The 57,671-nt window shown below is 70.0% G+C and carries 50 protein-coding genes and 5 pseudogenes (2 of these 55 cut by a window edge); 32 read left to right on the forward strand and 23 right to left on the reverse strand.

Annotated elements, in window-relative coordinates; translation table 11 throughout:
- A protein-coding gene (locus ABFJ78_RS31555) for an ROK family protein (RefSeq protein ID WP_436390218.1) crosses the window boundary here: on the reverse strand, positions 1-895 show its 5' portion. Its footprint begins 341 nt before the window's first position; 895 of the gene's 1,236 nt are visible here — the first part of the coding sequence; it begins with the start codon at positions 893-895; its stop codon lies off the left edge, out of view.
- Between the two features lie 144 nt (positions 896-1,039).
- Between ABFJ78_RS31555 and ABFJ78_RS31560 the strand changes: the two are divergent.
- From ABFJ78_RS31560 to ABFJ78_RS31600, 9 genes and pseudogenes are all read left to right on the forward strand, one after another.
- A pseudogene (locus tag ABFJ78_RS31560) lies at positions 1,040-1,482 on the forward strand (ATP-binding cassette domain-containing protein); the annotation flags it as partial.
- A 258-nt stretch (positions 1,483-1,740) separates the two neighbouring features.
- Complete coding sequence (locus ABFJ78_RS31565) at positions 1,741-2,514, forward strand: ATP-binding cassette domain-containing protein (protein ID WP_436390719.1); 774 nt, start codon at positions 1,741-1,743, stop codon at positions 2,512-2,514.
- Between the two features lie 2 nt (positions 2,515-2,516).
- Positions 2,517-3,497 carry an ABC transporter permease gene (locus ABFJ78_RS31570; RefSeq protein ID WP_436390219.1) on the forward strand — a complete coding sequence of 327 codons (981 nt, stop codon included), beginning with the start codon at positions 2,517-2,519 and terminating at the stop codon, positions 3,495-3,497.
- Positions 3,494-4,522 carry a substrate-binding domain-containing protein gene (locus ABFJ78_RS31575; RefSeq protein ID WP_436390220.1) on the forward strand — a complete coding sequence of 343 codons (1,029 nt, stop codon included), beginning with the start codon at positions 3,494-3,496 and terminating at the stop codon, positions 4,520-4,522. The genes ABFJ78_RS31570 and ABFJ78_RS31575 overlap by 4 nt, the downstream gene beginning before the upstream one ends.
- Before the next feature lie 21 nt (positions 4,523-4,543).
- Positions 4,544-5,398: a sugar phosphate isomerase/epimerase family protein gene (locus tag ABFJ78_RS31580; protein WP_436390221.1), complete on the forward strand. Its 855-nt coding sequence runs from the start codon at positions 4,544-4,546 to the stop codon at positions 5,396-5,398.
- Positions 5,399-5,416: 18 nt separating this feature from the next.
- The gene (locus ABFJ78_RS31585) at positions 5,417-5,920 is read left to right on the forward strand and encodes a gluconate 2-dehydrogenase subunit 3 family protein (RefSeq protein WP_436390222.1); all 504 of its coding nucleotides are present in this window, start codon (positions 5,417-5,419) and stop codon (positions 5,918-5,920) included.
- Positions 5,917-7,584: a GMC family oxidoreductase gene (locus ABFJ78_RS31590; protein ID WP_436390223.1), complete on the forward strand. Its 1,668-nt coding sequence runs from the start codon at positions 5,917-5,919 to the stop codon at positions 7,582-7,584. The genes ABFJ78_RS31585 and ABFJ78_RS31590 overlap by 4 nt, the downstream gene beginning before the upstream one ends.
- Positions 7,581-8,399 (forward strand): SDR family oxidoreductase, encoded by an 819-nt coding sequence (locus ABFJ78_RS31595; protein ID WP_436390224.1) that lies wholly within the window; start codon positions 7,581-7,583, stop codon positions 8,397-8,399. Before ABFJ78_RS31590 ends, ABFJ78_RS31595 begins: the two co-directional genes overlap by 4 nt.
- Before the next feature lie 17 nt (positions 8,400-8,416).
- Positions 8,417-9,595 carry a Gfo/Idh/MocA family protein gene (locus ABFJ78_RS31600; RefSeq protein ID WP_436390225.1) on the forward strand — a complete coding sequence of 393 codons (1,179 nt, stop codon included), beginning with the start codon at positions 8,417-8,419 and terminating at the stop codon, positions 9,593-9,595.
- Positions 9,596-9,683: 88 nt separating this feature from the next.
- Here the strand turns inward: ABFJ78_RS31600 and ABFJ78_RS31605 are convergent, their stop codons facing one another.
- A complete protein-coding gene (locus tag ABFJ78_RS31605; RefSeq protein ID WP_436390226.1) occupies positions 9,684-10,349 on the reverse strand; it encodes an MFS transporter in 666 nt (221 codons plus the stop codon).
- Positions 10,350-10,407: 58 nt separating this feature from the next.
- Between ABFJ78_RS31605 and ABFJ78_RS31610 the strand changes: the two are divergent.
- Both ABFJ78_RS31610 and ABFJ78_RS31615 read left to right on the forward strand, forming a co-directional pair.
- Positions 10,408-10,601 (forward strand): annotated as a pseudogene (locus ABFJ78_RS31610) (hypothetical protein); the annotation flags it as partial.
- A 200-nt stretch (positions 10,602-10,801) separates the two neighbouring features.
- Positions 10,802-10,960, forward strand: coding sequence for a DUF6292 family protein (locus tag ABFJ78_RS31615; RefSeq protein ID WP_436390721.1), 159 nt, complete (start codon positions 10,802-10,804; stop codon positions 10,958-10,960).
- Positions 10,961-11,029: 69 nt separating this feature from the next.
- On the opposite strand, the gene ABFJ78_RS31620 is transcribed toward ABFJ78_RS31615, so the two are convergent.
- The 7 genes from ABFJ78_RS31620 to ABFJ78_RS31650 form a co-directional block, all read right to left on the reverse strand.
- A complete protein-coding gene (locus ABFJ78_RS31620) occupies positions 11,030-11,356 on the reverse strand; it encodes a hypothetical protein (protein ID WP_436390227.1) in 327 nt (108 codons plus the stop codon).
- Between the two features lie 170 nt (positions 11,357-11,526).
- Entirely contained in the window at positions 11,527-12,858 is a 1,332-nt protein-coding gene (locus ABFJ78_RS31625) for an MFS transporter (RefSeq protein ID WP_436390228.1), read from the reverse strand.
- 31 nt (positions 12,859-12,889) lie between these two features.
- Complete coding sequence (locus ABFJ78_RS31630; protein WP_436390229.1) at positions 12,890-14,113, reverse strand: xanthine dehydrogenase family Fe-S subunit; 1,224 nt, start codon at positions 14,111-14,113, stop codon at positions 12,890-12,892.
- Positions 14,110-15,015, reverse strand: a complete 906-nt coding sequence (locus ABFJ78_RS31635; protein ID WP_436390230.1) for an FAD binding domain-containing protein — start codon at positions 15,013-15,015, stop codon at positions 14,110-14,112. The genes ABFJ78_RS31630 and ABFJ78_RS31635 overlap by 4 nt, the downstream gene beginning before the upstream one ends.
- A gap of 9 nt (positions 15,016-15,024) precedes the next feature.
- Positions 15,025-15,804, reverse strand: a complete 780-nt coding sequence (locus ABFJ78_RS31640; protein ID WP_436390231.1) for an enoyl-CoA hydratase/isomerase family protein — start codon at positions 15,802-15,804, stop codon at positions 15,025-15,027.
- 2 nt (positions 15,805-15,806) lie between these two features.
- A complete protein-coding gene (locus ABFJ78_RS31645) occupies positions 15,807-18,239 on the reverse strand; it encodes a xanthine dehydrogenase family protein molybdopterin-binding subunit (RefSeq protein WP_436390232.1) in 2,433 nt (810 codons plus the stop codon).
- 5 nt (positions 18,240-18,244) lie between these two features.
- Positions 18,245-19,798: a class I adenylate-forming enzyme family protein gene (locus ABFJ78_RS31650; RefSeq protein ID WP_436390233.1), complete on the reverse strand. Its 1,554-nt coding sequence runs from the start codon at positions 19,796-19,798 to the stop codon at positions 18,245-18,247.
- A 105-nt stretch (positions 19,799-19,903) separates the two neighbouring features.
- On the opposite strand from ABFJ78_RS31650, the gene ABFJ78_RS31655 reads away from it, so the two are divergent.
- Both ABFJ78_RS31655 and ABFJ78_RS31660 read left to right on the forward strand, forming a co-directional pair.
- Positions 19,904-20,476, forward strand: a complete 573-nt coding sequence (locus ABFJ78_RS31655) for a PadR family transcriptional regulator (RefSeq protein ID WP_436390234.1) — start codon at positions 19,904-19,906, stop codon at positions 20,474-20,476.
- A gap of 705 nt (positions 20,477-21,181) precedes the next feature.
- Positions 21,182-22,472 (forward strand): annotated as a pseudogene (locus ABFJ78_RS31660) (IS256 family transposase).
- A 467-nt stretch (positions 22,473-22,939) separates the two neighbouring features.
- Here ABFJ78_RS31660 and ABFJ78_RS31665 read toward each other — a convergent pair.
- The 3 genes from ABFJ78_RS31665 to ABFJ78_RS31675 are packed head-to-tail and all read right to left on the reverse strand — an operon-like array spanning position 22,940 to position 24,712.
- Entirely contained in the window at positions 22,940-23,083 is a 144-nt protein-coding gene (locus tag ABFJ78_RS31665) for a hypothetical protein (RefSeq protein ID WP_436390235.1), read from the reverse strand.
- Entirely contained in the window at positions 23,080-23,835 is a 756-nt protein-coding gene (locus ABFJ78_RS31670) for a DUF6537 domain-containing protein (RefSeq protein WP_436390723.1), read from the reverse strand. The genes ABFJ78_RS31665 and ABFJ78_RS31670 overlap by 4 nt, the downstream gene beginning before the upstream one ends.
- Positions 23,717-24,712 (reverse strand): NADP-dependent oxidoreductase, encoded by a 996-nt coding sequence (locus ABFJ78_RS31675; RefSeq protein ID WP_436390236.1) that lies wholly within the window; start codon positions 24,710-24,712, stop codon positions 23,717-23,719. The genes ABFJ78_RS31670 and ABFJ78_RS31675 overlap by 119 nt, the downstream gene beginning before the upstream one ends.
- A 151-nt stretch (positions 24,713-24,863) precedes the next feature.
- Between ABFJ78_RS31675 and ABFJ78_RS31680 the strand changes: the two genes are divergently transcribed.
- Both ABFJ78_RS31680 and ABFJ78_RS31685 read left to right on the forward strand, forming a co-directional pair.
- Positions 24,864-25,445: a TetR/AcrR family transcriptional regulator gene (locus ABFJ78_RS31680; protein WP_436390237.1), complete on the forward strand. Its 582-nt coding sequence runs from the start codon at positions 24,864-24,866 to the stop codon at positions 25,443-25,445.
- Between the two features lie 53 nt (positions 25,446-25,498).
- Positions 25,499-26,383, forward strand: coding sequence for a short-chain dehydrogenase/reductase (locus tag ABFJ78_RS31685; RefSeq protein ID WP_436390238.1), 885 nt, complete (start codon positions 25,499-25,501; stop codon positions 26,381-26,383).
- A gap of 4 nt (positions 26,384-26,387) precedes the next feature.
- Here the strand turns inward: ABFJ78_RS31685 and ABFJ78_RS31690 are convergent, their stop codons facing one another.
- Entirely contained in the window at positions 26,388-27,071 is a 684-nt protein-coding gene (locus tag ABFJ78_RS31690; protein WP_436390239.1) for a TetR/AcrR family transcriptional regulator, read from the reverse strand.
- Between the two features lie 95 nt (positions 27,072-27,166).
- Here ABFJ78_RS31690 and ABFJ78_RS31695 point away from each other — a divergent pair, with 95 nt between their 5' ends.
- The 13 genes and pseudogenes from ABFJ78_RS31695 (at position 27,167) to ABFJ78_RS31755 (ending at position 36,403) form a co-directional block, all read left to right on the forward strand.
- Positions 27,167-28,135, forward strand: coding sequence for an enoyl-CoA hydratase/isomerase family protein (locus ABFJ78_RS31695; RefSeq protein ID WP_436390240.1), 969 nt, complete (start codon positions 27,167-27,169; stop codon positions 28,133-28,135).
- The gene (locus ABFJ78_RS31700; RefSeq protein WP_436390241.1) at positions 28,132-29,052 is read left to right on the forward strand and encodes an alpha/beta hydrolase; all 921 of its coding nucleotides are present in this window, start codon (positions 28,132-28,134) and stop codon (positions 29,050-29,052) included. The genes ABFJ78_RS31695 and ABFJ78_RS31700 overlap by 4 nt, the downstream gene beginning before the upstream one ends.
- Positions 29,049-30,533, forward strand: coding sequence for a class I adenylate-forming enzyme family protein (locus ABFJ78_RS31705; RefSeq protein ID WP_436390242.1), 1,485 nt, complete (start codon positions 29,049-29,051; stop codon positions 30,531-30,533). Before ABFJ78_RS31700 ends, ABFJ78_RS31705 begins: the two co-directional genes overlap by 4 nt.
- 328 nt (positions 30,534-30,861) lie before the next feature.
- Positions 30,862-31,713, forward strand: coding sequence for an alpha/beta fold hydrolase (locus tag ABFJ78_RS31710; protein WP_436390243.1), 852 nt, complete (start codon positions 30,862-30,864; stop codon positions 31,711-31,713).
- 31 nt (positions 31,714-31,744) lie between these two features.
- Positions 31,745-32,611 (forward strand): alpha/beta fold hydrolase, encoded by an 867-nt coding sequence (locus ABFJ78_RS31715; RefSeq protein ID WP_436390244.1) that lies wholly within the window; start codon positions 31,745-31,747, stop codon positions 32,609-32,611.
- Between the two features lie 50 nt (positions 32,612-32,661).
- Positions 32,662-32,922: pseudogene (locus ABFJ78_RS31720) on the forward strand (SDR family NAD(P)-dependent oxidoreductase); the annotation flags it as partial.
- Between the two features lie 45 nt (positions 32,923-32,967).
- A pseudogene (locus tag ABFJ78_RS31725) lies at positions 32,968-33,264 on the forward strand (acyl-CoA desaturase); the annotation flags it as partial.
- Between the two features lie 25 nt (positions 33,265-33,289).
- On the forward strand, positions 33,290-34,441 hold the full coding sequence (locus ABFJ78_RS31730) for a N(5)-(carboxyethyl)ornithine synthase (RefSeq protein WP_436390245.1): 1,152 nt from the start codon (positions 33,290-33,292) through the stop codon (positions 34,439-34,441).
- Between the two features lie 179 nt (positions 34,442-34,620).
- Entirely contained in the window at positions 34,621-35,070 is a 450-nt protein-coding gene (locus tag ABFJ78_RS31735) for a DUF5994 family protein (RefSeq protein WP_436390246.1), read from the forward strand.
- 56 nt (positions 35,071-35,126) lie between these two features.
- Positions 35,127-35,342 (forward strand): hypothetical protein, encoded by a 216-nt coding sequence (locus ABFJ78_RS31740; protein WP_436390247.1) that lies wholly within the window; start codon positions 35,127-35,129, stop codon positions 35,340-35,342.
- Positions 35,339-35,500, forward strand: a complete 162-nt coding sequence (locus ABFJ78_RS31745; RefSeq protein ID WP_436390250.1) for an RGCVC family protein — start codon at positions 35,339-35,341, stop codon at positions 35,498-35,500. The genes ABFJ78_RS31740 and ABFJ78_RS31745 overlap by 4 nt, the downstream gene beginning before the upstream one ends.
- Positions 35,497-35,655: a DUF6307 family protein gene (locus ABFJ78_RS31750; RefSeq protein WP_436390252.1), complete on the forward strand. Its 159-nt coding sequence runs from the start codon at positions 35,497-35,499 to the stop codon at positions 35,653-35,655. The genes ABFJ78_RS31745 and ABFJ78_RS31750 overlap by 4 nt, the downstream gene beginning before the upstream one ends.
- A 64-nt stretch (positions 35,656-35,719) precedes the next feature.
- Positions 35,720-36,403, forward strand: a complete 684-nt coding sequence (locus ABFJ78_RS31755) for an ATP-binding protein (protein WP_436390254.1) — start codon at positions 35,720-35,722, stop codon at positions 36,401-36,403.
- A gap of 54 nt (positions 36,404-36,457) precedes the next feature.
- Here ABFJ78_RS31755 and ABFJ78_RS31760 read toward each other — a convergent pair whose 3' ends face one another.
- The 4 genes from ABFJ78_RS31760 to ABFJ78_RS31775 all read right to left on the reverse strand — a co-directional run bounded on the left by ABFJ78_RS31760 (position 36,458) and on the right by ABFJ78_RS31775 (position 45,144).
- On the reverse strand, positions 36,458-41,329 hold the full coding sequence (locus ABFJ78_RS31760) for a DNA repair ATPase (RefSeq protein ID WP_436390256.1): 4,872 nt from the start codon (positions 41,327-41,329) through the stop codon (positions 36,458-36,460).
- Positions 41,326-43,335 (reverse strand): flotillin family protein, encoded by a 2,010-nt coding sequence (locus tag ABFJ78_RS31765; RefSeq protein ID WP_436390258.1) that lies wholly within the window; start codon positions 43,333-43,335, stop codon positions 41,326-41,328. The genes ABFJ78_RS31760 and ABFJ78_RS31765 overlap by 4 nt, the downstream gene beginning before the upstream one ends.
- Positions 43,336-43,340: 5 nt before the next feature.
- On the reverse strand, positions 43,341-43,910 hold the full coding sequence (locus ABFJ78_RS31770) for a hypothetical protein (RefSeq protein ID WP_436390260.1): 570 nt from the start codon (positions 43,908-43,910) through the stop codon (positions 43,341-43,343).
- Between the two features lie 181 nt (positions 43,911-44,091).
- A complete protein-coding gene (locus ABFJ78_RS31775) occupies positions 44,092-45,144 on the reverse strand; it encodes an EcsC family protein (RefSeq protein ID WP_436390262.1) in 1,053 nt (350 codons plus the stop codon).
- A gap of 159 nt (positions 45,145-45,303) precedes the next feature.
- On the opposite strand from ABFJ78_RS31775, the gene ABFJ78_RS31780 reads away from it, so the two are divergent.
- From ABFJ78_RS31780 to ABFJ78_RS31790, 3 genes are all read left to right on the forward strand, one after another.
- Positions 45,304-46,125 (forward strand): helix-turn-helix domain-containing protein, encoded by an 822-nt coding sequence (locus ABFJ78_RS31780; protein ID WP_436390725.1) that lies wholly within the window; start codon positions 45,304-45,306, stop codon positions 46,123-46,125.
- 65 nt (positions 46,126-46,190) lie between these two features.
- Positions 46,191-46,772 carry a dihydrofolate reductase family protein gene (locus tag ABFJ78_RS31785; protein ID WP_436390264.1) on the forward strand — a complete coding sequence of 194 codons (582 nt, stop codon included), beginning with the start codon at positions 46,191-46,193 and terminating at the stop codon, positions 46,770-46,772.
- Between the two features lie 55 nt (positions 46,773-46,827).
- A complete protein-coding gene (locus tag ABFJ78_RS31790) occupies positions 46,828-47,775 on the forward strand; it encodes an FkbM family methyltransferase (RefSeq protein WP_436390266.1) in 948 nt (315 codons plus the stop codon).
- Between the two features lie 3 nt (positions 47,776-47,778).
- On the opposite strand, the gene ABFJ78_RS31795 is transcribed toward ABFJ78_RS31790, so the two are convergent.
- The 4 genes from ABFJ78_RS31795 to ABFJ78_RS31810 all read right to left on the reverse strand — a co-directional run bounded on the left by ABFJ78_RS31795 (position 47,779) and on the right by ABFJ78_RS31810 (position 53,761).
- A complete protein-coding gene (locus ABFJ78_RS31795) occupies positions 47,779-49,269 on the reverse strand; it encodes a phospholipase D-like domain-containing protein (RefSeq protein WP_436390267.1) in 1,491 nt (496 codons plus the stop codon).
- Entirely contained in the window at positions 49,269-51,947 is a 2,679-nt protein-coding gene (locus ABFJ78_RS31800; protein ID WP_436390269.1) for a hypothetical protein, read from the reverse strand. Before ABFJ78_RS31800 ends, ABFJ78_RS31795 begins: the two co-directional genes overlap by 1 nt.
- Before the next feature lie 135 nt (positions 51,948-52,082).
- A complete protein-coding gene (locus ABFJ78_RS31805; protein ID WP_436390271.1) occupies positions 52,083-52,772 on the reverse strand; it encodes a TIGR03943 family putative permease subunit in 690 nt (229 codons plus the stop codon).
- Complete coding sequence (locus ABFJ78_RS31810) at positions 52,769-53,761, reverse strand: permease (RefSeq protein WP_436390273.1); 993 nt, start codon at positions 53,759-53,761, stop codon at positions 52,769-52,771. Before ABFJ78_RS31810 ends, ABFJ78_RS31805 begins: the two co-directional genes overlap by 4 nt.
- Positions 53,762-54,030: 269 nt before the next feature.
- On the opposite strand from ABFJ78_RS31810, the gene ABFJ78_RS31815 reads away from it, so the two are divergent.
- Positions 54,031-55,998 carry a putative Ig domain-containing protein gene (locus ABFJ78_RS31815; RefSeq protein ID WP_436390275.1) on the forward strand — a complete coding sequence of 656 codons (1,968 nt, stop codon included), beginning with the start codon at positions 54,031-54,033 and terminating at the stop codon, positions 55,996-55,998.
- Between the two features lie 45 nt (positions 55,999-56,043).
- Here the strand turns inward: ABFJ78_RS31815 and ABFJ78_RS31820 are convergent, their stop codons facing one another.
- Positions 56,044-57,303, reverse strand: coding sequence for an NAD-dependent epimerase/dehydratase family protein (locus ABFJ78_RS31820; protein ID WP_436390277.1), 1,260 nt, complete (start codon positions 57,301-57,303; stop codon positions 56,044-56,046).
- Positions 57,300-57,671, reverse strand: the 3' end of a protein-coding gene (locus tag ABFJ78_RS31825) for a ScbA/BarX family gamma-butyrolactone biosynthesis protein (RefSeq protein ID WP_436390278.1). The gene runs 570 nt beyond the window's last position; only the last 372 of its 942 coding nucleotides appear in the window; the start codon falls outside the window, past its right edge; the stop codon is at positions 57,300-57,302. The genes ABFJ78_RS31820 and ABFJ78_RS31825 overlap by 4 nt, the downstream gene beginning before the upstream one ends.

A 57,671-nucleotide genomic window follows, 5' to 3' on the forward strand; every position in this document is an offset into this window, starting at 1 on the left:
TCACCGAGGCCAGCAGGTCGTCCTCGCTCACGTCGAGCCGGGCCGCAATGGCCCCGGTCGAGGCGACGGCTTCGAGACAGCCGCGGTTTCCGCAGCGGCACAACGCGTCCGGCAGCTCGGGCACGCGGATGTGCCCGATGTCCGCGGCGGCACCGTCCGCGCCGTGCAGGAGCCTGCCGTTCTCACCGACGAAGCCGCCACCGACACCGGGGCCGATGTGGACGAGCAGCAGCGGCAGGTGCGCCCCCTTCAGCGCCCTGGCCTCCCCCAGCGCCATCAGGTTGACGTCGTTGTCGACGACCACGTCACACCCGAGCCGTTCGGCGAGGAACCGGCACACGCCGAAACCATCCCAGCCGGGCATCAGCGGCGGCCGCACGGCCATGCCCAGGTGCGAGTCGACCGGCCCGGGCAGGCCGACCGAAATGGCGAGCGCGTCCTGCTTCGTGAGCCCGTTCTCCGCCAGCAGGGCGGAGAACTGCTCGACGAGCGCGGCCAGCAGCACTTCGGGGCCCGCTTCCACGTCGATCGCCAGCTCGCGCCGTCCGACGACCTCCTTGTCCAGCGTGGTCAGCGCGACCCGGGACCGGCGAGTGGAGACCTCGGCCACGAGAACGACGCCCCTGCCGGCGCTGACCCGGAACATCTGCGCCGGGCGGCCACGAGCGTCCTGTTTACCGAACCCGGCGTCCTCGATCAGCCCGGCGTCGAGCAGCACCTCGAGGTGCTTGTCCACCGTGGAGCGCGCCAGGCCCGTGGCGCGCACCAACCGGCTGCGACTGACCTGCGCGCCGTCCGCGATCAGCCGGGCGATGACACTCCGCGCGGCGTGCGCGTCGGGGGCGAGGCTCTGCTCCTCGAGCAGGATGCCGACTTCGGTCCACAGCGAGCCCATGTTCGGATCCTAGCCCGACTTCTGTCGAAAAAGAAATAATTCTGGCCTATTTTGGCACCCAGAGGCAGAATTTACGCTCGCCGCATGACGAGATCCACGGAGGACAGCGCTGTCACCCGCACCCAGATGCCGGGGGTGGGATAAATGTCGGCCCGGCTGGTAGTTCGCGGCCTGAGCAAGGCCTTCCGCGGGACGCAGGCCCTGCGCGACGTCAGCTTCGCCCTGCAAGCCGGTGAAGTGCTCGCGCTCATCGGCGAGAACGGCGCCGGCAAGTCACCCTCATCCGCATCCTCTCCGGCGCGCACGCACCGGACACGGGCGAGGTCTTCCTCGACGGCAACCCGGCCGTGATCAGCGGACCGGCCGGAGCGGAGGCGCTCGGCATCGCGACCGTCTACCAGGAGCTGAGCCTGTTTCCCGAGCTCACGGTCACCGAGAACCTCCTGTTCAACAGCTACCCCGGCCGCGGGCGCATCGACTGGCGGGCCGCGCGCCGGGAGGCCGCCGCCCTGCTCGCCGAACTGGGTCTGACGGTCTCACCCGACCAGCGGGTGCGGGAGCTCAGCGTCGCCGACAAGCAGATGATCGAGATCGCGAAAGCGCTGCGCCGCAGAGCCCGCGTGCTCATCCTCGACGAACCGACCGCCGTGCTCGGCGGTGCGGACGTGGACCGGTTGCTGGCGCTCGTGCACGACCTGACCCGACGCGGCGTGAGCGTCATCTTCGTCTCGCACCGCCTGGAGGAGGTCTTCGGCCTCGCCGACCGGTACGTGGTGCTCAAGGACGGCGAACTGACCGGCGAAGGAGTGATCGCCGAAACCACGCACGACGCGCTGGTCTCGAAGATGGTCGGCCGCGACTTCGTGCGCGGCAGCCGCGAACCGGGCGCCGAAATCGGCGAGCCGGTGCTCCAGGTCGAGGGGCTGTCCCGGCCCGGGGTGCTGTCGGACATCTCGTTCTCGGTGCGGGCCGGAGAGGTGCTCGGCATCGCCGGGCTGCGTGGGGCCGGCCGGACCGAGTTGGCCCGCGCGATCTTCGGCGCCGACCCGCACACCGGAACCGTGCGGTTGCACGGTGAACCCGTGCGGATCACCGACCCGCTGCAGGCGATCAAGGCGGGAATCGGCCTGGTACCGGAGGAACGCAAGACGCAGGGGCTCGTCGTGGATCAGTCCTGCGCCACCAACATCTCGCTGGTCAGCCTGCTCAAACGCGGGCGCCGCACGGTACGGCCCGCGGCCGACCACGCCGCGGCCCGGCGGCACATCGAGAAGCTCCGCATCAAGACACCGGGTCCGCTGGCGCCGGTCGGCACGCTTTCCGGCGGCAACCAGCAGAAGGTCGTGCTCGCGAAGTGGCTCGAGGCGGGCGTGGACCTGCTGCTCCTCGACGAACCCACGCGCGGCATCGACATCGGCGCCAAGCAGGAGATCTACACCCTGATCCGGCACCTGTGCGCGCAGGGCCTCGCGATCATCGTCATCTCGTCCGAACTGCCCGAGGTGCTGGCGCTGTCCGACCGGATTCTCGTGATGCACCAGGGCCAAGTCGCCGCCGAACTGCCCGGCGGCACCGCCACCGAAGAGGAAATCATGTCTCACGCCGTTGGAGGGCGATAGCCGTGGCCATCGAAGCCGGCCGGATGCCGGCCCTCAGATTGCAGGTGCGGCGCAACCGGCTGCCCCTGCTCGTCGCCGCCGTCGTCATCGCCGTCGTGGCGATCGCGGTGCCACTGTTCTTCCAGCCCGCCAACCTGCTCAACGTCGGCCGCCAGTCCGCGGTCGTCGGGGTGATCGCGATCGGCATGACGTTCGTGATCCTCACCGGCGGCATCGACCTGTCGGTCGGCGCGACCCTCGCCCTGACCGGGGTGACCACGGCGCTGTTCCTGGACGCCGGTATGGTCCTGCCCCTCGCGATCGTGCTGTCGCTGCTGGTCGGCGCGGGCGTCGGAGTGCTCAACGGCCTCGGCGTCGCCCGGTTCGGCGTGCAGCCGTTCATCATGACCCTCGCGACGATGGTCGCGATGCAGGGCCTGTCGCTGCGCTTGACCAACGGCGGGCCGAAGTCGTTCGACAACGGCAACGGGTTCTTCACCCTGCTGGGTAGCGGCGACGTGCTCGGGATTCCCGGGCCGTTCGTGATCTTCCTCCTCGTCTCCGTGGCCGGCGTGCTGACCCTGCGCTACTTGCCGTTCGGCCGGTTCCTCTACGCGATCGGCGGCAGTATGGAGGCGGCGCGGCTCTCCGGGGTGCGCACCAGCCGCACGCTGGTGCTCGCCTACGCCGTCAGCGGCCTGTGCGCCGGGCTGGCCGGCATCATGAGCGCGGCCCGGCTCGGGGTCGGTGACCCCACCGCGGGTGCCCTGTCCAACCTGGACGCGATCACCGCGGTGGTGATCGGCGGGACCAGCCTCGCCGGTGGCATCGGCGGCGCGGCCGGCACCGTGTTCGGCGCGCTGCTGCTCGCGGTGCTGGCCAACGTGCTGAACCTGATCGGGGTCTCGCCGTTCGACCAGCAGATCGTCAAGGGCGCGGTGATCCTCGTGGCGGTGCTACTGGCCGTGCAGGCGGTCCGGCGCCGCAAGGGCAGGCAGTCGTGAAGGCCCGGCTGGCGGCGCTGAGCCTGGCGCTGCTCGCCGCGGGCTGCACGACAGTCCCCCGCGAAGGGACGTCGGCGACCGAGGAGCTCGGCGACCGGCTGGCCCCCAGCGTCTACTGCGACGCCGAATGCCGGGGCGAGCTGGTCCTGCACGCCGACCCGTCCACCGTGCGCTGCTCCGTCGGCGTCTCCTGGAACAGCACAGCCTTTCCCTACGGCGCGAAGACGACCCGGATGTTCCCCGACTTCGCCCGGAGGTTCCTCCCGGGCATGAAGGTCACGGTGTCCGACGCCCAGGGCGACGCGGGAGCCCAGGTCAACCAGGTGTCCGACATGCTGGCCAAAGGCGTGCGGGTCCTGGTCATCTCGCCACAGGACACCGCCGCCCTGCGCGGGATCGTCGCCCAGGCCACCCGGTCCGGGGTCAAGGTGATCACCGCCGACCGGCAGGTGGACGGCGACGTGTCCAGCTACATCGGCTCCGACAACGTCGAAGCCGGGGTCACCGACGGCAAGGCCGTCGTCCGGGCGCTGGGCGGCCACGGCGGGGTCGTCGAGCTGTCCGGCAGCTTGGGCGCCTCCCCCACCATCACCCGCGGCGCCGGCTTCCGGCAGGGCATCGCGGGTTCCGGGGTCCGGATCATCGCGACCCAGACGGCCAACTACAAACGCGCCGACGGGCTCAAGGTCATGGAGGATCTGCTGCAACGCTTCCCGCACGGGCAGATCCAGGCGGTGTACTCGCACAACGACCAGATGACCTTCGGCGCGCTGCAGGCGATCCGGGAGGCCGGGAGACAGAACGAGATCAAGGTGTTCAGCGTCGACGGTGAGGCCGACGCACTGGACCGGATAGCCGCGGGCTCGCTCACCGCCACGGTCGGCTATCCGCTCGTGGCCATGGAAGCCGCGATCGCCGCGGCGAAGCTCTGCGCGGGTGAACCGCTCGCCCCCCGGATCAAGCTCGCATCGACCCTCATCGACCGCGCCAACGTCGAGCAGTTCCTCGGCCGGCCTCCGCAGTAACCAGAAAGGGAAACAATCGACGTGAAGATCTCTTACAACACCTGGGCCTACTCCAGCTTCTTCGTCTGGGTGCCCTCCTACACGCTCGACGAGACGATCAAGCGCATCGCCGGGCTCGGCTACGACGGCATCGAGATCGGCGCCGCCGCCCCGCACGCCTACCCGCCGCACCTGTCCGCCGACCGGCGCGCCCAAGTCAAGGACCTCCTCGACGAACACGGGCTCTCCTTGTCGAGCATGCTCCCCGCGCCGTCCGGCGGTCCCGGCAACAACCCCGCCTCCCCCATCGCCGAAGAACGCCGGGCGACCATCGAGCACTACAAGGAGCTCGCCGAGCTGACCGCGCAGTGGGGCGGCAAGACGCTGATCTACCTGCCTGGCTGGATCATCTTCGGGACCTCCCGGCGGCAGGCTCTCAAGTGGACCCGCGAGTGCCTCACCGAGATCGCCGACGCGATCGCGCACACCGGCGTCACGCTGGTCATCGAGCCGACCTCCCACGACACGAACCTCTGTGAGAGCGCCGATGACGCTATCGAGCTGATGGAGGACGTCGACCGCGACAACGTGAAGCTCATGTTCGACACCTTCCACGTGCTGTACCGGCGCGAGGTGCTCAGCGACTACGTCCACAAGATGGGCGAGAACCTCAAGCACATCCACATCGCCGACAGCGACCGCCTCCCGCCCGGTTCCGGCGTCGGCGACTTCCCGTCCCTGGTGGACGCGCTGCTCGGCACCGGCTACGACGGCTACCTGACGATGGAGACGGGTTTCCACCGTCGTGGCATCGAGCCGGACGAGGACGCACGCACCTCCATCGAGTACCTGCGCCCGCTCGTCGAGGCCAGGACCAAGGCCCAAGCCAGTTCCTGAACACGGGAGAAGGACGAGATGGACCACCCACTGCTGTTCCTCAACCGCGAGGAAGCGGCCGTCCTCGACGCGCTGGCCGAGGAGATCCTCCCCGGCGAAGAGGGTTCGCCGGGGGCGAGCGAAGCCGGCGTCGTCGAGTACATCGACCGCTCGCTGGCCGGGTTCCTGCGTGATCTGCAACCGGTCTACCGCGCCGGGCTGACCGCCCTGCGCGAGCTGAGCGGCGACGTGACTTTCGCGGACCTCGACGCCGAAGCACGGCACGAGATCGTGGCCACGCTGGCGGAAAGCCCGGACTTCGCCGGGAGGTTCTTCCGGATCGTGCGCGAGCACACCATCCAGGGGTTCTTCGGTGACCCGGCGTACGGCGGCAACCGCGAGCTCGCCGGCTGGAAGCTCGTCGGCTTCCCGGGAGCGCAGTGGGGCTATTCGGCCGAGCAGATGCGGCCGGGCGTCGACGCCCGGGAGATCCCGCTGCTCACCATCAAGGATCTGTACGCACGGATCGGAGGCGAGCGATGACCGAGCGGTTCGACGCGATCGTCGTCGGGATGGGCTCGTCCGGCGGCATCATCGCCGAGCAGCTGACCAAGGCGGGACTGCGGGTGCTGGGCCTGGACAAGGGCCCGGACTACACTCAGGAGGACTTCCTGGTCAAGCAGGACGAGCTGCGCTACTACCAGCGCGGCGCCATCGTCGCCGGGGTCGACGTCGACCCGGTGACCTGGCGGGCCGGTGAGAACCAGACCGCGAGCGTGCTGCCGTGGTCCGCGGGCGAGCTCGGTTCCGACGAGCCGCTGTACGGCCTGCCTTCCATCGGCACCGGGGGCGGCACGCTCCACTGGGGCTGTGCCGCGTACCGGTTCCGGGAAGCCGACTTCCGGATGCGTTCGGCGATCGCCGAGCGGTTCGGCAAGGAGGCGCTGCCGGAGGGCACCCTGGCGGACTGGCCGATCAGCTACGCCGATCTCGAGCCGTACTACGAGAAGGTCGAGCGGGAACAGGGCATTTCGGGCCGGGCCGCGGAGAACCCGTTCGGGCCGCCACGCGAGCACGACTACCCGATGCCGCCGGTCACCCAGGGGCCGGGCGACGTGCCGTTCGTCGAGGCGACCCGGCGCCTCGGGCTGCACCCGTTCCGGCAGCCGCTGGCGATCAACTCGGTCGAGTACCGCGGCCGGCCCGCCTGCGTGAACTGCGGGTTCTGCCACGGTTATCCCTGTCACGTCCGCGCGAAGTCGACCACGCAGGTCACCTCGGTGCCGGCGGCCAAGGCGACCGGCAACCTCGACCTGCGCCCGCTGAGCCGGGTCCTGCGGATCCACCGGACCGGGGACGGTTCCCGGGTCACCGGAGTGACCTATGTGGACGGTGCGGGCATCGCCCACGAGGTCCGGTCCGACCTGGTGGTGCTGACCGCGTACGCGCTGGAGAACGTGCGCCTGCTGCTCGTTTCGGGGATCAACCGCGACGGCCAGGTCGGCCGGAACTTCATGACGCACAACTTCGGCTGGTTCACCTCCGTCCTGCCCGAGCCGACGAACCCGTTCCTCGGCACGTTCAACGCCTCCAGCGCGGTCGACGACTACACCTCGGAACTGGTGCCGGACAACGACCTCGGCGTGCTCTGGGGTTCGCCGATCATCAGCGTCACCGGGGACCTGCAGCCCATCGAGGCCTACCACCTGATGGACCCGAAGGTGCCCAGGTGGGGCCTGTCGCTCAAGCACTGGCTGCGTGACAACTACCTGCACCTGCATCGGATGTATTCGCAGACGACGAACTTCCCGCATCCCCGGCACTACTGCGACCTCGACCCGAACGTCAAGGACCGCTGGGGCCAGCCCGCGCTGCGGATCACGCACGACTGGGAGTCCCACGACGCGAACTCGGTCACGCTCATGGGCCGCTACAAGGAGAAGATCGCCCGCGAGATGGGTGCGAAGGACTACTGGACGGACGCCCCGCGGCCGCCGTACCACCTGTCCACCCACGACGTCGGCGTGCACCGCATGGGCGAGGACCCGGCGACCTCGGTCACGGACGTCTACGGCGAGGTGCACGAATGCCGCGGCCTCTACGCGGTCGGTGGCGGGCAGTTCGTCAGCTACGGCGGGTACAACCCCAACCAGACGATCCAGGCGCTGGCCTACCTGAGCGCCGAGCACCTGCTGGAGCGGGGATGAGCGGCCGGTTCGAAGGCAAGGTCGCGTTCGTCACCGGAGCGGGGCGCGGCCAGGGCCGCAGTCACGCCGTCCGGCTCGCCGCCGAGGGCGCGGACGTGGCGCTGGTCGACCTGGGTCGCGCTGGAAAGGTGGAGAATCCGCCGTACCGCACCGCGACGATCGACGACCTCGAAGCCACCCGGGCGGAGATCCGGGCGCTCGGCCGCCGGGCCGAAGTGTTCGAAGCGGACGTTCGCGACCACGAGTCATTGGTGCGAGCCGCGGACGAGACCGCGCGCAGGCTCGGCGGGATCGACTACGTGATCGCGAACGCGGGCATCACCGACGGCTTCCACCGGACCTGGGAGCTGCCGCCGGCGCACTGGCAGACCATGATCGACATCAACCTCACCGGGGTCTTCCACACCTGTCACGCGACCGTGCCCCGGCTCATCGAGCGCGGAGCCGGTTCGGCACTGGTGCTGATCAGCTCCGGCGTCGGCATCAAACCGGTCCCGCGGCTCGCGCACTACGTCGCGGCGAAGATGGCTTTGCGCGGGCTGAGCGTGTCCCTTGCCGCCGAGCTCGGCCAATACGGCATCCGGTGCAACACCGTGCACCCCGGCGGCATCGGCACCGAGATGACCACCGCGATGGCCGAGCTGAACCAGGTACCGCGCGAAGACCTGCTGGCCGGTTTCCGGGCCGGGCAGCTGCTGCCGGGTGATCTCGGTACCAGCGACTCGACGGCCGCCGTGCTCTGGCTGCTTTCAGCCGAGGCGCGCATGATCACCGGCCTGGAAATGACCGTCGACGCCGGCGAAAGCAAGAAATGACACAGAAAGGGCAAGGTATGTCTTCGGAGAAGGTGCTGCGCGTCGGCATCGTCGGGCTGGAGTTCGGCGCGGAGTTCATCCCGATCTACCAGCGTCACCCCAACGCCGAGATGTACGCGATCTGCCAGCGCACCGAGTCGAAGCTCAACGAGGTCGGCGACCGCCACGGCGTCGACGTGCGCTACACCGACTACGCGCAGATGCTCGCCGACCCGAACATCGACGTCATCCACATCAACACCCCGCTGCAGCTGCACGCCGACCAGGTCGTCGCCGCGCTGGAGGCGGGCAAGCACGTCGGCTGCACCATCCCGATGGCCACGTCGGTGGACGACTGCCGCCGGATCGTCGAGGCGCAGCGGCGGACCGGCCTGACGTACATGATGATGGAGACCACGGTGTACAGCCGCGAGTTCTTCTTCCTGGAGGAGAACTACCTCGGCGGTCACCTCGGCCGGCTGCAGTTCTTCCGGGCCTCGCACCACCAGGACATGACCGGCTGGCCGTCCTACTGGGACGGGATGCCGCCGATGTACAACGCGACCCACGCGATCAGCCCTACGCTCGCACTCGCCGGGCACCAGGCCGAGTACGTGCAGTGCCTGGGCTCGGGCTCCGTGTTCGACCGCATGAAGAAAGCCTACGGCTCGCCTTTTGCGATCGAGTCGACGCACATCAAGTTCCTCGACAGCGACGTCGTCGCCGAGGTCACCCGGCACCTGTGGGCCGTCGCCCGCGAGTATCGGGAGAGCTTCGACGTCTACGGCTCGATCCGCTCCTTCGAATGGGCCCAGACCGAGAACGCCGCACACGTGCTCCACCTCGGCGAGACGCCCGAGCGGATCGAGGTGCCCGACTTCGCGCACCGGCTGCCCGAGGAGATCCGCTCGTTCACGACTGCCGGCGTGTACACCGGGGACGGCGAGACCGAGCACCGTTCGTTCGTCCAGGGCGGCGGGCACGGTGGCTCCCACCCGCACCTGGCGCACCGGCTGCTGATGTCCGTGCTCGGCCAGGTCGAGCCCTACCCGAACGCGGTGCAGGCCGCGAACATCACCTGCGCCGGCATCCTGTCCCACCAGTCCGCCCTCCGCGGCGGCGAGCGGGTGTACCTGCCGGACTGGACCTTGTCCGACGCGAAACCGCACGTCGTCGAGCTGGCACAGGACATCGAACCACCGTGGGCCGCGGCCTGAAGAACCGGGTTCCTCCCGGCGGGGCGCCTGCCTCGCCGGGAGGAACCCGCCGCCGGCCGAACACGGCGTCAGGCGCCCACGGCTGTGCTCACTCGGCGGGCAGCAGTGCCGACTCGCTGCGCAACGCCGCGCGTGGCCGGCCGGACAGGTTCGACCCGTTGGTCTCGCGCAAGGCGAAGGTGCACAGCAGCGAGAGCACCGCGGTGCCGACCATGTACCGCGCCACCGCCATGACGCCGCCGGTGCGGTCCAGTAGCCAGGTGGCGATGATCGGCGCGAGCGCGCTGCTGGCCAACGTGCCGAGGGTGTAGCCGAACGAGATGCCCGAATACCGGATCTTCGTCTCGAAGGCCTCGGCGAAGAACGCGGCGAGGGGACCGAACGCGGCGGAGAAACCGGTGCAGATCAACAGGTAACCGACTGTGGCGAGCAGGAACGAACCGGTACCGAGCAGCCAGAACCAGGGAAACGCCAGCACACCCATCGCCACCGTCCCCGCGGCGAAGACCGGCTTGCGACCGACCCGGTCGGAAAGGGCGCCGAAGAGCGGGAGGGTGACGAAGGTGAGTGCCATCGCCGCCAGCACGATCCACAGCATGGAGTTCCGGCTGAAGCCGATCTGCTGGGCACCGTAGCTCAAGCCGAACACCGTGGTCAGGTAGAACGTTACCCCGATCGAGAGGTAGGCACCGCCGGTCAGCAGGACCTGTTTCGGGTAGTGCCGGAGCACGACGGCGATCGGCAGCTTGACCACGTTCTCCTTGTCCTTCAGACGGTCGAAGCTGGGGCTTTCATTTCGATGACAAGTTAGAATAGTGCAGCGTGTTGACACCACAGCTCAACCAATGCCCATGGACGCCTACCGCGCCGGCGACGAGTTCGTCGTCTGCTTCGGCCTGCCGGTATCACTCCCGACGCCATCGAGCTCGAAGTCGAACGCAACGTCTTCACCGTCAAGGCCGAACGACGGCCCGCGCCCCACGGCGGCGACGTCCAGATGCAGGTCGGTCCGGCTCGGTCCGTTGTCCCAGAAAGGCATCTCCACCGTGACCGCATCGCTGCACACCTGGGCTGGCCCCCACTCGGCCTTCACCGCACTGCAGAGCTACCTCGCCGACGTGACCACCACCCTCGGCGTCGGTCTCGAGTCCTGCACCCGTCGATCACGACAGCCGGGTTTCCGCCCACGCCGCCCTCGACGAACACCTGCCCGGCTACCCGGATCGCGACGTCGCCCTGCTGTGGGGCGAAGTCCACGGCTGGGCCGCCGCCATCGAGACCACTCCGGCGAAGACCTCATCGTCATTCGTTGTCTCGGCGGCACCACGGTCACCCCGGCGCCCGAGGACGCCGCCCGGCTCTTGACGGCGCCGCGCGAGGACGACCGTCACGTCGGCCGCCTCGACCCGCCTGCCATCCGCACCGCCGGCACTCTCACCGAACTGCAGACCATCCTCTCCGACCGGAGAACAGCTTGAACGCCCGGGCCTTGCCGCCGCCGGTCAGTTTTGCCCTCGCCGTGCGCGGGTCGACGAGCACCTCGCCGACCTGCACGACGAAATACGGCTGCTGACGCTCGACCGCGACACCGCGCTCGCCGAGGCCGGCACCCTTGCCCGGCTCCTCGAAAACACCCGTGTCGAGGCGAGCGACCTGCACGCTCACCCCGATCGCGTCGTCCGCGCGCCAGCCGACCCGGCGGCCGTCGGCGACCGCGTCCAGCGCCTTACACGAACTCGCCCGGGCCGAAGCCGACACCATCGTCGCCCGCCTGCGGGCGATCGACGCGCACCGAGCACATCCATGCCGAGGAAACGGAACCCGCGGTCCGCAGCGAACGCCTCGCCGCTGCATGACGTCCCCGCGACGGCTGCCGGTGGACGCCGTGGTGCTGTAAGCATCGCTTACCGCCCAGCCCGTTTGCCGGCAGCTCAGGCGGAGGTGACGTCGTCGGCGACGGTCCGGGCGCCGCGCTCGCGATCGAGCGCGCCCCGGGTCTCCGGGCTGGCCAGGATCGCGATGACGAACACCAGGGCTGCGCCCACCAGGAAGATCGCGAGCCGCGAGGGAACATCCGACAGCTCCGGGCTGAGCAGGCTCACCAGAGTCGGCATCAGCCCGCCGAGCATGAAGCCGAGGTTCCAGCTCACCGCGGTGCCCCTGGCCCGCAGTTCCGTCGGGTACTGCTCGTTGAGGAAAATCATCAGCGGCGAATACGCGGCGTTCGACAGCATCACCATGACGACGCACAGCAGCGCCACGACCGCGCCGCGATCACTCCCGGCGGAGGCGATCCCCCAGGTCAGCAACGGCAACGCGAAGAGGTTGCACAGGCCGAACCCGAGCATGGTCCGGCGGCGGCCGAGCCGTTCGCTCAGGTGGCCCGCGGCGATCGCGGCCCCGATCACCAAGACGCTGCTGACCAGCAGAATGGCGCCGCGCCGGTCGGCCGGGACGCCGACCACTTCGCTGAGCAGGGTGGGCAGGTACCCGGACGTCAGGTAGTACTGCGCGCCACCACCGGCCGCCACCGCGATGTTGAGCGCGAGGATCTTCTTGCCTCGGCCGCGAACCAGCTCCCGGAAGGGCACCGGCGCGCGCTGTTTCCCCTCGAACTCCGGGGATTCCTCGACCTTGCGCAGCACGAACAGGCTCAGCAGCGCACTGAGCAGCCCGCAGAAGAACAGCACCCGCCAGCCCCACTGGTCGAACGCCGGGCCGGGGAAGATCGCCGAGACCACGATGTAGGCCAGGCTGGCCAGGGCCGCACCGAGACCTGCTCCCCCGGCCCCGATCAGCCCGCTCATCAGGCCACGCCAGCGCGGGCCGATGCTCTCCGTGCCGAGCGTGTGCGTGGTCGCGGTGACGCCGCCGACGAACAATCCCTGCGCGATGCGCAGCGCCAGGAACAGGATCGGCGCGAGCACGCCCACCGCGGCGTGGGAAGGGATCAACCCCATCGCCGCCGTGGTGACGCCGACGCCGCCCATCACGAGCACCATCGTCGCCTTGCGTCCCTTGCGGTCCGCCAGCTCACCGAAGAGCGCGGCACCCGCCGGGCGCATCACGACGGTGACCGCGAACGAGCCGAACACCGCGGCGATACCCAGGGTCGGGCTGGAGCTCGGGAAGATGTTCTTGCTGATCGGTCCGGCCACGTAGAGCAGCAGGAACAGATCGAACAGGTCGAAGGACCAGCCGGCGACGGAAGCGAATACCGCGGCACGAGGCGACTTCGACCGTGATGCGCTATCGGTTGTCAAGGTTTCCCCTTACACGCGGCGGAAATCAGGATCAGCGGGACTTGCGGCGCAGCACGGTCCGAACCCGGTCGACCAGCGGGGCGAACACGAGCTTCAGCGCACTCGGCGCCTTGACCGGGCCGCTGGGTGCCTGCCCGGAGGTCGCGGCTTCCCGCAGGGCGTCCGCGAACTGCTCGAACATGCGCCGGCTCACGTCCCCGGCGAGCGCCCGGCCGAACTGCGCGATGCGCCCGGTGAGGTACACCTTCGCCTCGGCCCGCATCGCGGTGCCGGTGGCCGTGGCCTCGGTGCGCAACACGATGTCGGCCTGGGTCTGCGCGCCACCGGTGTCCTGCCCCTGCGCGAGCACGCGCAGGCGCTGACCGGCACGGTCGTGTTCGACGACGTGCGCGACCCCCTTGAACGAAAGCTTGATCGGGCCGACCGAGACGCGCGCGCGGCCGCCGTAGTGGTCCTCGCCGAGATCTTCGGTGAGCTCCGCGCCGGGCAGGCAGCGGGCGAGCAGGTGCACGTCGTCGAACACGCGCCACACCGCGTCCACCGGCACGCCGATCTCGGTCTCGATGTCGACGGCGATCGTCGGGTCCCCGGCCGGCAGCACGATGTCGATCCGGCGGGTGTCCTCGGTGTGCTCGGCGGCCTCGCGGCCGTCGGTGCTGCCGCCCGCCTGACCGGTGGCCCGGCCGACGAGCGCGCGGTGCGCGCAGTTGCCCGGGGCGGGGATGCCGCCGGGGTGCGCCTCCCGGGTTTCGTTGACCGCGGTGAGGATGTTGCGGTACCCGGTGCAGCGGCAGATGACCCCGGAGAGTTCTTCGGGCAGTTCCTCCGAGGTCACCTCGGGCTTGGTGCTGAGCAGGTCGTAGGAACTCATCAGGAAGCCCGGCGTGCAGAAGCCGCACTGCAGCGCGTGGTTGCGGCCGAAGGCCTCCTGCAGCGGGTGCAGGTCGTCCGGCCGGCCGAGGCCCTCCACGGTGACGATGTCCGCGCCGTCGAGCTGGACCGCGAACAGCAGGCAGGCCCGGGCCGCCTCGCCGTCCACGAGCACCGTGCACATCCCGCACACGCCGTGCTCGCAGCCCACGTGCGTGCCGGTGAGCCCGAGGTGGTCGCGCAGCGCGTCGGCGAGCGTGACCCGCGCGGGCAGGCGGAGCACGGCGGGCGTGCCGTTCACGCTCATCCTGACCTCGACGAGATCGTCCACCGCGGCCTTGACGGCCCGGGGTTTTCCGTTCTGTGCCACCACTTCGGTTGTCACGAGTCCACCTCACCGGCGCTCCGGAGAGCGCGCTCGTATGCCTTGCCCAGTTCCCGGGTCGCCAGCGTGCGGAACAGCCGGCGGCGGTAGTCGCGGGACGCGTGGGCGTCGCCGTCGGTGTCGACCAGCTCCTCCGCCACCGCGGTGAGCGGGCCGGACAGGGTGCTCGCCAGGCGGCTCACGTCGCCACCGCTCTCGCTCAGCGCGGCGGCCAGCTCACCACTCACCGAGCGGGTGACCGGCCGGTCGGACACACCGAACCCGGTCAGCTCCGCGTCGATCTCCGCGCCGCGCACCCGGGCCCGGGCGACAACCCCGGCGAGTGCGAAATCGCCGTGCCGGCGCGCGATCTCGGCGAACCCGAAACCCTCGCCCTTCCCGGCGACCGGGAACCGCACCGCGGTCAGGATGTCGTCGGCTCCGAGTGCGGTCGTCATCGCGCCGGAGAAGAAGTCCCGGGCCGGCACCCGGCGGGCGCCGCCGGGTCCGGTCACGGTCAGTTCGGCGTTCAGGCAGCACGCCACGGCCGGCAGCTCGGCGGCCGGGTCGGCGTGCGCGAGGCTCCCGCACACGGTGCCCCGGCTGCGCAGTTCCCGGTGCCCGACCCACGGCAGCGCCATGCCCAGCAACGGAACCCCGGCGGCCACCGGGTCCCGTTCGACCCGGCGCTGGCGCACCGTGGCGCCGATCTCCAGGTACCCGCCCGCGGTCTCGACCCGGTCGAGCTCCGGGACGGAATTGATGTCCACCAAGGTTTCGGGGCGGGCGAGCCGCATGGCCAGCACCGGGACCAGTGACTGCCCACCCGCGATGACCTTGCCGCCGCCGCCCGCGCTCGCGAGTTCGGCGATCGCGTCGGACAGACTCGACGGCCGGACGTAGGCGAAGGGTGCGGCCTTCACGGTGTCAGCTCACCGCCCCTGGAACTTCGGCGCGCGCTTCTCGTGGAACGCGGCGACGCCCTCGGCGAAGTCGTTGCTGGAGCGCAGCATCGAGTACGCCTTGCGCTCCAACTCGATGCCGGAGTAGAGCGGCGCGTCCACGCCCTTGTCGAGCACCTCCTTGGCGGTGCGGGCGGCCAGCGGGGAGAACCCGAGCAGCACACCCACGATCCGCTCCACCTCGGCGTCCAGGGCGGCGCGGTCCTCGACCACGTTCGCCACCAGACCCCAATCGCCCGCCTGCCGCGCGTTGATCCGCGACGCGGTCATCACGTGGTACTTCGCGCGGGAAAGACCGATCAGCCGGGCGAGGCGCTGCGTGCCACCGGAGCCGGGGATCATGCCCAGGCGCATTTCCGGCAGCGCGAACTCGGCGCGCTGGGTGGCCACCCGGATGTCGGTCGACAGCGCGAGTTCGAGCCCGACACCGAAGCAGTAGCCGTCGACCGCGGTGATCACCGGCTTGGGGCTGCGCGCCGCGGCGGTGACGTTCTGCCCCAGGTCGGTGAAGTCGATCGGGTCGACCTCCATGAACCCGGCGATGTCACCGCCGGAGGAGAAGTGCTCCCCCTCGGCCTGGACGACCACGACCTTGATCTCGTCGTCGGCGTCGATCTCGGCGAACCGCTCGGCCATCACCTGACGGGTCTCCCAGGTGATGATGTTGTACTTGCCGTGATCGAGGGTCAGGTAGGCGACCCGGCCGTCGTGGCCGCGGTCGAGCCTGATCTCGCCTCCGGTGAGTGCCATCTTCAGTGGTTCCTTTCCGTGGTGCTGCCGCTCAGCAGCTCGTGGAGCACGTTTCCGTGCAGGGGCAGGCTGGTGATGTCGACACCGGCCGGGGCGAGCGCGTCCGCGACCGCGTTGGCGATCGCGACCGGCAGGCTCATGCAACTGCCTTCGCCGCAGCCCTTCGCGCCGAGCCTGGTCAGCGGGGACGGTGTTTCCAGGTGGTCACTGTCGAGCTCGAAGGTGGTTTCGGCGGTGGTCGGGCACAGGTAGTCCATGAACGTCGCAGTGGGCTGCCCGGCGTCGGTGTAGCGCATCTCCTCGAACAGCGCGCCGCCCAGTGCGTGGGCGAGCGCGCCGTGCACCTGTCCTTCGAGGAGGGTCGGGTTGAGGATCGTGCCGGCGTCGTGCACGGTGACCACCCGCTCGAGCTTGACCTCCCGGGTCTCCGGGTCGATCCGGACGACGGCCAGTTCGGCGACGAAGCCGTAGCACAGGCTCGAGTTGATCTGGTCGGAGCGGCTCGCCGCCTTCGACTGCGGAGGCGTGAACGCGGCCTCCTCGTAGAGCCGCGCGGAGGTACCGGCCGGCAGCGCACCGGGATCCCAATGCACCAACCCGGCCGCGTGCTTGAACGAGACCGAACGGCTCGGCTCGGCACGCAGCCGGATCTGGCCCTCGGCGAGTTCCACCTGCTCGGCCGCGACGCCGAGCAGTGTGGCACCGGCGATCTTGATGGTCTCCGCGAGCTTCTCCGCGGCCTCCACCAGCGCGCTGGTCAGCAGCGGCGCGAAGCGCGAGGAGTAACTGCCCGAGCTGATCGTCCACGGGGTGGTGGCGGTGTCCATCTCGACGAGCGGTCGCACGTGTTCCCGCGGCAGCCCGAGCTGGTCGGCGACCACCTGCTGTGCGACGGTGGCGTGGCCTTGGCCCTGCGGCACGGTGCCCAGGAGCACCGAGACCAGCCCGCTGGGGTCCACGCTGATCCGGACGTGCTCGGTGGAACCGGACTTGCCGCGCCCGGACGCCCGCTGCTCGGCCGGGGTGGCCAGGCCGACGTAGCCGATGTTGGTCGCGGACGGGTCGACGATGGTGGCCACGCCGAGGCCGAAGTACTCGCCCCGCGCCCGCGCTTCCCGCTGCTTTTCCCGCAGGGCCTGGTAGTCCGCGTTCTTCACGACCATGTCGAGTGCGCGGTGGTAGTCGCCGGAGTCGTAGATGCCGCCGCTCGGGGTGGCGTACGGGAAGTCCTCGTGCCGCACGAAGTTCCGCCTACGCAGCTCGACCGGGTCCAGGCCGCAGGTCTCGGCGACCCTGTCCATCAGCCGTTCCAGGCCGAAGTACAGCTGCTGGCCGCCGAAGCCGCGGTTGAGCCCGGTGGGTGTCTTGTTCGTGACCACGGCCCGCGAACGGATCCGAACGGCGTCGATCTTGTAGGCGCCGGTGATGTTGCCGAAGCAGCGGTACAGCGTGCTGGGCTCGGGCGGACGCAGGTAGGCGCCCACGTTGTCCACCAGGTCGGTCCGCAGCCCCTGCACCGTGCCGTCGGCCGAGACGGCGGCCTCGAACCACATGGCCCGGTCGGATCCGGCGGAGCTGGCCAGCAGGTGCTCGATGCGGTCCTCGGTCCAGCGCACCGGCCGGCCCGCGTGCTTGCTGGCCAGCGCCATCAGCGCGACGTAGGGGTAGATGCCCGCCTTGATGCCGAAGCTGCCGCCGTTGTCGGCCGGGATCATCAGCCGGATCCGCGACGCGGGCAGGCCGAAGGCACCGGCCAGCACCGCCACCATCGAGAACGGGCCGTGGAAGTTCGCCCACGCCTGGATGGCCGGACCGTCCACTTCGTCCTGCCACTCGGCGACGACCGAGTAGCACTCCATCGGGGTGGAGGAGTAGCGCGGGAAGAGGTACTTGCCCTTCACCACGTGATCCGCTTTGGCGAACACCTCGTCCACGTCGCCGAAGGTGAAGGTCCGGTCGGTCGCGACGTTGCCGTCCGCGTCCTCGTGCAGCCGCGGCGCGTCCGGCAGCAGCGCCTTCTCCACGTCGACCACCGGCGGCAGCGGCTCGTAGTCGATCTCGACGAGTTCCGCGGCGTCCTCGGCCAGGTACCGGTCGCCGGCGACCACGACCGCGACCGGTTCGCCGACGAAGCGCACCTTGTCGGTCGCCGTCGGGTAGTACGGCATGGGGACCTTGAGCGCCAGCGGGAACGGGCGCAGGGCCGCCTTGACCTCCTCGGGTCCGATCACCGCGGCGACCCCGGGATGCCGCCGGGCCCGCTCGAGGTCGACGCCGCGGATCCGGGCGTGCGGGTGCGGGCTGCGCACCACCGCCGCGGTCAGCGTGCCCGGCAACGGGTCCAGGTCGTCGAGGAACCTGCCGCGCCCGGTGAGCAGCGCGGGATCTTCGACCCGCGCCGTCCTCCCGGCCGGTTTGTCGGTGACTGCGGTCATTCGGCTCACCTGCTTGCTTCGGTGGCGCTGCCGGGCAGCGCGCGGTAGTTGCCAGTGCTCAGTTCGCGGCGCAGGATCTTGCCCACCGCGGATTTCGGGATGGCCTCGACGGGGACGAATCGCTTGGGACGCTTCAACGACGGCAGTCCGGACTGTTCGCCGGCGAAGACCTCCAGCACCGCCGTCGCGTGCTCGGGGGTCATGCCTTCGGCGGGGACGAAGAACGCGGTGGCGGCCTGGCCCCACCGGTCGTCGGCCATGCCGACCACGGCTATCTCGCGCACCGCCGCGCAGCGGATCAGCGCGTCCTCGATCTCGTCGGGGTAGATGTTCTCGCCACCGGAGTTGATCATGTCGTCGACCCGGCCGGCGACCCAGAGGTCCCCGTCCTCGTCGGCGATCGCCAGGTCGCCGGGGAAGTACCAGCCGTCGCGGATGGACTTGGCGTCGGCGTCGGGACGGCGCCAGTACCCGGCGAACGCCTCGGGGCCTGCCATCGAGACGGCGATCTGCCCCTGCTCCCCCGGGCCCACCTCGGCGTCCGGCGGCGCGGCGGGATCCGGGTGCACCAGCCGGACGCGGGAGAACACGCCGGCGCGGCCTGCCGAACCCGGCTTCGCGAGCACGTCCGGCCCGATGGTGAAGGTGTAGATCTCGGTACTGCCGAAGTGGTTGACGAAGGACTCCGGTGCCAGCGCGCCGGCCAGCTGCTCGGCCAGCGCCGGGGTCATCGACGAACCCGCGTAGGCCAGCCGGCGCACGGTCCGCGCCTCGGTGAGCCGCCCGGTGCGCACCAGCGACCAGTAGATCGTCGGGACGAGGTACAACGAGCCGATTCCCTCGGCGGTGATCAGCTCGAGCGCCTCGTCCGCGTCGAACTTCACCTGCGGCACCCAGGTTCCCGCGCCGACCAGGGTGGCCAGCAGCGTGCGCAGGCCCATGGTGTGGAACAGCGGCATCACACCCAGGGTGGCGTCGAAGCGCGACTGTCCACTCTGGATCAGATGAGCGATGGCCGCGTGGTGCTCCGCGGAGTGCGTGCGCGGCACGCCCTTCGGTTTCCCGGTGGTGCCCGAGGTGTAGAGCATCACGCTGATGTCCTGGTCGGACACCCGGACGTCCGGGCAACCGCTCGGCTGCCGCAGCGCCAGGCGCTCGATGGTGTCCTCGGCCGGCGGCCCGGAGGCGATCCGGGGAACCGGGGGTAGCCCGGCCAGCGCCTCGTCCGCGAGGGCCGCGGTCGAGGCGTCGGTGATCACCAGGGCCGGCTCGGCGTCGGCGACGCAGTAGGCGAGTTCGGGTGGCGCGAACCGGAACGACAGCGGCACCGAGACGGCACCGAGCTTCTGCGCGGCCAGGTGCAGGCTGGCCAGCGGTTCCCCGCCGGCCAGCGAGAGCACCACGCGCTCGCCGGGCCGGACGCCGAGCACGGTCAGTGCCCGAGCCAGACGATCGGTGTGCGCGTCCCACTCGGCGTAGGTCATGGAGCTTCTACCGCCCACCGCGCGGCGCCGGGGATAACGCTCCGCTGTCCAGCGCAGAACCGTACCCAGATCCATGTCCGTCCCTTCATCGAGACAGCGATCGACTCACCGTCTGTAACGAACGGTATGAACTCGACCATCCGTTTCGGATGGTTGCGAACCTACGATACGATTCGGAGCATGTCAACGGTTCGGTTGTCGACGACGTCGTATGTGGTGCTCGGCATGCTCGCGCTGCGCGGTCCTTCCACGTCCTACGACCTCAAGCGCGCGATCGGCCGGTCAGTGGGGTACTTCTGGAACTTCCCCCACGCACAGCTGTACTCGGAGCCCAAGCGGCTCGAGGAGGCCGGCCTGCTGGAACTCGACGAGGAGGACACCGGGCGCCGACGCAAGACGTTCTCGATCACCGAAGCCGGCCGGAAGGCGCTGCGCGGCTGGATGGCCGAGCCGGTCAACGAGCACTTCGAGCTGCGCGACGTGGCGGAGATCAAGCTCTTCTTCAGCGAGCTGGCCGGGCCGGACGACGTGGCACAGCTCGCGAAGGGGCAGGTCGAGCAGCACGAGCGCCGGATCGCCGAGTACGAGGAGATGCAGCGCCGCTTCGGTCACATCGAAGAGGTCGCCGGTCGCATGATCACCCTGGAACTGGGGCTGGGCATGGAGTACGCCGCACTCGAATTCTGGCGCGGCGTACTCGAGCGCGCCGACCGCGGCGAGTTCAAGATCGGAAAGCCCGCACTCCAGAGCTAGTGGAGTCGCTGGTTTGCCGCGGGTTGCGGTGATACGTCATGCCTTCCTCGGGCTTGACGGTCAATGACGAGGACCGGGCCATCCGGAAGTCCCGGCGACCGGATAAGCGCCTTCCTGGCACTCGTGGACCGTTCGGCGAGTGCGCCGGGAGACTGCCAAGCTTCGACAGGAGGGTGCTTCGTCTTCGAACCAGCGGATGATCCGTTCTTGGACACAGATCGAAGCCGCCGGTCGGGTGAAGCAGACGAGAAGCGTCGGAACCTGACAGTCACAGCCCTTCGACGCGCTCTCACCAATTCTACTGGGGTAACGCTGGGGCAAACCCCCGCTTCGAACCACGCCCAGCCGCACTGAAGTGCACTCAACTGCCCCAGACTGCCCCTGTCGACCTGCGGATTCGCTGAAACCGCAGGTCAGGAGGCCGTGCGCATCTGGCATTGAGGGGGTCAGGGGTTCGAGTCCCCTTGGCTCACTCTCTCGCAGAACCCCTTCGATCAAGTCGTTCCGGCAGGTCGGAGGGGTTTCTCGCCGTCCGGGATCGATTTGGGTGATCGGCTTCGACCGGTGCACAGGTGCCCCTGCTGGGGCATTTCTGGAGCACCACGCTCCCGCCCACAGACCCCGCGTCGTCGGGACTGTTCCAAGATCGGTGTTTCCGGCCCGACACGCCGGGCTGAGGTCCGGCGGGGATGGGCACTGTGAGTGATGACATCGGAGCTTGTGAGTCCACGCAAGAGTGAGTCCAAGCCGGCGCGGGAGCTGTCGCCGGAGCAGGCCGCCGCGGCGGCGATGGTGGCCGAGGCCAAGGCCCGTGGGCTGGCGCTGACCGGACCGGACGGGCTGCTGAAGCTGTTCACCAAGAACGTGCTGGAAACGGCACTGAACGAGGAAATGACCGGGCATCTCGACCATGAGAAGAACCAGGCCGATCCGGATCGTGAGTCGACGAACGTGCGGAACGGCACCCGGTCGAAAACGGTGGTCTCGGACGCCGCGGGCGAGGTCGGTATCAGCGTGCCGCGGGACCGGGAGAGCACGTTCGAGCCGCAGATCGTGAAGAAGCGGCAGCGTCGGCTGACCGAGGTGGACGAGATCGTGCTGTCGCTATATGCGAAGGGCATGACGAGCGGGGATATCTCGGCGCATTTCGCTGAGATCTACGGGTCCTCGGTGAGCAAGGAGACGATCTCGCGGATCACCGACAAGGTCGTCGCCGAGATGAACGACTGGGCCAACCGTCCACTGGATTCGGTGTACGTGGCGGTGTTCATCGACGCTATCCACGTCAAGGTCCGTGACGGCCAGGTCGCCAACCGGCCCGTCTACGCCGCCATCGGCGTCACCGTGGACGGTCACAAGGACGTGCTGGGTCTGTGGATGGGCACCGGCGGCGAGGGCGCGAAGTCCTGGATGAGCGTGCTGATCGACCTGAAGAACCGCGGCATCCGGGACGTGTTCTTCCTCGTCTGCGACGGCCTCAAGGGTCTGCCCGAGGTCGTGGCGAACGTGTGGCCGCAAACTATTGTTCAGACCTGCATCGTCCACTTGATTCGCAACACCTTCCGGCTCGTGTCCCGCCGGGACTGGGAGGCGGTGAAACGAGACATCAAACCTATCTACACCGCGCCCGGCCCGGACGCCGCCGCGGCTGCTCCCGACGAGCTCGAAGAGAAATGGGGTGCGAAGCACGCGGCTGTGATTCGTTTGTGGCGTAACGCTTGGAGTGAGTTCACGCCGTTCCTTGACTACGACGTCGAGATCCGGACGATGATCTGCTCCACGAACGCGATCGAGTCGCTGAACGCCCGTTATCGGAGGGCGATCCGTGCACGTGGGCATTTCCCGACCGAGCCGCGATGAAGTGCCTGTACCTTGTGACCCGCAGCCTGGACCCGATCGGGACAGGCCGCGCTCGATGGACGATGCGTTGGAAGCCAGTGATCAACGCCTTCGCCATCACGTTCGGTGACCGCTGGCCGGAGCCGAGACCTACTGATCAACAACGCCGGAAACACCGATCACGGGATAGACCCCTGTCGGCCACTCCTTGTCGCACTGAGATTGCAGGTCCGGAGCGACGACGTCGATTGTCGTCTGTGCGTGACGGTGCCGGGCGGGTTCAGGCGGACGCTGCGGGTAGCGGTGGATGAGGGTTTCAGCAAGGAACCGAGCCCGTCGCGACCTGGTCGCACCGAAGCGCAGACGAAGACGGAAGGTGTCGGCTGATATCGACCTCTGGTGGGCCGCGTGATGGGCTGCGTCCTCGCGTCGCGCCTCGTCCAAGGGCGCATCGAGCGGACGCTTCCAAGGAGCCTGTCGACCGTGCTTTCGGACTCCTGCTGCTCGGGCAGACACTGCGCCGATGCGCCCTCCGACTTGTCCAGGGCATGCGGTTCAGGTTGCTTTTAGGGAGAGCTTCATGACGTCGTGGAAAGACGACGACCTCGGCGTTCTCGAGCGCGCTCACGAACTGGAAATCACACCACCACCGGCCACGGTCCGGCTGGCCGGAACGATGAGATCGAGCAGCAGGTCGCGGCCCGGGTGCCGGGCGACGACGAGGTCCGGACGGACCTCGTACTCGACTTCTCGTGAACTCGTGCTCATCGGGCTGCCTGGCCGAGCCGGTGGCTTTCGAACAATTCGTTGCGAAGCCGTCCGAGCTCCTCACGGTAGCGATGCACGTTGCCCACTTTGATCTGCTCGTAGCCCCGGATGATGTCGGGGAGTGCGGCGATCTTGGTCGCGGTCGCCACGGTGCGGGGGCTGAGCAGGGGCAGCAGTTCGTCGATGGCGTCGCGGTACTGCCTGATGAGGTCGCGCTCCATCCGGCGCACCGAGTGGTAACCGAACACGTCCAGCCGAGTGCCGCGGAGGCGTCGCAAGGCATACAGCAGGCGGAACACCGGGCGTGACTTCGCTGTGAACGAGATCTTCCGCTTCAGGCCCATAGCGCGCGGCAACGGTGGGTGCAGTTTGACCCCGTAGGCCGCGTCCGGGCCGAACTCTTGCCGGATGGACGCGTCGAGGATGAGTCGGGCGACTTCGTATTCGTCTTTGTAGGCCATCAGTTTGAACAGGTGGGTCGCCACGGCTTCGGCCAGTTCGGCGGACCCCGGGATCGCGGTTTCCTCGGTGGCGCGCACCTTCTCGACGAAGGTGACTCGCCGAATGAGACACGCTCTTGGCCGGCAACTGCATTGTGGTGCTTCCGAACGCGTAGCCGGCGGCCAAGCAGCGTCATTTGACCTTGATGACGACCTTGCCCTTCGCGCGTCCTTTGTCGACGTACGCCATCGCCTCGGCGGTCGATTCGAGGGAGAAGACCCGGTCCATGACCGGCTCGATGGCTCCGGAATCGATGAGGCCAGTGATCTTGCGGAGCTGGTCCCCGCTCGCCCGCATGAAGAGGAACGTGTAGCTGACCTGACGATGCTTGGCCGCCTTCCGGGTCCGATAGCTCAACAGCCCCATGACCGGTCGCAGGATCCACGGCTTGCCGAGCTCCCGCGCGAAGCCGGGATCCGGCGGGCCGGAGATCGAGATGAGCTTTCCGCCCGGCTTCAGTACCCGCAGGGACTTCTCGAGGGTCTCGCTGTCCAGGCTGTGCACCACCACGTCGTAGTCGTGCAGCACGGTTTCGAAGTCGTCGGTGCGGTAGTCGATCACTACGTCCGCGCCGAGGCGCTTGACCAGATCGGCGTTGGCCGCGCTGGTCGTCGTGGCGACGGTCGCACCGAGATGCTTGGCCAGCTGGATCGCCAACGTGCCCACGCCGCCGGAGCCTGCCTGGATGAAGACTTTCTGGCCGGCTCGCAGGACGGCGATTTCGATCAGGGCCTGCCAGGCGGTCAGTCCGACCAGAGGAATGGCGGCTGCTTCCTCCATCGTGAGCTGTTCGGGCTTCGGGGCCAGGTCGTCTTCGGCGACGGCGATGTATTCGGCGAAGGCGCCGATCCGGTCCTTCCCGGGTCGCGCGTAGACCTCGTCGCCGGGCTTGAACTTCCGCACGCCCGGCCCGACGCCGACCACGACGCCGGCAACGTCGTTGCCCAGGATGAGCGGCAGGCGGTAAGGAAGGATGAGTTTGAACTCGCCGTCCCTGATCTTGGAATCCAGCACGTTGACGCCGGCCGCGTGGATCTCGACCAGCACGTCGTGCTCACCCACCTCGGGCACCGGCATGTCGCCGACCCGAACGTTGGTGCCGTAGCGATCGACGATGGCTGCCTTCATGACGTAACTCTCCTCGAAACCCTACTTTGCATTATGATCATACTACCATAAGCAGGGTGGACACCTTGAGGCAAGAGGTGGGACGCGTTCAGATTATGATCGTACTAACATGAGTGATGGGCAGCCCGTTGAGTGAGCGGAGAAGCGTGTGGTGCGGTACGGGAAAGAGCACAAGCAGGCGACGAGACAGCGGATTGTCGAGGCGGCCGGCCGCCGGCTCAAGCGTGACGGGATCGACGGCTCCGGGGTCGCCACGCTGATGAAGGACGCGGGCCTGACCAATGGCGCCTTCTATGCCCACTTCGAATCCAAAGAGGACTTGGTCGCCACCGCGGTCTCGGAGCAGCTGCGCGGCCAGCGGGAGTGGCTCACCTCGTTCCCGCCCGGACGCGACGGCGTCGAGCTGATGGTGCGCACCTACCTTTCGCCCGAACATCGCGACAATCCCGAGGAGGGCTGCCCGTCCGCCGCACTGCTGGACGAACTCGGCCGCTGCACGGATCCGACCAAGCAGACCTACACGGGCAGCGTGCTGGCCGTCATCGACGACATCGCCGCCCGCCTGGCGCCGGGCGATCCGCAGTCGATGCGCACCAAGACGCTCAGTATCTACGCCCTGATGGTCGGGACCCTGCAGCTCGCCCGCGCGCTGGCCGATCGGCAACTCTCCGACGACATTCTCGAGCAAGGGATCCGCAACGCCTTGACGGTGCTGGACGCACCGGAAGCATGAGTCGCCGTGCCACACCTGTTGCCCTCGAGCTGTAACGAAGTTACATTGCCGTCATGAAACGAGACTTGGCAGGTCGACGGCTGGTTGTGACGGGAGCGGCCCGCGGGATCGGGGAGCGGGTGGCCCGGCTCGCCGCCACCCGGGGCGCGCGCCTCGCCTTGATCGGGCTCGAACCGGAGAGGTTACGCGCCCTCGCGGGGGAACTGGGGTCTGCCGCGGTCTGGCGAGAGGCCGACGTGCGAGACGGTGCGGCCCTGAAGGCGGCGATCGACGGCTGCGCGCAGGCCATGGCCGGCATCGACCTCGTCGTCGCCAATGCCGGGGTCGCGGCCTACGGGACGGTGCGGCAGATCGACGAGACGTCGTTCGAGCGGGTCCTGGACATCAACCTGAACGGTGTCTTCCGCACCTTGAAGTACGCGACGCCGCACCTCGAGCGCAGCCGGGGTCACGTGACGGTCGTGGCGTCCGCGCTGTCGTTCATGCCGCTGGCCGGAATGGCCGCCTACGGCGCCGGCAAGGCCGGAGCCGAACTGCTCGCTCTCACCTACCGCCAGGAGGTGGCGCACCTCGGCGTCACGGTCGGCGTCGTCCATCCGTCCTGGATCGACACCGACATCGTCCGCGGCGCCGATGCGGACCTCCCGTCCTTCCGGCGGTTACGCAGCCGGTTGCCTTATCCGGGCAACGTGACCACGAGCGTCGACCGGGTGGCCACCGCGATCGTCGACGGACTCGCGCGGCGACGCAGCCGCGTGTACGTGCCGCGGGCGGTGGTCGTCGCCAACTGGCTGAAGGCGACCCTCAACTCGCCCGCGGCATGGCCCTGGACGAGGCGGTTCGCGGCCCACGCCGTTCCGGCCCTCGAGCGCGAAGTCGAGGCACTGGGGCGGAACGACCAGCTCGTCCCCGGCGGGGGCAACGCCAAAGCGTCCTGACCGTCTAAGGCGTGCCGTGGCCGCGCAGGGCCGCCTGGTGTGAACTCTCGGCGTCTTCCCGGCTATCGCCGAGCGCGACAGCGAAGTTCACTCCCATGGGCAGCAGCACCTGGGTGACCGGATCGGTGAACTCGGCGAAGTGTTCCGCCAGCTCGAGGGTGATGTAACCGTGGACGAAACTCCAGAGCTGGGCAGCCGCGACGTCGGGCTCCTGGGGCTCGAACCTGCCGGAGCGCACGGCTCGTGCGCACACGTCGGTCACGTGCGCGTAGGCCTCGCGGAAGGCCGCCGAACGGCCACTCGGCCGAGGGGCCGACTCGGCCGGCGGCCGGTACGTCGCCCGGGTGGACAACCCGAACATCAGATCGTAGAGGTGAGGGTTCTCGCGGGCGGTCCGGCGGCAGGCCAACGCCATCGCGAAGAGGTCGGCGACCGGATCGTCCGTCACCGGCACCTGGGAAAACGCCCGGCCGAGCTCGGCGAAGCCGTAGTCGGCGACGGCGCGGACGAGTTCGACGATCCCGCCGAAGTGGTGGTAGACCGACGTCTGCGACAACCCGACCGCGGAGGCGACGGTCCGCGCCTTGATGGCGGCCGGTCCCTGCTCGGCCAGCAGTGCGATCGTGGCCTGGATCAGCCGCTCCGGCACACCGCTGCCCGGCGTCACGTCCTCTGCCCTGTTCCTCACGGTTCCCCTCACTCCGGCCGGCTCTTGCCATCCCACTATAACTTGGTTACATTCTAGTGTAACTTCGTTACAGTCATTCGACGGAAGCAGACGTCATGGCATACACAGAGCAAGGCCACCTCGACGTGGAGGACCGTGGAGCCGTCCTGATCGTCCGTGTCGACGGCGGCCCCCATGGTTTGTTCGGTCTCGACCTCGCCCAGCAGCTCGAGGACCTGGTGAACCGGGTCGACAGCGATCCGGGAGTGCGCGCCGTCGTTTTCACCGGCGCGCATCCGGAGCGGTTCGTCAGCCACGCCGACGTCCGGTGGCTGCAGGAGGGCGGCGCCGCTGTCCCCTCGCTCGGCCGGCGCGGCGCCTCCGCGGTGGTGCGGATGGCTCGCGGGGTGGACCGGGCCCGTGCCGTGGAGCCGGTGGTCCGGCGAACCCCGTTGCGGGGCGCGCTCGAGCTCGACCGCCTGCACGCCACGTTCCTGCGGATGAATTCCAGCGGCGTCGTCTTCGTCGCCGCCCTCAACGGTTCGGCGCTCGGACTCGGCGCGGAGTTCGCCTGGGCGTGCGACTTGCGGGTCATGGCCGACGGGGACTTCTTCATCGGCCAGCCGGAAATCCTCCTCGGGATCATGCCCGGCGGCGGCGGAACCCAACGCTTGTCCCGCCTGGTCGGCACCCACCGGTCCCTGGTCGCCATCCTCGAAGGCAAGCCCTTCACACCCGCGGAAGCGCTCGCCAACGGCGCCGTCGACGACGTCGTCCCCCAGGACGAGGTGGTCACGCGCGCGACCGAGCTCGCGGAGCACTTCGGGTCCCGGTCGAAGACCTCGATCGCGGCCATCAAGCGGGCCGTCTACCTCGGTGGCTCGATGTCACTCGTCCAAGGTTTGCACGTCGAGCGCAGCGAATTCCTCGTTCAGGACCAGTCCGCGGACGGGCAGCAGCTGATGCTCGACTACCTGGAAGCCACCGAAGCCACCGGCGAACTCCCGCTCTACGACCCGGACGTCTACGCGCAGGCCCTCGCGACCGGCAGCGTCCCACGCCGATCGGCGGTGCCGCAGTCATGACCGCGTTCACCCGGCACGACGTCTCCTTCCCCTCCGGCGAGACCACCTGCGCCGCCTGGCTCTACCTCCCGTCCGGAGTCCCGTCACCCCCGGTCGTCGTCCTCGGACACGGTCTCGGGGCGACCCGCGAAATGCGGCTGGACGCGTTCGCCGAGCGGTTCACGCAGGCGGGTTTCGCGGCTCTGGCCTTCACTTACCGCTACTTCGGCGACAGCGGCGGACGGCCCCGGCAGCTGCTGTCCATCCGGCGGCAACTCGCCGACTGGGACGCCGCCATCGCCCACGTCCAAGCCCGGCCCGACGTCGACGGCTCGCGCGTCGCGGTCTGGGGCAGCTCCTTCGGCGGTGGCCACGCCATCACCGTCGCCGCACGCCATCCGGAGCTGCGTGCCGCGGTGGCCCAGTGCCCGTTCACCGACGGTCTCGCCTCCGCGGTCGCGCTGGGCCCGGTGGGTTCCCTCAAGCTGGCGCCGGTCCTCGCGCGGGACCTCGTGGCCGCGGTCCGCGGCACCGAGCCGGCGATGATCCCGCTCGCCGGCGTTCCCGGTTCGCCGGCGCTCATGACCGCTCCGGACGCGCTGCCCGGTTACCAGGCGCTCGTCCCGGCGGGGACGGCTTTCCGGAACGAGGTCGCGGCCCGGGTCGCGCCGGCCATCGCCGGCTACCGGCCCGGGCGGGCCGCGAAGAAGATCGCCATCCCCATCCTCTTCTGCGTCAGCAACACCGACACGGTCACCCCGCCCGCCCAAACCCTCCGCTACGCGCGGACCGCGCCTCGGGGCGAGATCAAGACCTACGACGCCGGTCATTTCGACTTCTACCTCGGTGAGCCCTTCGAGGCCTTGGTCCGCGACCAGACGGAATTCCTCACCCGGCAGCTGAACCCGGCCTCCGCGACCACGGCAGGTGCGCCGTGAACTTCGCCTCGCTACCCGACCGGCGCGCCGGGCTGGACCCCCACGGCCCCGCGGTATCCGACAGCACCGGTTTTCTCACCAACACGCAGTTGCTCAGCCGGGTCCAGGCGACCGCGTCGCACCTCCACGACCTCGGCATCGGCCCAGGCGACGTCGTCGCACTCGAACTGACCAACCGCCTCGAGTTCGTCCTCCTGCTGTTCGGAGCGTGGCGGCTCGGCGCCACCGTCACGCCGGTGAACCCGAGCCTGACCGACGCCGAGGTCGCCCGGCAGCTCGACGACTCCGGTGCGCGCCTGCTGGTCGTCGAAGACAGCGCGAGCGGAGCCGGTGACGTCACCACACTCGCCGTCGGTGACCTGCCCACCGAGCCCGGCGGCCCGGACCACGCGCGGGATCCCGACCCGTCCGCACTGGCCCTGCTCATCTACACCAGCGGAACGACCGGCGTCCCGAAGGGCGTGATGCTCGACCACGCCAACCTCGACGCCATGACCGACATGGGCCGCCGCGCCCTCGACATCGGACCGGCCGACCGGTGCCTGCTGATCCTCCCGCTCTTCCACGTCAACGGCATCGTGGTCAGCGTCCTCATGCCCCTGCTCGCCGGCGCGAGCGTCGTCATCGCCGACCGGTTCGCCCCGCACACCTTCTTCGACGTCGTCGAGCACCATCGTCCCACCTACTTCAGCGCGGTACCGACGATCTACGGCATGCTCGCCGCGCTGCCCGCCGACGTCCGGCCGGACACCTCGTCCCTGAGGTTCGGGATCTGTGGCGCGGCGCCCGCATCGGCCGACCTGCTGGCCCGGTTCGAGACCCGGTACGGGTTTCCCCTGATCGAGGGATACGGGCTGTCCGAAGGAACGTGTGCCTCGACCATCAACCCCGTCGCGGGACCCCGGCGAGCCGGGACCGTAGGAATCGCCTTCCCCGGACAGGAAATCCGGATCGTCGACCAAGACGGCGCCACAGTTCCGTCCGGTGTGGACGGTGAGGTCGTCGTGCGTGGCCCGAACGTCATGCGGGGCTACCTCGGCCGCCCGGACGACACCGCCCGGGTCATCGTCGACGGCTGGCTGCACACCGGAGACGTCGGCCACCTCGACGCCGACGGCTACCTCACCCTGGTCGGCCGCTCGAAGGACATGATCATCCGTGGCGGCGAGAACAACTACCCCAAGGAAATCGAAGACGTGCTCACCGGCGACCCGGCCGTCCTCGAAGCCGCCGTGATCGGCGTCCCCGACGACAAATGGGGAGAAGTGGTCGTCGCCTACGTCCAGCCACGACCCGGTCGGACCGTCGACCCCGCCGTGCTGAAGGCCCGCTGTGCGCACAGCCTCAGCGGATACAAACGACCGACCGAGCTGCTCGTGCTCGACGCCATCCCGAAGAACGCGGTCGGCAAGATCGACAAGCCCGCGTTGCGCGCGGGCCACGCGGCCACCGCTGGGTCAGCAGCCGAGGAACGGGGCTAGTCGGCCCGGACGAGAGCATCGGCGGCGTCCCGACGGTCGAGAGTGCGAAAGTCAGGGCGGTGCGCGCCAGGCGCGTCGCCTGGCGAGGNATCGACAAGCCCGCGTTGCGCGCGGGCCACGCGGCCACCGCTGGGTCAGCAGCCGAGGAACGGGGCTAGTCGGCCCGGACGAGAGCATCGGCGGCGTCCCGACGGTCGAGAGTGCGAAAGTCAGGGCGGTCCTCGCCAGGCGCGTCGCCTGGCGAGGACCGCCCTGTCAGCGGGGTCACTTCATCTCGGTCACCCCTCAGGCTTGCACCCCTCATTGAATTATGGTCATAATATAAAGCATGGTGACCTACACGGCTGACACCCTTGAGAACCACACCGCCGCCGGACCGTCCGCGGTGTTCACCTACCGCCGCACCGGCCCGCGAGGCGGTGTGCCGCTGGTCCTGCTGATGCGCTTCCGCGGCACCATCGACGGGTGGGACCCGGAGTTCGTCGACCGGCTCGCCGCGGACCGCGACGTCATCCTGTTCGACAACGTCGGCATCGGCTACACCGGTGGCGAGCCGCGCGACACGTCCGAAGGGTTCGCCGACGGCGCGATCGAGTTCATCGAGGCTCTCGGCCTGACGCAGGTCGACCTGCTCGGCTGGTCACTCGGTGGCATCGTGGCGCAGCACGTCGCCCTCCGCCGGCCCGACCTCGTGCGCAAGATCGTCGTGGCGGGCAGCAGCGGGCCGGGCGTGGCGCCGGGGACCCCGGAGATGAGCGAGCGGGTCCTGTCCATCATGGCCAAGCCGGACGCGGACGCCGAAGATCTGCTCTACCTCTTCTACCCCGAGACCGAACAGGCCCGCGCCGCCGGACTCGAACACCTTTCGAAGGTCGCCAAGCGCCTCGAAGGCGGCGGCCCCGTGGTGACGGAGGACGCCGCCCAGGGCCAGCTCGCCGCCGTGGGACGGCTCCTGGCCGTGGAATGGGACCAGCTGAAAGCCGAACTGCGGTCGATCAGCCAGCCGGTCCTCTACGCCAACGGGATCCACGACGTGATGATCCCCGCCCTCGGCTCGTACAAGGCGGTCGAGCAGGTCCCGGACGCCACGCTCGTGCTCTACAGCGACGCCGGGCACGCCTTCCTGTTCCAACACATCGACGAGTTCGTCGCGCAGATCAACCTCTTCCTCGGCCACTGACCATCCGCACAATTCACCGAAGGGCAGAACCATGAACAGCGAACAAGAATCCCGAGACGGCGTGGTCACCTCCTACCGGGACGCCCCGACCCGCACCGTCTCCGCCGGCGGCGTCGACTTCGCCTACCGCGAACTCGGCCCGAAGACCGGCGTCCCGGTGGTCTTCCTGACCCACCTGGCCGCGGTACTCGACAACTGGGACCCCCGGGTCGTCGACGGCATCGCCGCGAAGCACCGCGTCATCACCTTCGACAACCGCGGCGTCGGCGCATCCACCGGCACCACCCCGAAGACCATCGAGGCGATGGCGGCCGACGCCGTCTCGTTCATCCGCGCCGTCGGCCTGACCGAAGTGGACATCCTCGCCTTCTCCATGGGCGGGATGATCGCCCAGGTGATCGCCCAGAACGAACCGCAGCTGATCCGCAAGCTGATCATCGCCGGTACCGGGCCCGCGGGTGGCGAGGGCATCAAGAACGTGACCAGGATTTCCCACCTCGACACGATCCGGGCCCTGCTCACACTCCAGGACCCCAAGCAGTTCCTCTTCTTCACCCGGACGCCGAACGGGAAGCGGGCGGGCAAGGAGTTCCTGGCCCGACTGAAGGAACGCAAAACCAACCGGGACAAGGCGATTTCCCTCAGGTCCTACGGTGCCCAGCTCACCGCGATCCACCGCTGGGGGCTGGCGCAGCCGTCCGACCTCTCCGTCATCCACCAGCCGGTGCTCGTCGCGAACGGCGACAACGACCGGATGGTCCCGACGAAGAACACCCACGACCTGGCCCGCCGCCTGCCCGACAGCGAACTGGTGATCTACCCCGACGCCGGCCACGGCGGCATCTTCCAGTACCACAGACAGTTCGTGACGAAGGCACTCGAATTCCTCGCGCGGTAGAGCCGGACCTGGCGGCGGTCTCGTCGGCCGCCAGGCACTGAACATGGCCGATCCCCGCCGGCCCCCTATCACTTCTTCGGCACCCTGTCGGTGACCCGGGCCTTCGCACCCCGGATCGCGGCCAACGGCGGCGGTGCGATCCTGAACGTCCTGTCCGGCCGTCCTGGGTCAGCTTCCCGGAAGCCGGCGCGTACTGCGCCGCCAAGTCCGCGGAATGGTCCCTCACCAATGCTCTGCGTCAGCAGCTCGCCGGCCGGCACATCCGGGTGGCCGCGCTGCACGCGGGTTACATGGACACCGACATGGTCCGTGACGTCACCTCGGTAAAGTCCGACCCCGCCGACATCGCCCGGATCGCCGACCCCACCGGCGCCCGCCACGGCGTCCGCCGCGGCCAGCTCGACCTGTCCGCCCGCCTGGTCTGGCTGTTCGAGAAGCTCGGCTGGGCCACCGACGTCCGCTGGCCCAAACCCGAACGTCTGGCCCGCAAGGTCAACCCCGGCTATGCCGCGGCTCCGCGCGGGTTCGGCAAGCCCGACCGCGGCCTGCCTGCCTGCCTGCCTGCCGGGACGTCCGCCCGGAGACACCCGCAGGACCACCCAGCAGGCGGCCGGAACCCCGCGAGCGGAGCACCGTACCCGCCGCGTGCTTAGACTGTGGTCTAGCAAAGGGGCCCACGTGCACCAGCTCACCCTCGGCGTCATCGCGCATTCGCGGAAAGCGGACGAACGCCGGTTGCCGATCCACCCACGCCACGTCGAACGAATCGACGCCCGCCTCCGTGACCGCATCTACCTCGAACACGACTACGGCGAAGCCTTCGGCGTCCCCGACACACAGCTGGCGGGCGCCGTCGCCGGGATGCGCACGCGGGAACAGCTCATCGCCGCGTGCGACGTCATCCTGCTGGCCAAGCCGCTGCCGCGGGACGTCGCCGAACTGCGGCCGGGCCAGGTGCTGTGGGGCTGGCCTCACTGCGTCCAGGACCGTGAGCTCACCCAGCTGGCCATCGACAGCCGGTTGACGCTGATCGCCTTCGAGGCGATGAACCACTGGAACCGCGACGGCTCGTTCGGCCTGCACGTCTTCCACAAGAACAACGAACTGGCCGGCTACTCCTCGGTGCTGCACGCCCTGCAGGTGATCGGCTCGACCGGCGACTACGGCCGCCGGCTGCGGGCGGCGGTGATCGGCTTCGGGGCGACGGCGCGGGGAGCGGTGACCGCGCTCAACGCGCACGGCGTGCACGACGTGCACGTCCTCACCGGCCGCGGGCTCAGCGCGGTCGGCTCGCCGATCCACTCCGCGACGATGGTGCACTTCGACCACGACGTCAACAACCCGGGCGATCCCCGCCGCAGCCACGCCCTGACCGATCGCGGCCGGGTGCCGCTGGCGGGGTTCCTCGCCGAGCACGACATCGTCGTCAACTGCGTCCTGCAGAACACCGCGGAGCCCTTGATGTTCCTCCTCGAGGACGACTTGGCCGCGTTCAGACCGGGCAGTCTCGTCGTCGACGTCTCGTGCGACGAAGGGATGGGGTTCAGCTGGGCGCGGCCCACCACGTTCGCCGACCCGGCGTTCGTGGTCGGCGACGGCATCACGTACTACGCCGTCGACCACAGCCCGTCCTACCTGTGGAATTCGGCCACGTGGGAGATCAGCGAGGCCCTGCTCCCGTTCCTGGGGACGGTCCTCGGCGGACCGTCCGCATGGGACGCTGACGAAACCGTCCGCCGCGCCATCGAGATCCGCGACGGCGTCGTGCGGAATCCGGCTGTCCTGGCCTTCCAGCACCGCGCGGCGGCATATCCGCACCTCGTGGAGTAGCGGACCTTCCCGCCGCCGGTGGCTCGTCACGCGGATGCGTCCCACTCCTCCCGTACTCAGGGCAGTCGTCGTGTACGCTGGGTGTTGACCGAGAGCATTTCGTGCGCGAGTGATCGAACCTGCGCCGTCCTCGGCCCCAGTCCGGCCGGCAATCAGCGGCCGGAGACGGGAGCACCGACATGCCGTCGGGCCCGAACACCACCCTCGCCACCCCACCGGTCACCGAACCACGTCTACGGCTGAAGCCGGCGGCACCCGCCACCGGACACGTCGACGGCGCATGGTGGCCCAGAACCCGCGATCTGGCCGCCGAACTGCCCGCGCTGCTCGCGGCGCTGACCGCTCGGCTCGGCCGCATCGACCGGGTCACCTACCACCTCGGCGACTGGCCGGATCCGCCCCGCCGCGTCACCTTCGACGACGGCGTCGTCCGGCTCGAAGGATTCCGGTCGCAACCCACCGGCAGCTTGACGGCGATCGGCTGGGAGCGGCAGCGAACGACCCTGCTGGTCGTTCCGCCGGAAGCCGGCGCGGACGCCGCACAGCACGCTCTCACGACCGCCGCGGACCCGGACAACACCGACGACAGCACGGAACTGCTGGCCGCCGCCGGTCAGCCGCGGTCCTGAACCACGCCGCCCACCGGCGGCACCCACGAAAGGAATCCCCGATCAAAAATTCCACAATGGACAGTTCGCTGTTCAGCCACCCCACCGCCGAGCAGCCCCGCCCCGGAGCGCTCACCGCCGCCCAGGAACACCGGTACGGGAGCTTGTTCCTCCAGCCCGTGTACACCCCGGCACCGGCCACCGGCGGCGGGTCGGCACCCGGCCCGCAACGGCTCCCCGGCTCGGGGAGCACGTGGGCGCAGGACCCGTCCGGACGCCGGGCCCACCGGTGACGCCGGGCAATGCAACTGCTTGCGCGGCCTGCCGGCACGCCCAGCACACGCACGATCCGATCGCACGCCGGTTCTGCACGGCCACCGTGGCGGGTGGGTTCAACCGCGGATGCGTCTGCGTCGGCGGGCACGACGAACTCGAGAAGGAAAAACCATGACCACGGAAGCCGCCTTCGCGTCCCGGTACGACCAGCGCGTCAGACTGGTGCGAGATGTTCTGAAGGAGAACACCGAATTGCCGGACGCCGCCTGCCAGGCCCTCGCTGTGCGGCTACTGCACACCATGGACACGATTCCCGAACGAATGCGGTGAGCACGTGACCACTGGTAGTGGTCTTCGCATAGCGGCGGAGCATCGGGCCGAGTCGACTGTCGCGGTGGTGACCGGCCGGCTCACCCCGGCCGGCTACCCGGAACTGCGCGATGGTGTGCTCAGGATCGCCGCCGACGCGCCGGAAAGCGTTGTCGTCGACATCGAAGGTCTCGAGATCGCCGACGTCACCCTGATGACGGTGTTTACCGTGATCGCCGACCGGATCGTCGACTGGCCGTCGATCCCGTTCACGGTCGTGACCGCCCGCGCCGACCACGCGGCCGGCTTCGCGGCACAGAGCGTCCGCTGGTCCGTGCCGGTCTGCCGTGACGTCGTCGCGGCGGAGGCGGCCAGCGACCGGCCGCCGAGCCGGCGAGCCGTCCAGCTGCTGTCCCCGTCTTCCGCCGCTTCGGCCGACGCCCGGGCGTTCGTCCGGCGGGTCTGCGCGACGTGGGGGGTGCTCCAGTACACCGACGACGCCGTCATGGTGGCGACCGAGCTGGTGGAGAACACGCTCGGGCACACGGAATCGGCGCCCCGGCTGCGGCTGGAGCTGCGGCGCGGAAGGTTCACCGTGGCGGTGGCCGACGACGACCCGCGTCCGGCCGTGCTGCACGAGCGGCTCACCCGCACGGAACCGGGCCTGGGCCTGTGGCTGGTCGTCTGGGCCGCCCGGCGCTGGGGCTGCGCGCGGTCTTGGAGCGGCGGTAAAGTGGTCTGGGCCGTGCTGGTGCGCCGCGACCGCTAGGCGGACCGGCTCCCTCGACCACCATCACCGCCGCGCCCAGCGGCGTCAAAGCAGTCAAACCTCTTCCCGCGCCAGCCGCTGCGCCGCGCGGCCGATGGCCGTCTCGACCGCGCCCACCCGGTCGGCCAGCAGGCCCACCGCGCCGACCGCGCGGCTCATCGGGTCCTCGCCGTCGCCGCCCAGCGCCTGCTCGCGCAGGTACGCCGCCTTGACGTCGGCCCACCGCTGAGCTTGCGAAGGGGACAGCCGTCCGCGCAGTTCGGCCAGCTTGAGCAGGTTGGCCTCAGCTCCCGAGGTCAACGTCTGCGCCTCGCCGGCGTAGTGGTCGTCGATCAGGGCCTCGAGCTCCGCGTCGTTCATCGCGGGCACGATCCGCTCGGCCAGCTTGTTCATGTTCCGGTAGGAACCCTGCAGCTGGAACGGCGGTTCCGTGCGCGAAGCGTCCGCCTGCGCCGCCGAGGCGATGTACGCCTGGTTGTTCGCCAGCACGGTCCGCTGCACCCGCGACAGCTTCCGCAGCACCGCGAGGACCTGCTCCAGCTCCGTGGCCGAGTACGCGTGCGAAAGCTGGTCGGCGCGCACGGAACCGTCGCCGCGCGCCATCCGGACCAGGATGTCCACATCGGACCGTTCCCGCGACATCAGCGGCGCCAGCACGGCGTTCGACGTCAGCGAGTTCTCGACGTAGCTCAGCGCGAAGAGCTCTTCCTTGCCGGACAGCACGTCGCCGAGGTTCCACACGTCCGCGCGGTTGGCGAGCATGTCGGGGATGCGGAACCGCTTGCCCTGCTCGGTGTACGGGTTGCCGGCCATGCACACCGCGAACCGTTTGCCGCGCAGGTCGTACGTCCGCGTGCGGCCCTCCCACACGCCTTCCATCCGCCGCTGCGCGTCGCACAGGGAGATGAACTTCTGCAGCAGCTCCGGTGACGTGTGCTGGATGTCGTCGAGGTACAGCAACACGTTGTTGCCCTGTTCCAGCGCGAACGAGATCTTCTCGACCTCCTGCCGCGCGGTCGCGTTCGGCGCGTCGGCCGGGTCGACCGACGTGACGTCGTGGCCGAGCGCCGGGCCGTTGACCTTGACGAACACCAGCCCGAGGCGGCTGGCGACGTACTCCATGAGCGTCGTCTTGCCGTACCCCGGCGGCGAGATGAGCAGCAGCAGCCCGGACTGGTCGGTGCGCTTGGCGTCCCCGGCCGCGCCGAGCTGCTTGGCCAGGTTGTCCCCGATCAGCGGCAGGTAGACCTCGTCGAGCAGCCGGTTGCGCACGAAGGCGCTCATCACCTTCGGTTTGTACTCCTCCAGCCGGAGCCGGTCGCGTTCGGCCGCCACCAGGTCGTTGCGCAGCCGCTGGTACGCGCGGAACCCCGGCACCCGGTCCCGCCGGAAGCGGTGCGTCCTGGCGAGAGTCTCGTCGAGCCGCACCGTGACCGACCGCCCGGCGATCCGCGGGTGCGCGCCGAGCAGACCGTCCACAGTGGCCGTCAGCGTCGCCGACGAGTCGTACCGCGGCAGGTCGCACAGCTCGATCGCGACGGCCTCGGGCAGCTCGTCCGCAGGCAGGCCGACGCTGTCCACAAAGGATCGCAGCCAGGCGTCGGCGAGCTGGTACCGGTCCGCCAGATCGTCGAGCGAGCCCAGGTCCTCGGCGAAGCTCCGCCGGTCGAGCCGGAACTTGTCCAGCACCGCCCGCGCCCCGCCGCTGGTGACGAACCCGGGCGGGGCCACCGCCAGCTCTTCGAGCAGGTACTCCCCCGCGAACTCGGCGTCGAGCACCAGCCCGGCGCCGTCCAGGAACGCCGTCATCGCGTCCGTGAGCTCCCGCGCCAGCTCGTCGATCGCCCGGGTGGGGCCGAACGCCTCCCGCACCCGCGCGAGCGACGCCGCCCGCGTCGTCCACGCGGCCTTGGCCCGCTCGTCGGCGCCGAACGCCCAGAACAGCTGGGCCGCCGCCCGGGCCGCGGGCGGGTAACGCAGCAGCCCGGCGGCGGACCGCAGGCGCAGCAGGGCCGCCAGGATCGCGGCGGCGTCGTGGTCGTGCACCCCGCGCGCGTACCCCTCGTCGTACCGCTCCCCGGCCACGCTCCGGACGACGTCGAGCAGCTCGGCTTCGACCAGTTCGGCCACCGGCCGTTCGGCGAGGATCGACGTCGCGAGGTACTCGGCCCGGTAGACCTCCGGTGACTCCGAGACCAGCAGCTGGTCCCAGTACGGCCGGGTCGCCTCGAACGCCGCGTCCCGCACCGGCGCCCGGTAGTCGGTGCCGGTGATCGCGAACTTCATCGAGCCGTCGTGCGGCACCAGCGTCAGGTCGATGTCCTGGGTGTTGACGGCGAAGGTGTGCCGGCCGAGGCGGATCGTCTCGCCGCCCTCGCCGTAGAGGTCGAGCCGGTCGCGCAGGGCCCGGCCGGCCTCCTGGCGAGCGGCCTTGACCCGGCCTTCCAGCTCCTCGGCCCGCACCTGGTCGCCGAGCGCCCGCAGGTCCTCGACGACGCTGCGCAGCTTCGAGACCATCGGATCGGCCGCGAAGTAGGTGTTGATCTCCTCGGCCGAGCCGAGCGAACCGACCCGGCGCGTCACGCTGCCGAGGATCCGGTCGGCGGAGGAAACCAGCCGGTCCGCCCGCCGCGCCCGTTCGTCGAGCAGTGCCTGCTTGCGCGAGGAGAACGCCTCGTAGACGTCGGTGCGCTTCTCCCCCAGCGAGGTCAGGAAGTCGTCGAACTCGCCGAACCGCGATTCGAGGTTCTCCAGCTGCAGCAGCAGCCTGCCCAGCTGCTCGTCGCAGCGCTCCGGGGTGTCCGCGACGGCGAGCCCGCCCGTGACGGCCTGCGCCAGCAGCGCGAACTCGGCCGCGAACTCCGCGCGCCCCTCGGTCTCCAGGAGTTCCTTGCGCCGCGCGTCGAGCGTGGCCCGGGCGCGGTTGACGGCGCCGATCACCTCGCCGACGCGCTCCAGGATCTTCGTCCGGACGACGGCGTCGGCGATGTCGAGTCCGCCCACGACGTCGGTGAGGACCTCCAGGCCGGCGGACTGCTCGTCGAGCTGTTCGGCGACCGCGCCGGCCTCGGCGACCGTCTTGATCGCGCCCGCCGCCGCGATGAGTCCGTCCACTTCGGCGTGGTAGCCGGTGAACGCCTCCTCGCCCTGCAGGAACCGCACGGCCCGCTGCGCGGCCTCGGAGAACTCCGTGTCCAGCTCGGCGATCAGCGTGTCCACGCGGGCAGTGTCGGCGTACCGCAGCTCGCGCACGGTGACCAGCCGCCCGCGCGCCCGGTGCATCTCGGCCAGCCGGCGCACCCACGCGTCCGCCGCGTTCAGCGCCTCGCCCCGTACCCGCCGCACGAGCGACGCGGTGTCGGCCGCCGCCGTGTCGACCGCCTCGGCCGCCTGCTTGGTGAGCGAGGTGACCGTCTCGAACTCGTCCAGCACCTGCTCGGCGGTGACGCGGACGTCGGACAACGGCGAGCGGAGGTCACCCAGCTCGGTCTCGCCGAGCCAGTGGTAGTGGTCGAAGACCCGGGCGCACGCGGCGATCAGCGCCTCGAACACCGCCGCCGACGGCGCCATGTCCTCGATCATCCGGGTGACCGACAGGCAGTCCGAGATCCCGCGGACGAGGTCGGCGTTCCCGACCCGCTCCAGCGGCCCGGTGCCGGCCGGCTGCGACGCGGCGTAGGTGTCGGACTGGAACGGCGTCCGCCACACCTGCATCGGGTGCACCCGGCTCGGTTCGTCGGACAGCGCGCGGAACAGGATCATCGTGCCGTCGTCGAACAGCGAGTACCCGTGGCACGGGATCGGGTTCGCGACCTCCTTGCGGATCACGTTGTACGGCAGCAGGAGCGAGCGCCCCTCGGCCCGCGCGTGGAAGACGTACAGCACGTCCTCGCCGTTGGGCGAGCGGATCACGCGCTCGAACTCGAGACCGTCCACAGTGGTGTCGAACGTCTTGCTGACGCTGGTGTCGAGGTAGTAGCCGCCGGGAAAGATGATGCCGTGGTCCTCGGGGAGCCGCTGACACGCCTGGCCGATGCCGTCGAGCCGCACGACGTCCTGGGTGCGGGTGTTGAACACCAGGTAGCGGTACGCGGTTTCCTTGTACGGCAGCATGCGCAGCAGGATCAGCGGGCCGATCCGGGCGTAGGAGACCTCGGCGTCGGCGAGGCTCTGCAGCGGCTCGTCCACCGGCTCGGCGTACACCCCGGCGCCGGTTTCGGTGTTGTTCTCGACCTTGACCGTCAGGTTGCCGCCGACGGTCTCGACGAACACCTCGTCCTCGATCGAGATGTGCGGGTGCCGGCCGAGGACGTGGTCCTCGCGCGTCGTCTCGATCCACTCGAAGTCGTGCGACGGCGGGAAGACGTGGTCGCGCTCGCCACGACTGTCCAGGTAGGACACCGTGCCGTCGGCCGCGATCCCCCACCGCAGCACCCGGATGTCCTCCGTGCGCGGGCCGATCTGGAACACCGCGAGCAGCTTCCCGTCCAGCCGGCGCAGCTGCAGCAGCTTCGCCTGCCGGTAGTACCGGTACAGCTCGCCGAAGTCCCGCCCGAACTGCTCGTCACGCAGCAGTTCGGGCAGCTCGTCGGCGCTGACGTCGTCGAAGCGGAACGCGTCTTCGTCGCGGCTGAAGCGCTGCAGCGAGAAGACGTCGTCGATCGCCGTCTCGGGCTTGAGCCCGATGAAGACGTTGTAGCCGAACAACATCCGCCCGTCGACGGCGACGATGTCCCGCGGCACGCAGTTGTTGGCCGTGCGGATGCGTTCGGTGCCCACCAGTGCGAGCTGCGCGCTGCCGAACACCTCCAGCCGCCGCGCGTTGAGCTCGTCCGCCCGATTCGCCAGCTCGGCCGCCTGGGCGGCCAGCCGGACGCGGAGCACCTCATAGGTGCCCGCGTCCAGCTGCGTTTCGGCCGCCGTCACTGCTTCGCGGCGACGACGGTGGCGACCGACGTCTCGGCGAGGCCGAGCCGCTGCGCCGTGGTCATCAGCTCACGGAGCTTGTCGCTGTCCGGCCCGCCGGCCTGCAGCTGCTTCGCCAGGAAGGCCGACAGCGTCAGGTTCTTCACGTCTTCGGTGCTGACCGCGCCGATCAGCTTGGCGAGGTCATCGGTGAAGCTGGCCGACCCGTTGAGGTAGGGCCGCGCGAGCGATCCGACGACGTCGGAGTGCTCCACGAAGCCGTCCACGCTCTTGCCGAGGCCGATCGAGCCGACTATCCGGTCGAAGAACGTGGTCTCCCCGCCGACGATGTCGATGTCGGCCTTCTCCAGGCCGGCGCTGAGCACGACCGCCTGCGCTTCGGCGACGTCCCGCTGCACGTCGAGCGCGGCCAGGCGGATCTCCTTCTCGGCGTCCAGCCGCAGCCGGTACTCCTCGTGCTCCCGGCTCGCGCTGTCGAGCGCGGCCAGCGCGGCGGCCTTCTCGGTGAGGCCCTCGGCCTCGCCCTTCAGCTTGTCGCGCAGCGCATCGGCGACCACGACGGCCTTCTCGCGCTCGACGATCGCCTCCGCGCGGCCGACCTTCTCCAGCGCCACGGCGTCGCGCTCCCGGACCTGCGCGGCGGCCAGGCCGGCGGCGGCCTCCTCGGCCTGGATGCCTTCGGCGAGCCGGATCTTGGCCCGCGTCTCCAGCTCGGCGGCCTGCTGGCGCGCCTCGGCCAGGGTCAGCTCCTCGCGCGCCTTGAACTTGGCGGCCTGCTCCGCGGCCTCGGCGGCCTTGATGCCCTTGACCAGGTTCTCCTGGGCTTCGGCCTCGGCGCGGATGACGACCGCCTCGCGGGTGCGCTGGGCCTCCTCGACCACGCGCAGCTTCTTGATGTTCTCTTCCTGCTCGGCGACGGTCTTTTCGACGGCGATCCGCTCGCGGATCACCTCGGCGATCGACCGCTTTTCGGTTTCGAGCTCCTTGTCCTTCGAAATCCGGGACAGCTCGGTCTCGCGCTCGCGGCCGATCACCTCGAGCAGGCGGTCCTTTTCGATCCGCTCGGACTCGATGGCGATGACGCGTTCGCGGTTCTTGCCGGCGACCTCGATCTCGCGCTGCTGGTTCTGCTGCTGGATGCCGAGCTGCTCGTCGGTGCGCAGCTGCGCGGCCTGCGACTTGAGCCGCTCCTCCGCCTGCACCTTCGCGATTTCGGCTTCTTCGCGCGCCCGCATGGTCTCGATTTCGCGGCGCTGCTTGATTTCCGCGTCGGCCTGGCGGCGCTCCAGTTCGAGGATCGCCTCACGCGCGTCGACGTTCTGGCGCGTGATCTCCTTTTCTTCGTGGCGGCGGAACTCGTTGGTGCGCACGTGCTCGATCGCCGTCAGCTCGGTGATCTTGCGGATGCCCTGCGCGTCGAGGATGTTCGCCGAATCGAGCGACGCCATCGGGGTCTGCTCGAGGTAGTCGATCGCCGCGTCCTCCAGGCTGTAGCCGTTGAGGTCGGTGCCGATGACGCGGATGATCTGGTCGCGGAACTCGTTGCGCTTGGTGTAGAGGTCGACGAAGTCGAGCTGCTTGCCGACGGTCTTCAGCGCCTCGGAGAACTTCGCGTTGAACAGTTCCTGCAGGGTTCCCTGGTCACTGGCACGTTCGGTGCCGATCGCCTGCGCGACCTTCACGACGTCCTCGACGGTCTTGTTGACGCGGACGAAGAACGAGATCCGGATGTCGGCGCGGATGTTGTCGCGGCAGATCAGGCCTTCCTGGCCGGTGCGCTCGATGTCGATCGTCTTCACCGAGATGTCCATGACCTCGGACTTGTGCAGCACGGGCAGCACGACCGCGCCGGTGAAGGTGACGTCGACCTTGCGCACCTTGGAAATGATCAGCGCCTTGCCCTGCGGCACCTTGCGGAACAGCCGGCTCACGACGAACAGCAGCACCAGGACGATCAGGACCACGACGGCGATCAACACGCCGGCCCCCAGGCCGATGGCATCCATTCGGTTCAGTCCTTTTCTGCTTCGAGTTCCATGGGGCTGACCCAGAAGAACTCACCCGCGGGGTCGTAGTCGTAGATGACAACGCGGCTGCCCACGCCGAGGTTGCCTTCGCCCGCCAGTCGGATTTGGACGATCGCCGACGAGCCGTCGGCGGCGGTGGCTTCGGCCTGCCCGAAGTCCTCGGTGACACTCGACGTCCGCACGACGGCAACCCGCCCGACGAAGTCCTGCCGCGTCGGTTCGGCCCCGGCGAACACGCGGCGCAACGGCACGATGACCAACCGGGTGCCGAGCGCCCCGCCCACGAGCGCTCCGGCCAGGACGCCGAAGCCGAGCAGGATCCGCAGGGGCGCGCCTTCGATGAGGACTGTGCCGACGAGGCTGAGGAACCAGCTGAAGGCGACGAGCAGCGACAGCGAGATGGACAGGGGGACCCCGCCGAAGAACCCGATGTCACCGTCTTCGATGTCGAGGACGCCGAGCAGGGCCAGCCCCCAGTAGCCGATCACGACGACCAGCAGGAAGCTGAAGAGCACGGCAGGAAAAGCCAAAGCCGCGGAGACGAACCCGCTCATCGTTCCCTTCCCCCCAAGGACGGGCCTGGCAGCGTAAGGCCCTGGCCAGCGACTATAACCGGCGCGCGCGAGGGCGGACGAACATTTCGGACACGAAGCGGTCACGCACGAGCCGGCTCGAACGAGACCCGGGGTGACACTTCGCTACCGAGCAGTCACGTTTGTCGATGACGACGAGTCGTCAGTCAGTCCGCCGGGGAGGCTGCTCGTCGGCGGTCGTTTCCTCGACGATCTCCGCGATGAGGATCGTGTCGTCGTCCAGGTCGAGGTCGGCACCCTTCGTGGTCACGGTGACATCGGCCGTCTCCAGGTTGTACTTCTCGCGCAGGAACCGCTCACGGTAAAGATGCTCGGCGTCCTCGGTGAGGTTGTGCAGCAGCCGGGCGTTGAGTCCGGCACCGATCGCGATGCCGAGGACCGGCACGGCCTGGCCGAGCTTCTGCTTCGTCAGCCGCACGGCGAATCGCTCGTAGAACGCTTTGACGATCCGCGTGACGCCGTTCCTGTTCAGCTGCTCCCACGTCGCCCTGCGGGCGAGGTCGTTCACGAGCTTGTTCAACTGGACGTACGCGACGCTCTTGCCGGTCTGCTGGGCCATCCCGAAGCTGAGGACGCCGAGCGCGAAAACCCTCTCCTGCGGCAACTCGGTGTCGTAACCGTAGTACGCGGCGGTGTGGGCGATCGCCCTCGTCATCGCACCCAGTACCAGCACCGCGTCGGCTGCGATCGCCGCAGCGACCGTGCCCGCACCGGGTGCCGCACCGGCGCCCGCGCCGACGACGCCACCTGCCGTCGTGAGCAGTTCACCACCGGAAACCGCCAAGCCCGCACCCGCGCCTTCGACCGCGCTGAAGGCCGTGTAGCGCAGCCCCAGCCGAGGCTTGGCCTTGTCGACATCGGCCAAGTCGAGCCGGTGGATGTCGCTCAGCTCGCTGACGGCATGCCCGCGCTTGGCGTAGGCCGCGACGACCGCCTTGCGTCGCAGCGTCGCTTCGCTGGCCTTGTTCACCAACGTCAGCAATCCGTCGATCGAGTTGTGGACGATCGCGGTCAGCTGTTCCGCGCCAGGCACTTGCTCCAGCCGCCCTTTGGCGATCTGACCACCCTTGACCAGGCGACCACGAACGCTCTGCGGCACCAGACGGCGTTCGTTGACCGCCAACCGCTCGTTGCGCCAGCGCTCGATGTCCTGCCACGCCGTACGCTCGTACGGGCTCATCTCCTCGATGCCCACGGCCACCCCTCGATGCGAAGACCGCTCCGCCTGTACGGCGAACTCATGGGGCATGGTAAGCGGTTCCGTTGCCGACAGCGCCGAACGCGGCTGGGCAATCCCGGCTCGCGATGCCGGCGGTGCGTCGGCGATGCTGTGAGCGTGGAGTACGTGTCCAGAGTGCCGCGACCGCCGCTGGACGGGCTGGTCGACGACATCTACTACCTGGAAGGCACGTCGCCGTACGACCGGCTGACGCTGCCGCCGGCGCCGGCGGCGTTGCTCGTCTTGAACCTCGGGGCGCCGTTCCGCATCCGCGCCGGCGCCGACGTCGAGACGGCCGAGTACGCCGACGGCTGCGTGGTCACCATGCCCACCCGCGCGTGGGAGTTCGGCTACCCACGCCGGACCCGGTCCGTCGGCGTGCACTTCAAGCCGTGGGGGCCGGCACCGTTCCTGCCGATGCCCGCGGCCGAACTCCGTGACCGGCCGGTGACGGTGGAGCAGGTCTGGGGCCGGGCCGCCGTTGCCCAGCTGCGAGACCGGCTGGCCGCGGCGGACGGACCCCACGAGATGCTGACGTTGCTCGAGGAGGAGCTGCGGCGACGGCTGCGCGAGACCGCCGGCCTGGGACTGGTCCGCCACACGAGCGGCGTCATCGCGGCGGCCGGCGGGGCGGTGGCGATCGGCGACCTGAGCGCGACAGCCGGGGTCAGCAGCACTCACCTGGCCCAGCGGTTCAAGGAGCTCGTCGGCGTCACGCCGAAGCGGCTGGCCCGCACCTACCGCTTCACCGCCACCGTGTTCGGGATCGACCCCGGCGGACCGATCGACTGGGGCGAGCTCGCCGGCGGCGCGGGCTACTTCGACCAGGCCCACTTCGGCCACGAGTTCCGGGCGTTCACCGGGCTCACGCCGACCCGGTACGTCGAAGTCCGGCGGCGGTTCCTGCGCGAGCACCCCGGCCACGTGCTGGACGGCTGGCCGTTGCCCGCCGATTGATTTCTTACAAGAGCGACCGCTCACGACGAGCTAATTTGGGGTGATCCAAGGCAGAGGAGAGTCCCGTGGGCAAGGTGGTCATGTACAGCTCGGTGTCGGTGGACGGCTTCGTCGCGGACGAGAACGACCAGCCCGGACCGCTGTTCGAATGGCTGTCCGGCGGCGACGTCCCGTTGGACGAGAGCGGCGCGGTGAAGGTGTCGCAGACGTCCTACGACTACACCCGGCCGTACTGGGACCAGATCGGGGTGACCGTCGCCGGGCGCCACGTCTTCGACATGACCGACGGCTGGGACGGGAAGCCGCCGGGCGGGATCGACCACGTGGTGGTCGTGACGCACCGGCCGGCGCCCGAGGGCTGGGACACCGAGGCGCCGTTCCACTTCGTCGACGGCGTCGAGGCAGCCATGGCCAAGGCGCAGGAGCTCGCGGGCGACCGCGTGGTCGAGGTCGCCGCCGGCGACGTCGGGGGCCAGGTGCTCGCCGCGGGCCTGGTCGACGAGGTGCGCATGGACGTCGTGCCCGTGGTGTTCGGATCCGGCAAGCGCTACTTCGGGTCGGTCCACGCGCAGCACCTGCTGGAGGATCCCGACGTGGTGATCCAGGGCAACCGGGTGCTTCACCTGCGCTATCGGGTGCGCCGTTGAGCGGTGACCGCGGGCGTTAGGCTCGAGTCCTCGGTTTCGGCGTCATGGAGGTGCTGTGGAGCGGCTGGTTCCCGACGTCACGGGGCTCGACCCGGCGCTGGCCCGGCGGTTGCTGACCACCGTCGCCTGCACCGATGCCGATGGCATCCCCAAGGTCGAGCACGCCGGCGAATGCCGGGACCACGACGGCGGCCACGTGCAGGTCATGCACAACGGCCTGCTCGTCGAAGAGGGAGGCTACTACGGCCCCTGGATGACCGAGGCCATCCGCGCCCTGCGCGGCCACCACGAACCGCAGGAAGAGCTCGTCTTCCACCGGATCGTCGAACGCCTCGCCGCGGACGGCGGGAACCCGGCCATGATCGAGTTCGGCAGCTTCTGGACCTACTACGGGCTTTGGTTCTGCCACGCCATCCGGGCCGGTCACGTCGTCGCCGTGGAACCCGATCCCGCCTACCTCGAGGTCGGCCGGCGCAACGCCGTTCTCAACGGCTACACCGACCGGGTCCGGTTCGTGCACGCCGCCATCGGGGACCGGCCGGGGGAAGCCCTGGACTTCGAAGCCGAGAGCGACGGCCGGACCCACTCCGTCCGGCAGTACGACCTCGAATCCCTGATGTACGACGCCGAACTGCCGCGCGCGGACCTCGTCCTCGTCGACGTCCAAGGCGCCGAGACCATCCTGATCGACCGTGCCCGCGCGGTGTTCGACGCCGGCCGGGTGCGGTTCCTGGTCGTCTCGACGCACCACCACTCCATCTCCGGCGATCCGCTCACCCACCAGAACGCCCTGCGGAACCTGCTCGACGCCGGCGCGCACGTCGTCGCCGAGCACACCGTCGGGGAATCCGCCAGCGGCGACGGCCTCATCGCCGTCTCCTTCGACCCGCGCGACAAGGACTTCACGGTTCCCGTCAGCCACGGCCGGTACCGGGACTCCCTCTTCGGGGAAGTCGAATACGACCTCGCCGCGGCCATGTCCGCGACGGCCGAACGGCAGTAGCTCTCAGGGCACCCGGGGATCGAGGAAGTTCGTCCACACCCAGTCCGACAACGGCCCGAACGCGGGCTTCGCGGGGACGAACACCGCGGACGGCGCCACGTGCGCGGCCCTGGCGCGGATCCAGACGTCCAGCCACCACCGCCGGAGCAGCGCGGGGTCGCCCAGGGTCGCCGCCGGGGCACCCAGGTGCCGGCGCCAGATTTCCGCGCGCAGCCCGCGGATCGGGCGCCAGTCGGGCGGGTTCACCGGACCCGCTCCGCGGGGGTCGTGGACCGTGAGCATCACCTCGGTGTCGTGGGTCCAGCTGCGGTAGCTGCTGTTCACCGACCCCACGACCGCCGTCACGTCGTCGACGATCGTCAGTTTGCTGTGCACGTACGCGGTCCGGCCGGTGTTCGTCCCGTCGTCGCCTTTGCGCTCGAAGACGTAGAAGCGGCCCGGGAACGCCGCGACCAGCGGGGTGAGCATCAGGCGACGGCGGTAGGCGAGGTCCGGCAGGTCCCCGACGCTCGCCTCGTTCGCGATCACCACCACGCCCCAGACGTCCTTGTCCGCCCGCAAGGCGTCCTTGATCGCGTTGGTGAGCTCCTCGGTTCCGGAGTAGTACTGGTCCTCCATGTAGAAGTACTGCTTCGCGGACCGGATCGCCGACGCGATCGCCCGGGCCGAGGTCTGGATCTTGGCGCGGTACGGGAACCCGGGCGCGTAGGTGTGCGTGACCTGCGACGTCAGGGACCCCGTCGCCGGCGACGGCGGGGCGCCCAGGCCGCGCAACACCGGCAACGGCGCGAGCGGAACCGGGGGCGGCGGCACCGTCGCCGACCACCGGCTGGTGAACGTGCGGAGCAGGCTGTCCGCACCGGGTCCGGAAACGCGCAAGGTCACGTCGAACAGCGGTGCGCCGGGGATGCGCTTGCCCGCGGCATCCGTGGCGTAGAGCCGATCGGTGCTGAACTCGATTCCGCCCACGTAGGCGACGAACCGTTCCTTCGAGCCGACGATCAGCAGCTTCTGGTGGTGCGAGCCGGCGAAGAGGTGCGCGTCGTCGATGTGGCACCAAGCGTCGTCGCCCGCCGACCTCAGCTTCTTCACCAGTGCCTCGGTGGCCAGGTTGTGCGCTCGCGTCGGGCTCCACCGCGCGGCCAGGTCGAGGAGGATCTTCCGGACCGGCGGCGGGAACCGGCGCAGTGAGGCCTGGTCGAGCGCGCCGGCCCAGAGCAGCAGCCGGATCTGCGCGCCCCGGCCGGCGGCGAACCGCAGCGCTTCGCCGAGGTTGTCGGTGCGGCCGGACGAAGCCGGCACCGGCAGGTCGTTCTCGCAGTTCCAGCCGGCCAGGTAGACGAACGGTTCCCGGTGGTTGGCCGCCACGGTCCGGATGTCCGCGAGCATCCTCGGCAGGGTGGCCTCCCCGCCGACGAGGTGCTCGATCCGGGTGCCCGCGGCCGGCGCTTCCAGTCCCAGGCCCGGATCGGCGCGGAGGAACGGCCCGTCCATCAGACCGTGGTGCCGAGGTTGGAGCCGATTTCGATGTCGGTGCCCGAGGACGGCGTGTACTCGTTCCACTCCGCGATCAACGCGCCCTTGGTCCCCGGCTGCAGCACGGCGAAGGGCGCGGCGGAACCGTCGTGCGCCCGGGCGGTCGAGGCGACGGTGAGCCGCGTGCTGTCGGGGATCGCCGTGATCACCGTCGTCTCCTGCACGACGCTCCCGTCCGCGGGGTCGAGCTTGTCGGCCGAGTCGAGCACCACCTGCGCGCCGACCAGGAACCCCTCGGTCGACCCGACGCGGAACGTGACCGGGCTCGTGCTCTTCGGCAGGACCGCCGACGTCGTCGTGTAGGCGGCGTCTTCGAGCCGGACCGCGCTGCGGCCCGGGTTCGCCGGCGGGATGCCCGGGTAGTTGCGGTCGTCGTAGGCCGCGATCTCCTTGGCGATGGACAGGTACTGCGGGTCGGGCACGACCGGCGGAGTCTTGAACCCGCCCTCGGCGAACGCGACCCAGGCCGCCTCCCAGCCCTTGCGGACCGTCAGCACCACGCGCGCGCTGCCCGACCGCAGGAACGCCTGCCGCGTGCTGTCCGGGTGCTGGAGCTGCCGGATGAACTCCCAGCTCTGCGGCGTGTCCCAGAAGTAGGAGTAGAGGAACGTCACCACGTTCTCCCACTCGATGGCCTGGTTGACGAACCGGATGACGCTCTCGTGCTCCCGGACGGTCGCCCAGCTCGAGGCGTCGAGGCCGAGCTCGTTGCCGTCGAACCCGATCCCGTGCTCGAGGTCGACGCCGGCCTTCTCGAACGCCGCCACGACATCCGGTGGCATGAAGGCGAAAGCGGGTCCGAGCAGGAACCGCACCACGCCCTTCATGATCTCTTCGTTCTCTTCACGCCGGAGCGTCAGCGTGTCGACGTTTTCGATCTTCTCGGCCAGCACGGCGGTCTTCGCGGCGATGTCCTGCTGCCGCTCGAAGTACTGCGTCTGCGCCGCGTCCCGCAGGACGTTCCAGACCGTCGCCTGCCACCGTTCCTTGACCACGGTGCTGAGCGGCGGGTTGCGCGGGTCCGGGTCGAGCTTGGTCGGGATCTCCTCGAGTTCGGCGACCAGCTTCAGCTGCGTGTTCCGGTTGTGCCCCAGCGCGAACGACACGACGACCTTGCCGGTCGCGTGCAGCATGAAACCCTTCCACTGCGCGGAGGTCAGCTCGATCGGGCCGAACTGCCCCTGGGTGCCGCGGTTGGTGTAGGACGAACCCAGCACCGCGATGGAGAACAGGTTTTCGTCACCGGTCTGGCTCGTCAAGGCGTACCACAGCGTCAACGTCCGGATCCGGTAGCCGTCGGGGATCTCCAGGGGATCCATCGTGAAGATCCCCGGTTCGTCGAACGACGGCACGCTCGTCGCGGTGCGCTCGACCGGCGCCGGCGGCAGCGGCGGGTCCGGCACGACCGCGCCGAAGCACTCGGCCAGGACCAGGTAGTGCGGCTGCGATTCGCCCGGCAGCGTGTCCGCCGTGATCTTGTTGTGCGGCAGTTTGAAGACGAACGGGCCGATGCCGTCACGGAGGTCGGCCAGCTGCTTGTGCGCCTTCCGCAACCCGGCCCCGGGCTCGGGGATGACCAGGTCGTAGGTGAGCCGCAGGCCGTACCGGTACAGCCGCACCCGCCACTTGCGCATCAGGCTGAAGTAGTCGACGCGCATCGCCTCGGTCGAGCTCGGGTTCCGGATGGTCCGGGTCGACTGCTCCTCCGACCCCGTCACCGTCGTGGTCGAGATGGTGATCTTGTGTTCCTGCTTCGTCCGCGCGGACGCCTTCTTCGTCAGCTCGGTGGCGTGTTTCGTGCTCGTGGTGGCCGACTGCGAAGTGGAGTCCTGAGCGGTGAACCCGGAGGACGCCGAGCCGGAGATCACCGGGATCCCGCCGGACACCGACCCCGTCACGTTGAACTGGTTCGAGTGCTGGGCCTGCGAAGTGGTGGCCTGGCTGAGCTCGGTGTTGTCGGTGACGCCGGTTTCGCTGGTGTTCTCCAGCGAGTCGGTCACGATCGACGTGAACTCCTTGCTCAGCACCGACCATTCCTTGTGGCTGACCGCGGTCTCCTCCAGCGGTGCCAGCGGGATGGTGGCGATCAGCTCCCCGCGCTGCAGCCCGGCGGGCGCCATTTCGAGCCGTTCGAGGTTCAGCATGCCCAGCGGCGTCGCCTGGGTGTTCGCGGTCAGCGCGCCGACGGCGATCGCCGCGTTCCGGACCCGCTGCCGCGCCTGCCCGAGCTGCGTCGTGGTCGCGTCCGGATCCCGCAGTGCCTCGGTCAACGCCCGGCCGCGCAGCTCGGCGACGGCGTCGCCGAGCCGCGTCAGGTCGGCGACGGAAGCGTCGACGAGCTCGGCGGCGTCCGGCCCGCTTCCGGCCTCGAACCCGCGTAGCAGGTCGGTCGTCGACGCCTCGACCTGGACGCCGGCGTCAAGGAGGAGCGCTTCCGCGTCGCCGACTTCGCCGGGCCGCAGCCCGAGTTCCCGCGCGAAGGCGTGCTTGACCAGGGCCTGCCCGCTGCTGGGGACCGGCACCGTCAGCTGGACGTGCGTGGCCTTGGCGATCTCTCGCGTCGCGCTCGTCAGCACCGCGGGTGCGGGTGGCGGCGCCGCTTGCTGGTCGGTCTGGTGCGCCTGGGCTTCGGTCACGTGTCCGGCTCCGTCCGTGCGGTGGGTTCGGCCTTCAGGCTTCCCGGCCACGATGCGGACGTCGACGGCCGCTGGGCCCGCCGAGTGGGCGGGACCGTCCGTCCCGAACGGTCACCCCTTGAGGCGGGGGGAGCCTCAACCGAGGCTTTCGTACGGGTCGTCCGGAGCCGGCACGGGCTGGGCCCGCGCGACGTCGAGGAAGGGGATCGTGCCGCCGTTCACCGGGTCCTTGGCCTGCGTGGGATCGAAAGTGCCGGTGACCGCCAGCCACGAATCGGGTTGCAGCACCGGGGGCACCTGCCCGGTCAGGCCGACCTTGACCGGCTGCGCGTCCGCGGCGCAGCAGTTGAGGAGCATGCGGACCAGGTAGGGCGCGCCGTCGTCGCCGAACGCCACGAACCCGGTGAGCGTGACCGTGCGCCCGGCCAGGGACCGGCCGTGGTCGTACACCGCGCGGTCCGCGTAGCCGATCACCGTCGACGGGACCGGGTTGCCGTCCGGGAGCGGGGCGACGATCCGCGGGGCGGTCACCGCCGTGCCGGTGCGCATCGCGCTGTAGGAGCCCAGCGCCGGTGGCGCGGCGAGGATCAGCGCGAACACCGGCAGCACCAGCAGCCACGAGACCCGGGGCGCCCGATGGCCGGCCGGGCGGCGCCGCGCGTACCGGACGGTGGCGACGGCCGCGACCACCAGCACCACCCCGGCCGCCAGCACCAGCGGGCGCAACCCGGCCTTGACGTACCGCAGGTACAGCCCGGTCGCGCCGGCGTGGAGCAGGACACCGCCGACGAGGAACAGCAGGATCGCCTGCACCGTGCGGTTCACCGCAGCACCGCCCCGGTCAGGACCGCGGTCCCCGCGGCCACGACGAACGTCACCGGCGCGAACCGCAGCGCGAACCCGCGGCCGAACGTGGCGGCCTGCATGCCGAACAGCTTCAGGTCGATCATCGGGCCGACGACCAGGAACGCCAGCCGGGCCGTGAGCGAGAACTGCGTCAACGAGGACGCGATGAACGCGTCGGCCTCCGAGCAGATCGACAGCAGCACCGCGAGCACCGACAGCGCCAGGACCGCGACGACCGGGTTGCCGGCCGCGGCGTACAGCCAGCTCGAGGGCACCACGGCCTTGAGGGTGGCCGCGGCCATCGCGCCGCCGACGAGGAACCCGCCCGCGTGCATGACGTCGTGCCGGACCGAGCCCCAGAACGCCTCGCCGCGGCCCTCGCCGGCCCCGTGCGCGTGCGCCCGGGGCCGCAGCCAGTCCGGCCGGCCGAGCCGCTGCCACAGCCAGCCCATCACGCAGGACGCCGCGAGACTCGCCGCGAACCGGGCCACCACCATCCGCGGCTCCCCGGGGAACGCGACCGCGGTCGCCGTGAGCACCACCGGGTTGATCGCCGGCGCCGACAGCAGGAACGCCACCGCGGCCGAGGGCGTCACGCCGCCGCGCACCAGCGCGCCGGCCACCGGCACCGACGCGCATTCGCAGCCGGGCAGGACCGCCCCGGCCAGCCCGGCGACCGGCACCGCCAGCGCGGGCCGTTTCGGCAGCGCGCGGGCGAAGAACGACGGCGGGACGAAGACCGCGAGCCCGGCCGACAGCAGCACGCCGACGACCAGGAAGGGCAGTGCCTGCACGACCACCGCCACGAACACGGTCAGCCAGCTCTGCAGCACCGGGGTGGCCAGCAGCCGCCGCACCGGCCCCTGCGCCGCGAACCCGAACAGCAGCACCAAGGTCAGGATCAGGACCGGGTCGGCGTTCCAGCCCGCTTGCCCGCGCCGGTCCCGGTCTTCGTCGATGGCAGTCACCACAGGCTCCCGTACTTCCGCTCCGTACCCCGTTCCTCACACGGACGGCGGCGCCACCGGGTTCATCGCATCCGGCCCGACTAAAGTCGCGGGCGGTTCGCGACGAAAGTCGGACGCGCCCGTCCGGCGATTCGTCCCGATCGGGCGGGAACGGGCCGCCGTGGCCGATTGGTCCGCGGGCCATTCGGCGCAACCGCGACGGGGCAATTCATTGCGCCCCTTCGGAAAGGGGCCGCCGGCGCCCGGCGGACTGTATAAACAGGACACCCATGGGTCCCCACCGTCCGCACGACTTCCTCCAGGAGGACTCGATGCGCCGTCCACCCCGAAGAATCCTCGCCGTCGCCGGTTTCGCGGCACTGGCGTTGACCACCCCCGCGGTCCCGGCCACCGCGGCGTCCGCGACCACCGTGCACCCGACGGCACGCGTGTGCGCGCAGACCGCGAAACCCGGCATGGCAACGTGTTTCGCCGAACGCCAGACCGACACGATGCGCGCCGCGCTCGCCCCGGACGCCTTGCCGAGCGGGTTCGGGCCGACCGGTTTGCGCTCGGCGTACAACCTCACGGCGAGCGGCAGCGCGTCGGCCACGGTGGCCATTGTGGACTCCAACGACGACCCCAACGCCGAAGCCGACCTCGCCACCTACCGGTCGACCTACGGCCTGCCCGCCTGTACCACCGCGAACGGCTGCTTCAAGAAGGTCAACGAAAACGGGCAAAGCAGCCCACTGCCGGCCGCGGACAGCGGCTGGGCCGGCGAGATCTCCCTCGACGTCGACATGGTTTCGGCGATCTGCCCCAACTGCCACATCCTGCTCGTCGAGGCGAACCAGCCGAGCATGGAAGACCTCGGCACCGCGGTGAACACGGCCGTTTCCCTGGGTGCCAAGTACGTCTCGAACAGCTACGGCGGCGGTGAGGACGGCAGCGAAGCGGGCTACGACACCAGCTACTTCCACCACCCCGGCGTCGCGATCACCGCGAGCACCGGCGACAACGGCTACGGCATCAGCTATCCGGCCTCGTCGCAGTACGTCACCGCCGTCGGCGGCACGTCCCTCACCCAGGGCGGCGGCACCCGCGGCTGGACCGAGACGGCGTGGAGCGGCGCGGGCAGCGGCTGCTCGGCCGACGTGGCCAAGCCGGCGTTCCAGAACGTGACGACCGGGTGCGCCAAGCGCGCCAACGCCGACGTCTCCGCGGTCGCCGACCCGCAGACCGGCGTCGCGGTCTACCAGACCTACGGCGGCAGCGGCTGGGCCGTCTACGGCGGGACCAGCGCGTCCGCCCCGATCATCGCGTCGGTCTACGCGCTCGCCGGCACCCCCGGCGCGTCCGACACGCCCGCCGCCTACCCCTACTCGCACGCGGGCAACCTCAACGACGTCACCTCCGGCAGCAACGGCAGCTGCTCGGCGACCGTGCAGTGCAAGGCGGGCGCCGGCTGGGACGGCCCCACCGGGCTCGGCACGCCCAACGGGACCGCCGCCTTCACCGCCGGGACCTCCTCCGGCGGCGTCACCGCGGCGAACCCGGGGAACCAGAGCGGCGTCACCGGGACGGCCGCGAGCCTGCAGCTGTCGGCGTCCGGCGGCAGCGGCGGCTACACCTGGACCGCCACCGGCCTGCCCGCCGGGCTGTCGATCAGCTCCTCGGGCCTGGTCTCCGGCACGCCGACCACGGCCGGGACGTACTCGGTGACCGCCACCGCCAAGGACTCGTCCGGCACCACCGGCAGCACGACGTTCACGTGGACCATCACGTCCCCGGGTGGCGGCGGCTGTTCGGGCCAGAAGCTGGCCAACCCCGGCTTCGAAAGCGGCGCGACGGCGTGGACCGCGTCCAGCGGCGTGATCACCACGTCCGCCGACGGCGAGGCACCGCACGCCGGCACGTACCTCGCCTACCTCGACGGCTACGGCAGCGCGCACACCGACACGCTCTCGCAGTCCGTGACCGTCCCCAGCGGGTGTCACGCGTCGCTGAGCTTCTACCTGCACGTCGATTCGGCGGAGACCACGACCTCGGCGCAGTACGACAAGCTGACGGTCAAGGCGGGGTCGACGACGCTGGCGACGTATTCCAACCTGAACAAGGCGACCGGCTACCAGCAGCGGACGGTCGACGTCTCGGCGTTCGCCGGGCAGACCGTGACGCTGACGTTCACCGGCACCGAAGACTCGTCCCTGCAGACGTCCTTCTGCGTCGACGACACGGCGCTGACGCTGAGCTGAGTGCGTGAGCGAGGTAGACAGTCCTCAATGGACGGTCTACCTCGCTCACCGGGCCGCCCCCAGCGACCCGCGGTACCAGTCGGCCGCTTCGGCGAGGCGCGGGCCGAAGCCCGGTCCCGGGGAAACGCCCGTCAGTTCCCAGATCCGTGCGCTTTCGTACCAGTGGTCCCGCGTCAGCAGGGAGTACTGGTGGTCGGTCAGCGCCGGGAGCGCCGCGCGCGTGCGGGCCCGGTGCTCGGTCAGCGTGAGGTCCGCGACCGGCACCGGAAGGTCGAGCAGCGCGCACACCGCCGTGATGAGGCCGCGCAGCCGGACCGGGTCGGGGTCGGCCACGTGGAAGACCTCACCCGCCCCGCCGGTGCCGGGGTTGAGCGCCAGCACCGCGATCGCCGCCGCCAGGTCGGCGACCGCCACGAGCGAAGTGCGGGCCGCGCCGCCCGCCGCCCACGCGGGGACCGCGCTGATCCACCGGGCCAGCGCGGGCACCACGTGCCGGTCACCGTCGCCGTGGATCAGGTGCGGCCGCAGGACGACCCCGCCGGCGGCGAGGACCAGCCGCTCGCCGGCCAGCCTGCTGCGGCTGGTCGCCGACGCCGGGCCCGTCACCAGGGCGGACCCGCCGGCCGGGTGGTCGCGACCGGTTCCCGAGGCCGCACCGGCCCCGCGGCCGACCTGCGGCACCCCATCGGACTCATCCCACTGCCCGCCACGACCGATCGGCGAACCGAGCCGGGCCGGAGCGGACCCCGGCCCGCCAAGCGAACCCGGATCCCTCCCGGGAGTGGATCCGAACCCGCCGCGGCCGGCCAACGAGCCCGGACCGGACTCGCCCCCTTGCCGGCCGCGACCGGCCGGCGCCGCCGGGTCCGTCCCCAGACCGGACCCGGCCCCCTGTCCCCCGGACTCGCTCGCGGGAACCGGCGATCCCCGGTGCACGCCATCCCGGTACACCGCGCACGTGCTCAGGTACAGCACGTCCGCCGTGCCCGCGCGGCGGGCTTCCGCCAGGAGCTTCGCCGTGCCGTCCTCGTTGACGGCCGTGCACAGCGCCGCGTCGCCCCCCACCTGCGAGGCGAGGTGCACCAGCGTCGTGATGCCGGTGCACAGCCCCACCAGGCCGGCCGCGTCGGTGACGTCGCCGCGCCAGGTCGTCACCCCCGCGTCGGTCATCCACCCCGGCACGGGGCGGCGGGCGAGGACGCGGACCCGCGCGCCCTCGCCGCGGGCGACCAGCTCGCGCAGCACCGCCGTGCCGACGAAGCCGGTCGCGCCGGTGACCAGGAGGTCCGGCTCACCGGCTCTCACGACAAGTGCAGTGCCAGCGTGCCGCTCGCGGCCGAGGCGCCCTTCTGGCGGACGTCGACCCGCACGGTCCGGGTGCGGCCCGGGCCGGTGGCGTCCGCGTCGACCACCAGCAGGCACTCCGAGTCGAACTCGACGTACGAGTCGAAGCGGAAGTCCGCCCGTTCGGGCAGCGCGTACGGGTCGCCGACCGCCAGCAGGGCCGCTTGGCGCGCCCCCTCGATGAGCACCATGCCCGGCACGTGGTCGACCGCGTGGTCGAACAGCACCGCGTGGTCCGGGTCGAAGCGCAGCGCCCACGTGCGGTCCGTCGGCGTCGCCGCCACCAGGACGTCCTCGACGCGGTCGCGGCCGACCGAGGCCGGTGCGAC

The organism is Amycolatopsis sp. MEPSY49, assembly GCF_051337345.1.
Taxonomy (GTDB): Bacteria; Actinomycetota; Actinomycetes; order Mycobacteriales; family Pseudonocardiaceae; genus Amycolatopsis.

What these genes read in the sequence shown, in the direction of transcription:
- ABFJ78_RS31710 (WP_436390243.1), top strand. Translation starts at nt 30,862, where the DNA reads ATGGTGACCTACACGGCTGACACCCTTGAGAACCACACCGCCGCCGGA.
- ABFJ78_RS31735 (WP_436390246.1), top strand. Translation starts at nt 34,621, where the DNA reads ATGCCGTCGGGCCCGAACACCACCCTCGCCACCCCACCGGTCACCGAA.
- ABFJ78_RS31815 (WP_436390275.1), top strand. Translation starts at nt 54,031, where the DNA reads ATGGGTCCCCACCGTCCGCACGACTTCCTCCAGGAGGACTCGATGCGC.
- ABFJ78_RS31620 (WP_436390227.1), bottom strand. Translation starts at nt 11,356, where the DNA reads ATGGTGTCGGCTTCGGCCCGGGCGAGTTCGTGTAAGGCGCTGGACGCG.
- ABFJ78_RS31795 (WP_436390267.1), bottom strand. Translation starts at nt 49,269, where the DNA reads ATGGACGGGCCGTTCCTCCGCGCCGATCCGGGCCTGGGACTGGAAGCG.
- ABFJ78_RS31750 (WP_436390252.1), top strand. Translation starts at nt 35,497, where the DNA reads ATGACCACGGAAGCCGCCTTCGCGTCCCGGTACGACCAGCGCGTCAGA.
- ABFJ78_RS31695 (WP_436390240.1), top strand. Translation starts at nt 27,167, where the DNA reads ATGGCATACACAGAGCAAGGCCACCTCGACGTGGAGGACCGTGGAGCC.
- ABFJ78_RS31650 (WP_436390233.1), bottom strand. Translation starts at nt 19,798, where the DNA reads ATGGATCTGGGTACGGTTCTGCGCTGGACAGCGGAGCGTTATCCCCGG.
- ABFJ78_RS31640 (WP_436390231.1), bottom strand. Translation starts at nt 15,804, where the DNA reads ATGGCACTCACCGGAGGCGAGATCAGGCTCGACCGCGGCCACGACGGC.
- ABFJ78_RS31685 (WP_436390238.1), top strand. Translation starts at nt 25,499, where the DNA reads ATGAAACGAGACTTGGCAGGTCGACGGCTGGTTGTGACGGGAGCGGCC.
- ABFJ78_RS31700 (WP_436390241.1), top strand. Translation starts at nt 28,132, where the DNA reads ATGACCGCGTTCACCCGGCACGACGTCTCCTTCCCCTCCGGCGAGACC.
- ABFJ78_RS31665 (WP_436390235.1), bottom strand. Translation starts at nt 23,083, where the DNA reads ATGAGCACGAGTTCACGAGAAGTCGAGTACGAGGTCCGTCCGGACCTC.
- ABFJ78_RS31565 (WP_436390719.1), top strand. Translation starts at nt 1,741, where the DNA reads ATGGTCGGCCGCGACTTCGTGCGCGGCAGCCGCGAACCGGGCGCCGAA.
- ABFJ78_RS31715 (WP_436390244.1), top strand. Translation starts at nt 31,745, where the DNA reads ATGAACAGCGAACAAGAATCCCGAGACGGCGTGGTCACCTCCTACCGG.
- ABFJ78_RS31595 (WP_436390224.1), top strand. Translation starts at nt 7,581, where the DNA reads ATGAGCGGCCGGTTCGAAGGCAAGGTCGCGTTCGTCACCGGAGCGGGG.
- ABFJ78_RS31675 (WP_436390236.1), bottom strand. Translation starts at nt 24,712, where the DNA reads ATGAAGGCAGCCATCGTCGATCGCTACGGCACCAACGTTCGGGTCGGC.
- ABFJ78_RS31600 (WP_436390225.1), top strand. Translation starts at nt 8,417, where the DNA reads ATGTCTTCGGAGAAGGTGCTGCGCGTCGGCATCGTCGGGCTGGAGTTC.
- ABFJ78_RS31770 (WP_436390260.1), bottom strand. Translation starts at nt 43,910, where the DNA reads ATGAGCGGGTTCGTCTCCGCGGCTTTGGCTTTTCCTGCCGTGCTCTTC.
- ABFJ78_RS31645 (WP_436390232.1), bottom strand. Translation starts at nt 18,239, where the DNA reads ATGACCGCAGTCACCGACAAACCGGCCGGGAGGACGGCGCGGGTCGAA.
- ABFJ78_RS31655 (WP_436390234.1), top strand. Translation starts at nt 19,904, where the DNA reads ATGTCAACGGTTCGGTTGTCGACGACGTCGTATGTGGTGCTCGGCATG.
- ABFJ78_RS31765 (WP_436390258.1), bottom strand. Translation starts at nt 43,335, where the DNA reads ATGGATGCCATCGGCCTGGGGGCCGGCGTGTTGATCGCCGTCGTGGTC.
- ABFJ78_RS31590 (WP_436390223.1), top strand. Translation starts at nt 5,917, where the DNA reads ATGACCGAGCGGTTCGACGCGATCGTCGTCGGGATGGGCTCGTCCGGC.
- ABFJ78_RS31585 (WP_436390222.1), top strand. Translation starts at nt 5,417, where the DNA reads ATGGACCACCCACTGCTGTTCCTCAACCGCGAGGAAGCGGCCGTCCTC.
- ABFJ78_RS31740 (WP_436390247.1), top strand. Translation starts at nt 35,127, where the DNA reads ATGGACAGTTCGCTGTTCAGCCACCCCACCGCCGAGCAGCCCCGCCCC.